This is a genomic window from Aeromonas oralensis, from assembly GCF_049665575.1.
Classification (GTDB): domain Bacteria; phylum Pseudomonadota; class Gammaproteobacteria; order Enterobacterales; family Aeromonadaceae; genus Aeromonas; species Aeromonas hydrophila.
The window spans coordinates 2,866,611-2,924,281 of record NZ_CP187186.1; the positions used below are offsets into that span (position 1 = coordinate 2,866,611).

35 protein-coding genes and 4 pseudogenes (1 of these 39 only partly in view) are annotated in these 57,671 nt (G+C 60.5%); 8 read left to right on the forward strand and 31 right to left on the reverse strand.

Annotated features, from left to right (window positions below; all coding sequences use genetic code 11):
* Positions 1-746, reverse strand: the start of a protein-coding gene (ppsA, locus tag ACPDZI_RS13345; protein WP_438833289.1) for a phosphoenolpyruvate synthase. Its footprint begins 1,633 nt before the window's first position; the window shows 746 of its 2,379 coding nt (coding positions 1-746); it begins with the start codon at positions 744-746; its stop codon lies beyond the left edge, outside the window.
* 308 nt (positions 747-1,054) lie between these two features.
* On the opposite strand from ppsA, the gene ppsR reads away from it, so the two are divergent.
* Positions 1,055-1,867 (forward strand): posphoenolpyruvate synthetase regulatory kinase/phosphorylase PpsR, encoded by an 813-nt coding sequence (gene ppsR, locus ACPDZI_RS13350; RefSeq protein ID WP_005302533.1) that lies wholly within the window; start codon positions 1,055-1,057, stop codon positions 1,865-1,867.
* Positions 1,868-1,957: 90 nt separating this feature from the next.
* On the opposite strand, the gene ACPDZI_RS13355 is transcribed toward ppsR, so the two are convergent.
* Positions 1,958-2,245: a hypothetical protein gene (locus ACPDZI_RS13355; RefSeq protein WP_010633583.1), complete on the reverse strand. Its 288-nt coding sequence runs from the start codon at positions 2,243-2,245 to the stop codon at positions 1,958-1,960.
* A gap of 362 nt (positions 2,246-2,607) precedes the next feature.
* Here ACPDZI_RS13355 and ACPDZI_RS13360 point away from each other — a divergent pair, with 362 nt between their 5' ends.
* Positions 2,608-3,984: an amino acid permease gene (locus ACPDZI_RS13360; protein ID WP_202010608.1), complete on the forward strand. Its 1,377-nt coding sequence runs from the start codon at positions 2,608-2,610 to the stop codon at positions 3,982-3,984.
* Between the two features lie 271 nt (positions 3,985-4,255).
* Here ACPDZI_RS13360 and ACPDZI_RS13365 read toward each other — a convergent pair whose 3' ends face one another.
* From ACPDZI_RS13365 to ACPDZI_RS13410, 10 genes and pseudogenes are all read right to left on the reverse strand, one after another.
* Positions 4,256-4,960: an SIMPL domain-containing protein gene (locus tag ACPDZI_RS13365; protein ID WP_187268425.1), complete on the reverse strand. Its 705-nt coding sequence runs from the start codon at positions 4,958-4,960 to the stop codon at positions 4,256-4,258.
* A 56-nt stretch (positions 4,961-5,016) separates the two neighbouring features.
* Positions 5,017-5,574: a hypothetical protein gene (locus tag ACPDZI_RS13370; protein ID WP_438833290.1), complete on the reverse strand. Its 558-nt coding sequence runs from the start codon at positions 5,572-5,574 to the stop codon at positions 5,017-5,019.
* Between the two features lie 86 nt (positions 5,575-5,660).
* Positions 5,661-17,264, reverse strand: a complete 11,604-nt coding sequence (locus tag ACPDZI_RS13375) for a DUF5801 repeats-in-toxin domain-containing protein (protein WP_438833291.1) — start codon at positions 17,262-17,264, stop codon at positions 5,661-5,663.
* Positions 17,195-18,994 (reverse strand): retention module-containing protein, encoded by a 1,800-nt coding sequence (locus ACPDZI_RS13380; RefSeq protein WP_438833292.1) that lies wholly within the window; start codon positions 18,992-18,994, stop codon positions 17,195-17,197. The genes ACPDZI_RS13375 and ACPDZI_RS13380 overlap by 70 nt, the downstream gene beginning before the upstream one ends.
* 172 nt (positions 18,995-19,166) lie before the next feature.
* Complete coding sequence (locus tag ACPDZI_RS13385) at positions 19,167-21,092, reverse strand: EAL domain-containing protein (RefSeq protein WP_438833293.1); 1,926 nt, start codon at positions 21,090-21,092, stop codon at positions 19,167-19,169.
* Between the two features lie 3 nt (positions 21,093-21,095).
* Positions 21,096-21,884, reverse strand: coding sequence for a transglutaminase-like cysteine peptidase (locus ACPDZI_RS13390; RefSeq protein WP_438833294.1), 789 nt, complete (start codon positions 21,882-21,884; stop codon positions 21,096-21,098).
* A 119-nt stretch (positions 21,885-22,003) separates the two neighbouring features.
* Positions 22,004-23,332, reverse strand: a complete 1,329-nt coding sequence (locus ACPDZI_RS13395; protein WP_146061230.1) for a TolC family outer membrane protein — start codon at positions 23,330-23,332, stop codon at positions 22,004-22,006.
* Between the two features lie 35 nt (positions 23,333-23,367).
* A pseudogene (locus tag ACPDZI_RS13400) lies at positions 23,368-24,785 on the reverse strand (HlyD family type I secretion periplasmic adaptor subunit).
* Positions 24,778-26,922: a type I secretion system permease/ATPase gene (locus tag ACPDZI_RS13405; protein WP_438833295.1), complete on the reverse strand. Its 2,145-nt coding sequence runs from the start codon at positions 26,920-26,922 to the stop codon at positions 24,778-24,780. Before ACPDZI_RS13405 ends, ACPDZI_RS13400 begins: the two are co-directional and overlap by 8 nt.
* A gap of 403 nt (positions 26,923-27,325) precedes the next feature.
* Positions 27,326-28,261 carry a TIGR01212 family radical SAM protein gene (locus tag ACPDZI_RS13410; protein WP_438833296.1) on the reverse strand — a complete coding sequence of 312 codons (936 nt, stop codon included), beginning with the start codon at positions 28,259-28,261 and terminating at the stop codon, positions 27,326-27,328.
* A 613-nt stretch (positions 28,262-28,874) separates the two neighbouring features.
* Between ACPDZI_RS13410 and gltB the strand changes: the two genes are divergently transcribed.
* Both gltB and ACPDZI_RS13420 read left to right on the forward strand, forming a co-directional pair.
* Complete coding sequence (gene gltB / locus ACPDZI_RS13415) at positions 28,875-33,332, forward strand: glutamate synthase large subunit (protein WP_438833297.1); 4,458 nt, start codon at positions 28,875-28,877, stop codon at positions 33,330-33,332.
* 12 nt (positions 33,333-33,344) lie between these two features.
* Entirely contained in the window at positions 33,345-34,760 is a 1,416-nt protein-coding gene (locus ACPDZI_RS13420; RefSeq protein WP_268030497.1) for an FAD-dependent oxidoreductase, read from the forward strand.
* Positions 34,761-34,844: 84 nt separating this feature from the next.
* On the opposite strand, the gene ACPDZI_RS13425 is transcribed toward ACPDZI_RS13420, so the two are convergent.
* From ACPDZI_RS13425 to soxR, 7 genes are all read right to left on the reverse strand, one after another.
* Entirely contained in the window at positions 34,845-35,381 is a 537-nt protein-coding gene (locus ACPDZI_RS13425; RefSeq protein WP_438833298.1) for an amino acid ABC transporter ATP-binding protein, read from the reverse strand.
* Positions 35,318-35,605, reverse strand: coding sequence for an ATP-binding cassette domain-containing protein (locus ACPDZI_RS13430; RefSeq protein ID WP_438833299.1), 288 nt, complete (start codon positions 35,603-35,605; stop codon positions 35,318-35,320). The genes ACPDZI_RS13425 and ACPDZI_RS13430 overlap by 64 nt, the downstream gene beginning before the upstream one ends.
* Positions 35,602-36,258 carry an amino acid ABC transporter permease gene (locus tag ACPDZI_RS13435; RefSeq protein WP_438833300.1) on the reverse strand — a complete coding sequence of 219 codons (657 nt, stop codon included), beginning with the start codon at positions 36,256-36,258 and terminating at the stop codon, positions 35,602-35,604. The genes ACPDZI_RS13430 and ACPDZI_RS13435 overlap by 4 nt, the downstream gene beginning before the upstream one ends.
* Positions 36,259-36,315: 57 nt before the next feature.
* A complete protein-coding gene (locus ACPDZI_RS13440; RefSeq protein ID WP_016351172.1) occupies positions 36,316-37,089 on the reverse strand; it encodes an amino acid ABC transporter substrate-binding protein in 774 nt (257 codons plus the stop codon).
* Positions 37,090-37,356: 267 nt separating this feature from the next.
* Complete coding sequence (locus ACPDZI_RS13445) at positions 37,357-37,767, reverse strand: nuclear transport factor 2 family protein (RefSeq protein WP_029300073.1); 411 nt, start codon at positions 37,765-37,767, stop codon at positions 37,357-37,359.
* A 9-nt stretch (positions 37,768-37,776) separates the two neighbouring features.
* Positions 37,777-38,355: an O-methyltransferase gene (locus tag ACPDZI_RS13450; RefSeq protein ID WP_168967143.1), complete on the reverse strand. Its 579-nt coding sequence runs from the start codon at positions 38,353-38,355 to the stop codon at positions 37,777-37,779.
* Between the two features lie 68 nt (positions 38,356-38,423).
* Positions 38,424-38,891 (reverse strand): redox-sensitive transcriptional activator SoxR, encoded by a 468-nt coding sequence (gene soxR, locus ACPDZI_RS13455; protein ID WP_268030494.1) that lies wholly within the window; start codon positions 38,889-38,891, stop codon positions 38,424-38,426.
* 66 nt (positions 38,892-38,957) lie between these two features.
* Between soxR and ACPDZI_RS13460 the strand changes: the two genes are divergently transcribed.
* Entirely contained in the window at positions 38,958-39,953 is a 996-nt protein-coding gene (locus tag ACPDZI_RS13460) for a questin oxidase family protein (RefSeq protein ID WP_202011429.1), read from the forward strand.
* A 19-nt stretch (positions 39,954-39,972) separates the two neighbouring features.
* Here the strand turns inward: ACPDZI_RS13460 and ACPDZI_RS13465 are convergent.
* The 8 genes and pseudogenes from ACPDZI_RS13465 to ACPDZI_RS13500 form a co-directional block, all read right to left on the reverse strand.
* Positions 39,973-40,408: pseudogene (locus ACPDZI_RS13465) on the reverse strand (protease).
* A gap of 64 nt (positions 40,409-40,472) precedes the next feature.
* Positions 40,473-41,516 carry a M35 family metallo-endopeptidase gene (locus ACPDZI_RS13470; protein WP_039216042.1) on the reverse strand — a complete coding sequence of 348 codons (1,044 nt, stop codon included), beginning with the start codon at positions 41,514-41,516 and terminating at the stop codon, positions 40,473-40,475.
* A gap of 268 nt (positions 41,517-41,784) precedes the next feature.
* The gene (locus ACPDZI_RS13475; RefSeq protein ID WP_438833301.1) at positions 41,785-42,423 is read right to left on the reverse strand and encodes a DUF2913 family protein; all 639 of its coding nucleotides are present in this window, start codon (positions 42,421-42,423) and stop codon (positions 41,785-41,787) included.
* A 99-nt stretch (positions 42,424-42,522) separates the two neighbouring features.
* Positions 42,523-43,818, reverse strand: coding sequence for a DEAD/DEAH box helicase (locus ACPDZI_RS13480; protein ID WP_016351179.1), 1,296 nt, complete (start codon positions 43,816-43,818; stop codon positions 42,523-42,525).
* A 251-nt stretch (positions 43,819-44,069) separates the two neighbouring features.
* Positions 44,070-44,603 carry a spermidine N1-acetyltransferase gene (gene speG, locus ACPDZI_RS13485; protein ID WP_168967137.1) on the reverse strand — a complete coding sequence of 178 codons (534 nt, stop codon included), beginning with the start codon at positions 44,601-44,603 and terminating at the stop codon, positions 44,070-44,072.
* Positions 44,604-44,701: 98 nt separating this feature from the next.
* Positions 44,702-45,352 (reverse strand): DedA family protein, encoded by a 651-nt coding sequence (locus ACPDZI_RS13490; RefSeq protein WP_011706529.1) that lies wholly within the window; start codon positions 45,350-45,352, stop codon positions 44,702-44,704.
* A gap of 230 nt (positions 45,353-45,582) precedes the next feature.
* Positions 45,583-45,744: pseudogene (locus ACPDZI_RS13495) on the reverse strand (CHASE4 domain-containing protein); the annotation flags it as partial.
* Between the two features lie 222 nt (positions 45,745-45,966).
* Positions 45,967-46,125, reverse strand: a complete 159-nt coding sequence (locus tag ACPDZI_RS13500; protein ID WP_408756157.1) for a CHASE4 domain-containing protein — start codon at positions 46,123-46,125, stop codon at positions 45,967-45,969.
* Between the two features lie 211 nt (positions 46,126-46,336).
* Between ACPDZI_RS13500 and ACPDZI_RS13505 the strand changes: the two genes are divergently transcribed.
* The 3 genes and pseudogenes from ACPDZI_RS13505 (at position 46,337) to ACPDZI_RS13515 (ending at position 49,082) form a co-directional block, all read left to right on the forward strand.
* Positions 46,337-47,293 (forward strand): hypothetical protein, encoded by a 957-nt coding sequence (locus tag ACPDZI_RS13505; protein ID WP_411637024.1) that lies wholly within the window; start codon positions 46,337-46,339, stop codon positions 47,291-47,293.
* Positions 47,294-47,515: 222 nt separating this feature from the next.
* Positions 47,516-48,381, forward strand: a pseudogene (locus ACPDZI_RS13510) (NERD domain-containing protein).
* Between the two features lie 137 nt (positions 48,382-48,518).
* On the forward strand, positions 48,519-49,082 hold the full coding sequence (locus tag ACPDZI_RS13515) for a hypothetical protein (RefSeq protein WP_202011419.1): 564 nt from the start codon (positions 48,519-48,521) through the stop codon (positions 49,080-49,082).
* Between the two features lie 56 nt (positions 49,083-49,138).
* Here ACPDZI_RS13515 and ACPDZI_RS13520 read toward each other — a convergent pair whose 3' ends face one another.
* From ACPDZI_RS13520 to carA, 4 genes are all read right to left on the reverse strand, one after another.
* Positions 49,139-50,392: a DUF1615 domain-containing protein gene (locus tag ACPDZI_RS13520; RefSeq protein ID WP_438833302.1), complete on the reverse strand. Its 1,254-nt coding sequence runs from the start codon at positions 50,390-50,392 to the stop codon at positions 49,139-49,141.
* Between the two features lie 92 nt (positions 50,393-50,484).
* A complete protein-coding gene (gene leuA / locus ACPDZI_RS13525; RefSeq protein ID WP_421184199.1) occupies positions 50,485-52,143 on the reverse strand; it encodes a 2-isopropylmalate synthase in 1,659 nt (552 codons plus the stop codon).
* A gap of 485 nt (positions 52,144-52,628) precedes the next feature.
* On the reverse strand, positions 52,629-55,865 hold the full coding sequence (gene carB, locus ACPDZI_RS13530) for a carbamoyl-phosphate synthase large subunit (RefSeq protein ID WP_076361403.1): 3,237 nt from the start codon (positions 55,863-55,865) through the stop codon (positions 52,629-52,631).
* Positions 55,866-55,881: 16 nt separating this feature from the next.
* Positions 55,882-57,018 carry a glutamine-hydrolyzing carbamoyl-phosphate synthase small subunit gene (gene carA, locus ACPDZI_RS13535; protein WP_043165479.1) on the reverse strand — a complete coding sequence of 379 codons (1,137 nt, stop codon included), beginning with the start codon at positions 57,016-57,018 and terminating at the stop codon, positions 55,882-55,884.
* Between the last annotated feature and the right edge of the window lie 653 nt (positions 57,019-57,671).

A 57,671-nucleotide genomic window follows, 5' to 3' on the forward strand; every position in this document is an offset into this window, starting at 1 on the left:
GGGCGTCCTGCCTTGAGGGTCGGTTTGTGCACGTAGAACTCGTCGGGGTTGACCGCACCCTGTACCACCATCTCGCCAAGGCCCTGGGCGCCGGTGATGAACACCACGTCGTTGAAGCCGGACTCGGTATCCAGGGTGAACATGACGCCGGAGGCGGCGAGATCGGAACGCACCATGCGCTGGATCCCGGCCGACAGGGCGACCCCCTTGTGGTCATAGCCCTGATGCACCCGATAGGAGATGGCGCGGTCGTTGAACAGTGAAGCAAACACATGCTTGACGGCAATCATGACGGCGTCGATGCCGCGCACGTTGAGGAAGGTCTCCTGCTGGCCGGCAAAGGAGGCATCCGGCATGTCTTCCGCAGTGGCGGAGGAGCGCACCGCAAAGGACGCGTCAAGCCCACCGCTGAGCTTGTCGTAGGCAACCCGGATCGCCTGTTCCAGTGCGCTCTGGAACGGGGCTTCGATCACCCAGTCACGGATCTGCTGGCCGGCCCGGTTGAGGGCGGCGATGTCGTCCACATCCAGGCTGTCGAGCAGATCGTGGATCTTGCCGTTGAGGCCGCTTGACTCCAGAAACTCGTTAAACGCAAAGGCGGTGGTGGCAAACCCGCCCGGCACCGACACTCCGGCACCAGAGAGGTTGCTGATCATCTCGCCAAGGGATGCATTTTTGCCGCCAACTCGTTCTACGTCCTGCATTCCGAGTTGCTCGTACCAGAGTACGTACTGTTGCACTTGCATGTCTCCAGGTTGGTGGGCACTGTGCCGCCATGGCACCTTGTGCGCCAGTTTATGTGCGTTATTGTCTGTTTCTACTGTTGCCAACGACCATGAAAACGTTTTCTACTTATTGTCAAAAAAATCCCCGAGCAAGATTTGGGGATGGTCGAATGACACAGACATTCTACAATGCCAACACAAAAAGGTAACGACTCAGGTTTGCAAGCCACTTCACAACTTGGGCACGGCAGACCGGTTGACAAAAACGATATGGTTTCGAGAGATACTTCTTGCTTGCCAGCTCGCCGACCCCCTCACAGGAGCCCCCAGTGCACACCGTATTTTATGTTTCAGACGGCACCGCCATCACCGCCGAAGTGTTCGGCCACGCCGTGTTGAGCCAGTTTCCGCTGGCCTTCGAGCAGATCACCATCCCCTTTGTCGAAACGCTGGAGAAGGCGCGCCAGGTACGGATGCGCATCGACGAGCAGTTCCGCCAGACCGGGGTTCGCCCCATTCTGTTCCACACCATCGTCGATCATCAGGTGCGCGAGGAGGTGCTCAAGGCCCAGGCCAGCAGCCACGACTTTCTCAACACCTTCGTCAGCCCGCTGGAACACGAGCTCGGGGTGAAGGCCGAACCCAGACTGCATCGCACTCACGGCATGGAGAACCGCAAGCTCTATGACGATCGCATCGAGGCGGTCAACTTCGCGCTGGCCAACGACGATGGCATCACCACCAAGGAGTATGAGGAGGCCGACATCATCCTGATCGGGGTCTCCCGCTGCGGCAAAACCCCGACCAGCCTCTATCTGGCGCTGCAGTTCGGCATTCGCGCCGCCAACTACCCCTTCATCGAGCAGGACATGGGGGTCTTGGATCTGCCGGCCGCCCTCAAGGCCAATCGCCACAAGCTGTTCGGTCTTACCATCGCTCCCCAGCGGCTGCACGAGATCCGCAACCAGCGCCGCGCCAACAGCCGCTACTCCTCGCTGGAGCAGTGCGAACAGGAGCTGGCCTGCGTCGAGCGGCTGTTTCGCCAGGAGGCGATCCGCTTCCTCGACACCAGCTCCCACTCAGTGGAGGAGATCAGCGCCAAGATCCTCGAGGCCACCGGCCTGCGCCGTCAGCTTTATTGAGCTGCGCCGCCCGCCGGCAAGCTGACGACACGGCAAACGCCAATAAAAAAGCGCCGGATACAACCGTATCCGGCGCTTGTCGACTGGACCTCAGCGGGGCTGGGAGCCCGGGCGGTTCAGCTCTTTGTTGTTCATCAGCATGGCGTAGAAGTTGAGCACACCGTGACGCCGGCGTACCCGCTCGGTCAGCCAGAGGGCCGGCAGCAGGCCGATGGCACCGGCGATCAACAAGACCGTCCGCAAGTGCATCACCAGATAGTCATCACCCTGTACGGCCCATACCAGCAGACACCCCGCCGCCATGGTCAGCAGCAGGGGCGAAAGCCACACGGTGAGCCACAGCGCGACGGCCAGCAAACTGCCAATAATACGTTGCATGAAGTGCATCCTTGTTGCAAAGGAGGCTTCATAAAACAGGAATTGCCGACAGAGTCAACCAAACAGAACCTAACTGCTCATAATACAACCAAACACTTCCCTGCCAGCTTCACCGCTCCCTAAAAACCTGCCTTTCGCCGAAAAAACCAGCGAATGATGAGGAAAACAGGTGCATCGGCGATGGATTATCACTATTCTGCTTCCGTTGGTAGTCGCCATAAAAAACAGAAAGCGGCTCACTGTAACGAAATAAATACGGATTTCGTCACGTTTCAGGCACGCTTTGCCGTGCACGGTCACATGGAGTGACCCGACGGACGAGATGACAGACGAATGACTTCAGAAGACGTAAGGAAGGAAGAATGGATCTTCAACAAAACGGCGAGGAGCTGAAACGCGGTTTGAAAAACCGCCATATCCAGCTCATCGCGCTGGGCGGCGCCATCGGCACCGGCCTGTTTCTCGGCATTGCCCAGACCATCAAGATGGCGGGCCCCTCCGTGCTGCTTGGCTATGCCATCGGTGGTTTTATCGCCTTCCTGATCATGCGCCAGCTGGGCGAGATGGTGGTGGAAGAGCCGGTAGCCGGCTCCTTCAGCCACTTTGCCTACAAATACTGGGGTGACTTTGCCGGCTTTGCCTCCGGCTGGAACTATTGGGTGCTCTACGTGCTGGTGAGCATGGCCGAGCTGACCGCGGTGGGCATTTATGTCCAGTACTGGTGGCCCGAGATCCCGACCTGGATGTCGGCGGCCTTCTTCTTCGTGCTGATCAATGCCATCAACCTCTCCAACGTCAAGGCGTTTGGCGAGATGGAGTTCTGGTTTGCCATCATCAAGGTGGTGGCCATCATCGGCATGATCGGGTTTGGCGGCTACCTGCTGGCCAGCGGCAACGGCGGCCCGGACGCCAGCGTCAGCAACCTGTGGGCCCAGGGCGGCTTCTTCCCCAACGGCATCAGCGGTCTGGTGATGGCGATGGCGGTGATCATGTTCTCGTTTGGCGGGCTCGAGCTGGTCGGCATCACGGCTGCCGAGGCCGACAATCCCGAGAAGAGCATCCCCAAGGCCACCAATCAGGTGATCTACCGGATCCTCATCTTCTACATCGGCGCCCTGGCCGTGCTGATGTCCCTCTACCCCTGGGGCAAAGTGGTGGAAGGCGGCAGTCCCTTCGTCATGATCTTCCACGCACTGGACAGCAATCTGGTGGCCACCGTGCTCAACATGGTGGTACTGACCGCGGCCCTGTCGGTCTACAACAGCTGTGTCTACTGCAACAGCCGCATGCTGTTTGGTCTGGCCAAGCAGGGCAACGGTCCGCGCAGCCTGCTCAAGACCAACAAGAGCGGGGTGCCTGTGGTGGCCATCTCCGTCTCCGCCGCGGCAACCCTGCTGTGCGTACTCATCAACTACCTGATGCCGGGCAAGGCATTCGAGCTGTTGATGGCGCTGGTGGTTTCCGCCCTGGTCATCAACTGGGCCATGATAAGCTTGGCGCACCTGAAGTTTCGCAAGAGCAAACAAACCGAAGGCGTGGTTCCCAAGTTCAAGGCATTCTGGTACCCGTTCGGCAATTACCTCTGCCTCGCCTTCATGGCCGGCATCCTGGTTATCATGTATCTGACCCCGGGCATCCAGATCTCGGTACTGCTCATCCCGGTCTGGATCATCGTGCTGGCCATCGGCTATCAGTTCAAGCAGAAGCGCCAGGCTCGCGTCGCGGCCAACCTGGGCTGACGGCATCAGCCTCATCGCCCCTCAAAAGCCGGTCACTGACCGGCTTTTTTCTACCCGGATATTCCCCCGCAAGTAGGCATTACCCGCCTCGTCTCCCCTCTCCAGTCCAGTCCAGTCCAGTCCAGTCCACCATGACCATTTGAGCACGCGCTCAGCAAGCGGCCATCGCCAGCCCTCTCTCTTTGGCAAGCATCCTTGCGCGTCTAAAAACAACAAGCCCGAGACTGAGCGCTCGGGCTTGTTGCAGAAAGGCAGGTGGAAAACTGCGGGATTATTCCAGCAGGAAGACGGCTTCCACGTTGTCCGTGATGGTGATCTGCTGCTGTTGGTAGCTGTTTTCCATCATGTCGGCAGCAGGTGCCATGGCAGCAGCCTTGAGGGCCCGGCTGTAGATCGGCATGGGGCTATTGTTGCGGTACTCGACGCTGTAAACCTTGCCGAGTTTCATGCCAAACGCCTTGGCCAGAGACTCAGCCTTGTTTTTGGCATCTTCAACCGCTCCGAGGCGCGCCTGCTCCTTGATGGTTTGCGGCGCCTTGAGCCCGTACTCAATCTGGGACACGGATTCCAGCCCGGCCTTGAGGGCGGTGTCCATCAGCTCGCTCAGCTTGTCGAGTTGATAGAGTTTGACCGCAAGCTGGCGCTGGGCACGGTAGCCTACCAGTTCCGGTTTCTTGTTCTGCGGATACTGGTATTCCGGAGAGATCACCAGATTGCCCGCCTCAACATCGCTGCGCTTGATGCCCAGCCCTTCCAGCTGGCCAAAGAAGGCGGCGACCTTGCCATCCACCTGCTGCTTGGCCTTGATACCCTGTTTTTCCAGCGCCGTTACGGAGACATTCAGCGTCAGCATGTCGGGCTCGGCTTTTTGCTCGGCATAACCGCTCACCACCAGATGGGGGGCTTGCGGCACTTCAACGGCAAACAGGGGTGCACTGATAACCAGGGCAGACAGGGTAAGCAGGGGACGCCACATAAAAAAAGACCTCAATCTATTGGAGTGAGGTCATTATGCCCGTCGTCGAATGGGATTCATATATCGTGCAACGGCGGGATCTGATCCAGCACCTGATTGGTCATATCGATATTGATGCTGATCTCGCCACCCGGCAGCCCCTGATGAGCAGCAGCCTGTGGCGTGGCGCTGCGGGAACCCAGCAGCACATCATCATCAAAATAGAAGGAGTCCCACGACAGAACATGTCCGGCCAGCGGAGCTACCGGCTCCGTCATCGTGGTGGTCACCAGAGGAGCACAGTCGATGTTGTCGGAGTGGCCGAGCAGATCCTGCAGGCAGACATCGCTCAAACTCTGCAACGTATATTCCTGCTGCCCCTGTTCATGACCGACCAGCACCATCATGTGGGGTGGCGCGGCATCGACGGCTGGCGTGAATGAGATAGTGGCCGCCGCAAAGTCCACATTCAGTGAACCAGCAACCTCGCCATCATCGCTCTCCAGATCCAGTGCATCAATCCGATCACCCGCCATCGTGGCGTGATAGCCAAACTGGCCGGTACAGGTAATGCTGCCCTGCCCGTCCCAGCTATAGCGAATGCCATCGATATCGACCCAATTAAATGACTGCATGGTGACCCTCTCCTGTACTGCCGCTATCTTAGCCGCCCCCTCAGTCAAAAAACAGGGGCCAGGTATTACCCGGCCCCCTTGGCTGGTTACGGATCAACCTTGAGGTTGCCTTGATCCAGCAAGTCTTGAATGATCTGTTGATCTGTTCTTGTGCCTCCGAGAGTGAGATCCACATTATCGAAGAAGATGGTATGAGTTGTAGACGCACTTCCCGAACCATCCAAATCGATAGTTAATGTTGACTTGTTACTGCCAGGACCAGATGCGAAGTTGAAATACTGATCCAGCGTGGCAGCATTGGTATGCTCACCACTCAACAATTCACTCAGGTCGAGTACATCCCCATTAGCCCCAGTGGTGAAGTCCTTGATGGTATCAATACCACCGGCGTCACCCGCCATCCACTTGAAGGTATCCTTGCCAGTGCCACCGGTCATAGTGTCACTGCCTGCTCCTCCTATCAGCATGTCATCGCCACCACCACCAATCAGGATGTCGTTGCCAGCAAGACCACTGAGGACATTGGCATTGCCATCTCCTGTTAGAGAGTCATTGAACATGGAACCAATCAGGTTCTCCATGTTGCTCAAACTATCCGTACCTGCACCGCCAGTGATCTGGTTATTACCATTTACAGTGACAGTGACTCCTGCCGTACTATCAAGGTAGCTCGCGGTATCATTGCCACTGCCACCATTTAGGGTGTCATTACCCGCACCACCGACAAGAATATCGTTACCCTCACCACCATTCAGACTGTCATTGCCTGCTCCCCCAAGTAGGATATCGTTACCAGCATTTCCGTTAAGCGTGTCATTCCCTGAACCACCAATCAGGATTTCATCAAGGTAACTGCCCGTGAGAGTAGAACCACTCTGTACATCTACGAAAACCTTAGCCGGATCCGTCGTCGTACTGTTGGTGTAGTTGAATGAACCATCATAGGTACTAGGTGTTGCACTACCCGACGTGTCATCAAACACAATAGAACCAGCTCCATCAGTGACCGTGCCCCCGACAGCACCAGATACACCTGTGATTACTTGAGTGGCAGCCAATGGTCCAGTGTCATTGGCAAGCAGTGCCCAATCAGGAATAGTCGAAGGATCTTGATTGGTAATGACAAAGTCATCACGCACCACTGTAGGTCCGATAGCTGGGTTGATGATAAGAGACAGAGTGCTTGCAGCCGTGTCTCCATCATGGTCAATCACGTTGTAGCCAAATACCTGACTTATCCCACCAGACGGAATGACCGATGGCGGAGTAAAGGTATAGGCGCCAGTGTCCATATCAACTTTCAGGATGCCGCCAGCAACCGAGATAGACCATTCATTGGTAGCAGTGTTGAATGTTCCCGCAGAGGTACCACCGGTAACACTTGAGATGTCAGTTTTCTGGTCGTAATGGTAGGTAACACCAGCAACTGTAATAGAGCCAATCCATCCACCATCAGCACCGGTACTGGCTGTTAACCCTCCGTTGAGCAATTGTCCGGACAGTGGAGGTGCAACAACAGTGCTCAACAGCGTGGCTGCCAGTTGACTGAAGTCAGTCACAATCAACGAAGTTGTGTTCACCTCACTGACACCGTTATAGGCAATAGGATCCAATGCCGAGGCAGTTGAACCACTTCCCATACCTAGAGCAAATGAATTGATGTCATTTGCTTTCAGGAAATCAGCCCAGTCTTTTGCCTCCCCAGTGAGAGTGGTCCCATCGCCATCAATACCATCCCCTCCACCCAAGCTGTTGTTGCCATCAGGTACTGTGGCTGGACTACCGCTCAGAGCATTTGCATTAGGCTCACCATCAGACATGAAGTAAGAGACATTCTGGGCATTGGCCAGCTTGCCTGTATCGCCGAATGCTTTGATCGCCTCATTGAGTGCATCGTCATAGTTTGTTGAATCTGTTGATACCAGACCCAGGATAATCGCCTTGGCTGTATCCACATTGACCCAGACACCTGTCGGATTGGTCGCGGAAGTAGCAAATGTGATGATATTGACCATGACATTGCCATAAGCACTGTACTTGTCGAGCAACTCCAATGCTGATTTCTGCATGACTTGCATTCGAGTCATGCCTTGATAACCGGAGTCATAATCCATGCTGCCGGAAATATCGAGGATAAGCATCAGGTTGGTATTTTGAACCTGAGTTGCTTGACCTGCATTGGTTACAGGGTTTGCAGTTGGCACGTCGTCCTCGAAGCGGATATTGCCGCCAAGGTCCGCACTCACCGTCCCGGTCGCGGTGTCGTTGTCGCCATCCACCACCGTCACCGTCGCACTCAGCAGTACCTTGCCATTGGCCAGGCTGATGAGATTGTTGTCGTTGCTGTTGTCCACATCCTCCGGCAGATGGTCCAGCTCCGCCGACTGCGTCAGCGTCACCGTGCCATTGCTCGCCACGCTGATGCGGAACACCTCCCCGGCCGTGGTCGAGCCAACGATGTCGCTGCCCACCTTGGTCAGGGTGATTGCCAGCCCATTGCTGGTCAGCCCGCTGTTGCTGTCGGTCACGCTCAGGCTGTAGCCACTCACCGTGGTGGTGCCCGGACCGTCCGCGCCATAGCTCGGCACCGCCGCCGCCAGGAACGCCGCCGCAAAACTGCCGGTCGCCGTGTCACTGGCCGACCCGATGGTCTGCGCATCCTGGGTGGTCAGGGTGATGCCACTGTCCGCCACCGCGTTGATGGTCACGCTCGGCACGTCGTCCTCGAAGCGGATATTGCCGCCAAGGTCCGCACTCACCGTCCCGGTCGCGGTGTCGTTGTCGCCATCCACCACCGTCACCGTCGCACTCAGCAGTACCTTGCCATTGGCCAGGCTGATGAGATTGTTGTCGTTGCTGTTGTCCACATCCTCCGGCAGATGGTCCAGCTCCGCCGACTGCGTCAGCGTCACCGTGCCATTGCTCGCCACGCTGATGCGGAACACCTCCCCGGCCGTGGTCGAGCCAACGATGTCGCTGCCCACCTTGGTCAGGGTGATTGCCAGCCCATTGCTGGTCAGCCCGCTGTTGCTGTCGGTCACGCTCAGGCTGTAGCCACTCACCGTGGTGGTGCCCGGACCGTCCGCGCCATAGCTCGGCACCGCCGCCGCCAGGAACGCCGCCGCAAAACTGCCGGTCGCCGTGTCACTGGCCGACCCGATGGTCTGCGCATCCTGGGTGGTCAGGGTGATGCCACTGTCCGCCACCGCGTTGATGGTCACGCTCGGCACGTCGTCCTCGAAGCGGATATTGCCGCCAAGGTCCGCACTCACCGTCCCGGTCGCGGTGTCGTTGTCGCCATCCACCACCGTCACCGTCGCACTCAGCAGTACCTTGCCATTGGCCAGGCTGATGAGATTGTTGTCGTTGCTGTTGTCCACATCCTCCGGCAGATGGTCCAGCTCCGCCGACTGCGTCAGCGTCACCGTGCCATTGCTCGCCACGCTGATGCGGAACACCTCCCCGGCCGTGGTCGAGCCAACGATGTCGCTGCCCACCTTGGTCAGGGTGATTGCCAGCCCATTGCTGGTCAGCCCGCTGTTGCTGTCGGTCACGCTCAGGCTGTAGCCACTCACCGTGGTGGTGCCCGGACCGTCCGCGCCATAGCTCGGCACCGCCGCCGCCAGGAACGCCGCCGCAAAACTGCCGGTCGCCGTGTCACTGGCCGACCCGATGGTCTGCGCATCCTGGGTGGTCAGGGTGATGCCACTGTCCGCCACCGCGTTGATGGTCACGCTCGGCACGTCGTCCTCGAAGCGGATATTGCCGCCAAGGTCCGCACTCACCGTCCCGGTCGCGGTGTCGTTGTCGCCATCCACCACCGTCACCGTCGCACTCAGCAGTACCTTGCCATTGGCCAGGCTGATGAGATTGTTGTCGTTGCTGTTGTCCACATCCTCCGGCAGATGGTCCAGCTCCGCCGACTGCGTCAGCGTCACCGTGCCATTGCTCGCCACGCTGATGCGGAACACCTCCCCGGCCGTGGTCGAGCCAACGATGTCGCTGCCCACCTTGGTCAGGGTGATTGCCAGCCCATTGCTGGTCAGCCCGCTGTTGCTGTCGGTCACGCTCAGGCTGTAGCCACTCACCGTGGTGGTGCCCGGACCGTCCGCGCCATAGCTCGGCACCGCCGCCGCCAGGAACGCCGCCGCAAAACTGCCGGTCGCCGTGTCACTGGCCGACCCGATGGTCTGCGCATCCTGGGTGGTCAGGGTGATGCCACTGTCCGCCACCGCGTTGATGGTCACGCTCGGCACGTCGTCCTCGAAGCGGAACACGCCGTTGGCGCCCAGGTCCACAGACGCGCTGGCGCTATCGCCGTCGGCATCGGTCACGGTCTGCACCAGGGTCAGCACACCCTGACCCAGCGTCAGTGCCACGCTGTCATCCGCATTGGTGGTGTCGCCATGCCAGACGTTGTCCAGCAGGGCCAGGGTCACTTCCCCGGTGGTCGGGTTGATGGTCAGGGTGAAGTAGTCCACCCCACCGGCGCTGCCGGTGATGACGTTGCCCACCTGATTGAGCACGATGGCGGCACCCTGCCCGTTGGCCGCAGCCGGATCGACCGCATACAGGCCGCTCGCCACATTGGTACCGGTCAGCGCCAGGCTGTAGCCGATGCTGCCCGCCCCATCGGCCCCGAAGGCCGGGTTGAACTGGGCCTGCACATTGGCCGCGCTCAGGCTGGCACTGGCCACCCCGTCACCGCCAACGCCGCCCAGGCTGACCAGGCTTTCATCCACGGTCGTACCCAGACGCGGGGCTTCTTCTGCCAGCCCGGCCCGCGGGCCGTCATCCTCGAAGCGGAACACGCCGTTGGCGCCCAGGTCCACAGACGCGCTGGCGCTATCGCCGTCGGCATCGGTCACGGTCTGCACCAGGGTCAGCACACCCTGACCCAGCGTCAGTGCCACGCTGTCATCCGCATTGGTGGTGTCGCCATGCCAGACGTTGTCCAGCAGGGCCAGGGTCACTTCCCCGGTGGTCGGGTTGATGGTCAGGGTGAAGTAGTCCACCCCACCGGCGCTGCCGGTGATGACGTTGCCCACCTGATTGAGCACGATGGCGGCACCCTGGCCGTTGGCCGCAGCCGGATCGACCGCATACAGGCCGCTCGCCACATTGGTACCGGTCAGCGCCAGGCTGTAGCCGATGCTGCCCGCCCCATCGGCCCCGAAGGCCGGGTTGAACTGGGCCTGCACATTGGCCGCGCTCAGGCTGGCACTGGCCACCCCGTCACCGCCAACGCCGCCCAGGCTGACCAGGCTTTCATCCACGGTCGTACCCAGACGCGGGGCTTCTTCTGCCACCCCGGCCCGCGGGCCGTCATCCTCGAAGCGGAACACGCCGTTGGCGCCCAGGTCCACAGACGCGCTGGCGCTATCGCCGTCGGCATCGGTCACGGTCTGCACCAGGGTCAGCACACCCTGACCCAGCGTCAGTGCCACGCTGTCATCCGCATTGGTGGTGTCGCCGTGCCAGACGTTGTCCAGCAGGGCCAGGGTCACTTCCCCGGTGGTCGGGTTGATGGTCAGGGTGAAGTAATCCACCCCGCCCGCACTGCCGGTGATGATGTTGCCCACCTGATTGAGCACGATGGCGGCACCCTGCCCGTTGGCGGCCAGCGGGTCAACCGCATACAGGCCGCTCGCCACATTGGTACCGGTCAGCGCCAGGCTGTAGCCTATGCTGCCCGCCCCGTCGGCCCCGAAGGCCGGGTTGAACTGGGCCTGCACATTGGCCGCGCTCAGGCTGGCACTGGCCACCCCGTCACCGCCAACGCCGCCCAGGCTGACCAGGCTTTCATCCACGGTCGTACCCAGACGCGGGGCTTCTTCTGCCACCCCGGCCCGCGGGCCGTCATCCTCGAAGCGGAACACGCCGTTGGCGCCCAGGTCCACAGACGCGCTGGCGCTATCGCCGTCGGCATCGGTCACGGTCTGCACCAGGGTCAGCACACCCTGACCCAGCGTCAGTGCCACGCTGTCATCCGCATTGGTGGTGTCGCCGTGCCAGACGTTATCCAGCAGGGCCAGGGTCACTTCCCCGGTGGTCGGGTTGATGGTCAGGGTGAAGTAATCCACCCCGCCCGCACTGCCGGTGATGATGTTGCCCACCTGATTGAGCACGATGGCGGCACCCTGCCCGTTGGCGGCCAGCGGGTCAACCGCATACAGGCCGCTCGCCACATTGGTACCGGTCAGCGCCAGGCTGTAGCCGATGCTGCCCGCCCCATCGGCCCCGAAGGCCGGGTTGAACTGGGCCTGCACATTGGCCGCGCTCAGGCTGGCACTGGCCACCCCGTCACCGCCAACGCCGCCCAGGCTGACCAGGCTTTCATCCACGGTCGTACCCAGACGCGGGGCTTCTTCTGCCAGCCCGGCCCGCGGGCCGTCATCCTCGAAGCGGAACACGCCGTTGGCGCCCAGGTCCACAGACGCGCTGGCGCTATCGCCGTCGGCATCGGTCACGGTCTGCACCAGGGTCAGCACACCCTGACCCAGCGTCAGTGCCACGCTGTCATCCGCATTGGTGGTGTCGCCGTGCCAGACGTTATCCAGCAGGGCCAGGGTCACTTCCCCGGTGGTCGGGTTGATGGTCAGGGTGAAGTAATCCACCCCGCCCGCACTGCCGGTGATGATGTTGCCCACCTGATTGAGCACGATGGCGGCACCCTGCCCGTTGGCGGCCAGCGGGTCAACCGCATACAGGCCGCTCGCCACATTGGTACCGGTCAGCGCCAGGCTGTAGCCTATGCTGCCCGCCCCGTCGGCCCCGAAGGCCGGGTTGAACTGGGCCTGCACATTGGCCGCGCTCAGGCTGGCACTGGCCACCCCGTCACCGCCAACGCCGCCCAGGCTGACCAGGCTTTCATCCACGGTCGTACCCAGACGCGGGGCTTCTTCTGCCAGCCCGGCCCGCGGGCCGTCATCCTCGAAGCGGAACACGCCGTTGGCGCCCAGGTCCACAGACGCGCTGGCGCTATCGCCGTCGGCATCGGTCACGGTCTGCACCAGGGTCAGCACACCCTGACCCAGCGTCAGTGCCACGCTGTCATCCGCATTGGTGGTGTCGCCATGCCAGACGTTGTCCAGCAGGGCCAGGGTCACTTCCCCGGTGGTCGGGTTGATGGTCAGGGTGAAGTAGTCCACCCCACCGGCGCTGCCGGTGATGACGTTGCCCACCTGATTGAGCACGATGGCGGCACCCTGCCCGTTGGCCGCAGCCGGATCGACCGCATACAGGCCGCTCGCCACATTGGTACCGGTCAGCGCCAGGCTGTAGCCGATGCTGCCCGCCCCATCGGCCCCGAAGGCCGGGTTGAACTGGGCCTGCACATTGGCCGCGCTCAGGCTGGCACTGGCCACCCCGTCACCGCCAACGCCGCCCAGGCTGACCAGGCTTTCATCCACGGTTGCACCAAGTCGTGGCGCTTCTTCTGCCAGCCCGGCCCGCGGGCCGTCATCCTCGAAGCGGAACACGCCGTTGGCGCCCAGGTCCACAGACGCGCTGGCGCTATCGCCGTCGGCATCGGTCACGGTCTGCACCAGGGTCAGCACCCCCTGACCCAGCGTCAGTGCCACGCTGTCATCCGCATTGGTGGTGTCGCCGTGCCAGACGTTGTCCAGCAGGGCCAGGGTCACTTCCCCGGTGGTCGGGTTGATGGTCAGGGTGAAGTAATCCACCCCGCCCGCACTGCCGGTGATGATGTTGCCCACCTGATTGAGCACGATGGCGGCACCCTGCCCGTTGGCGGCCAGCGGGTCAACCGCATACAGGCCGCTCGCCACATTGGTACCGGTCAGCGCCAGGCTGTAGCCTATGCTGCCCGCCCCGTCGGCCCCGAAGGCCGGGTTGAACTGGGCCTGCACGTCGGCCGCACTCAGGCTGGCACTGGCCACCCCGTCACCGCCAACGCCGCCCAGGCTGACCAGGCTTTCATCCACGGTCGTACCCAGACGCGGGGCTTCTTCTGCCAGCCCGGCCCGCGGGCCGTCATCCTCGAAGCGGAACACGCCGTTGGCGCCCAGGTCCACAGACGCGCTGGCGCTATCGCCGTCGGCATCGGTCACGGTCTGCACCAGGGTCAGCACACCCTGACCCAGCGTCAGTGCCACGCTGTCATCCGCATTGGTGGTGTCGCCGTGCCAGACGTTGTCCAGCAGGGCCAGGGTCACTTCCCCGGTGGTCGGGTTGATGGTCAGGGTGAAGTAATCCACCCCGCCCGCACTGCCGGTGATGATGTTGCCCACCTGATTGAGCACGATGGCGGCACCCTGCCCGTTGGCGGCCAGCGGGTCAACCGCATACAGGCCGCTCGCCACATTGGTACCGGTCAGCGCCAGGCTGTAGCCTATGCTGCCCGCCCCGTCGGCCCCGAAGGCCGGGTTGAACTGGGCCTGCACATTGGCCGCGCTCAGGCTGGCACTGGCCACCCCGTCACCGCCAACGCCGCCCAGGCTGACCAGGCTTTCATCCACGGTCGTACCCAGACGCGGGGCTTCTTCTGCCAGCCCGGCCCGCGGGCCGTCATCCTCGAAGCGGAACACGCCGTTGGCGCCCAGGTCCACAGACGCGCTGGCGCTATCGCCGTCGGCATCGGTCACGGTCTGCACCAGGGTCAGCACACCCTGACCCAGCGTCAGTGCCACGCTGTCATCCGCATTGGTGGTGTCGCCGTGCCAGACGTTGTCCAGCAGGGCCAGGGTCACTTCCCCGGTGGTCGGGTTGATGGTCAGGGTGAAGTAGTCCACCCCACCGGCGCTGCCGGTGATGACGTTGCCCACCTGATTGAGCACGATGGCGGCACCCTGCCCGTTGGCCGCAGCCGGATCGACCGCATACAGGCCGCTCGCCACATTGGTACCGGTCAGCGCCAGGCTGTAGCCGATGCTGCCCGCCCCATCGGCCCCGAAGGCCGGGTTGAACTGGGCCTGCACATTGGCCGCGCTCAGGCTGGCACTGGCCACCCCGTCACCGCCAACGCCGCCCAGGCTGACCAGGCTTTCATCCACGGTCGTACCCAGACGCGGGGCTTCTTCTGCCAGCCCGGCCCGCGGGCCGTCATCCTCGAAGCGGAACACGCCGTTGGCGCCCAGGTCCACAGACGCGCTGGCGCTATCGCCGTCGGCATCGGTCACGGTCTGCACCAGGGTCAGCACACCCTGACCCAGCGTCAGTGCCACGCTGTCATCCGCATTGGTGGTGTCGCCGTGCCAGACGTTATCCAGCAGGGCCAGGGTCACTTCCCCGGTGGTCGGGTTGATGGTCAGGGTGAAGTAATCCACCCCGCCCGCACTGCCGGTGATGATGTTGCCCACCTGATTGAGCACGATGGCGGCACCCTGCCCGTTGGCGGCCAGCGGGTCAACCGCATACAGGCCGCTCGCCACATTGGTACCGGTCAGCGCCAGGCTGTAGCCTATGCTGCCCGCCCCGTCGGCCCCGAAGGCCGGGTTGAACTGGGCCTGCACATTGGCCGCGCTCAGGCTGGCACTGGCCACCCCGTCACCGCCAACGCCGCCCAGGCTGACCAGGCTTTCATCCACGGTCGTACCCAGACGCGGGGCTTCTTCTGCCAGCCCGGCCCGCGGGCCGTCATCCTCGAAGCGGAACACGCCGTTGGCGCCCAGGTCCACAGACGCGCTGGCGCTATCGCCGTCGGCATCGGTCACGGTCTGCACCAGGGTCAGCACACCCTGACCCAGCGTCAGTGCCACGCTGTCATCCGCATTGGTGGTGTCGCCATGCCAGACGTTGTCCAGCAGGGCCAGGGTCACTTCCCCGGTGGTCGGGTTGATGGTCAGGGTGAAGTAGTCCACCCCACCGGCGCTGCCGGTGATGACGTTGCCCACCTGATTGAGCACGATGGCGGCACCCTGCCCGTTGGCCGCAGCCGGATCGACCGCATACAGGCCGCTCGCCACATTGGTACCGGTCAGCGCCAGGCTGTAGCCGATGCTGCCCGCCCCATCGGCCCCGAAGGCCGGGTTGAACTGGGCCTGCACATTGGCCGCGCTCAGGCTGGCACTGGCCACCCCGTCACCGCCAACGCCGCCCAGGCTGACCAGGCTTTCATCCACGGTCGTACCCAGACGCGGGGCTTCTTCTGCCAGCCCGGCCCGCGGGCCGTCATCCTCGAAGCGGAACACGCCGTTGGCGCCCAGGTCCACAGACGCGCTGGCGCTATCGCCGTCGGCATCGGTCACGGTCTGCACCAGGGTCAGCACACCCTGACCCAGCGTCAGTGCCACGCTGTCATCCGCATTGGTGGTGTCGCCGTGCCAGACGTTGTCCAGCAGGGCCAGGGTCACTTCCCCGGTGGTCGGGTTGATGGTCAGGGTGAAGTAATCCACCCCGCCCGCACTGCCGGTGATGATGTTGCCCACCTGATTGAGCACGATGGCGGCACCCTGCCCGTTGGCGGCCAGCGGGTCAACCGCATACAGGCCGCTCGCCACATTGGTACCGGTCAGCGCCAGGCTGTAGCCGATGCTGCCCGCCCCATCGGCCCCGAAGGCCGGGTTGAACTGGGCCTGCACGTCGGCCGCACTCAGGCTGGCACTGGCCACCCCGTCACCGCCAACACCGCCCAGGCTGACCAGGCTTTCATCCACGGTTGCACCAAGTCGTGGCGCTTCTTCTGCCAGCCCGGCCCGCGGGCCGTCATCCTCGAAGCGGAACACGCCGTTGGCGCCCAGGTCCACAGACGCGCTGGCGCTATCGCCGTCGGCATCGGTCACGGTCTGCACCAGGGTCAGCACCCCCTGACCCAGCGTCAGTGCCACGCTGTCATCCGCATTGGTGGTGTCGCCGTGCCAGACGTTGTCCAGCAGGGCCAGGGTCACTTCCCCGGTGGTCGGGTTGATGGTCAGGGTGAAGTAATCCACCCCGCCCGCACTGCCGGTGATGATGTTGCCCACCTGATTGAGCACGATGGCGGCACCCTGCCCGTTGGCGGCCAGCGGGTCAACCGCATACAGGCCGCTCGCCACATTGGTACCGGTCAGCGCCAGGCTGTAGCCTATGCTGCCCGCCCCGTCGGCCCCGAAGGCCGGGTTGAACTGGGCCTGCACGTCGGCCGCACTCAGGCTGGCACTGGCCACCCCGTCACCGCCAACACCGCCCAGGCTGACCAGGCTTTCATCCACGGTTGCACCAAGTCGTGGCGCTTCTTCTGCCAGCCCGGCCCGCGGGCCGTCATCCTCGAAACGGAACACGCCGTTGGCGCCCAGGTCCACAGACGCGCTGGCGCTATCGCCGTCGGCATCGGTCACGGTCTGCACCAGGGTCAGCACACCCTGACCCAGCGTCAGTGCCACGCTGTCATCCGCATTGGTGGTGTCGCCGTGCCAGACGTTGTCCAGCAGGGCCAGGGTCACTTCCCCGGTGGTCGGGTTGATGGTCAGGGTGAAGTAATCCACCCCGCCCGCACTGCCGGTGATGATGTTGCCCACCTGATTGAGCACGATGGCGGCACCCTGCCCGTTGGCGGCCAGCGGGTCAACCGCATACAGGCCGCTCGCCACATTGGTACCGGTCAGCGCCAGGCTGTAGCCTATGCTGCCCGCCCCGTCGGCCCCGAAGGCCGGGTTGAACTGGGCCTGCACAGTGGCCGCACTCAGGGTGGCACTGGCCACTCCGTCGCTGCCAACGCCACCCAGGCTGACCAGGCTTTCATCCACGGACACAGAGCCCAATCCTTCAGAATTGGTAGTAAGGGTAACGCTGGGAACATCATCCAGAATGACCACATCCAGGCTGCCGCTGGTATTGTCACCATCGGTATCAACCAGTACGACGCTGAAACTCTCGCTAAGCGAATTGTCATTGGCAGGCTGGGTGTGGGTTTCACTCCCCCCAAGGTGTAGCTGTAGTTCACGCTACCCGTGCCGGTAACGGGATTGTAATTAATGCCGGTAACGATCAATTGGTTACCAAGTGGACTGATAATGGTTTGCGGGAAGGCTGTAACAGCTTGCCCATTGGTGACCAAGGCGACGCCTCCCAGCGTCAGACTCTGCACACCATCGGCTGCACTGAAGGTAAAAATACCGCTCTGAGTCACAGCAGCTGCATTTGGATTACTTCCTCCTGCCAATGAGGCTTCATTTAATGTCAGTTCTCCGCCCTCCAGCTGCAGACCGGCAAGCTCAACCGGCTCATCAACAGGAGTGATCGTGATAGTCAGTATGGACTGTACTGAATCTGTACCATCTGTGACGGTATAACTGACCGCTGGGACAGGGCCGTCATAATTGGTAGCTGGCGTAAACTGATAGCTGCCATCTGCATTGACCAGCAGGGTACCAACCCCGGCCAGAGTGACGGGGGTGCCCAAAGTCGTGTTGGCAAGCCCACCCCAGCTAAACCCGGTGACAGTAGCAGCCTGAGGCCCATCATTATCGACTGTGTTGTCAAGCAAATTGCCCGATACCGCCGCATCCTCCGTCACCACGACATTCTCGCCCTGATCAGCAAGATCATTGACTGGCGTGATAGTGAGTTCCAAGGTGGATTGGACCGTATCGGTGCCATCGGTAACCGTGTATACGACTGGGGGAACAGCACCGTCGTAGTTGGGAGCCGGGGTGAATGTGAAGCTGCCATCGCCATTCACGACAAGCGTACCGATCCCGTCGATTGTCACACTGGTTCCGACAGCCACATTGGCGTTGCCTCCCCAGCTGAAGAGCAGAACCGACGCAGCTGACGGCCCATCGGTATTGACCGTGTTATCCAGCAAATTGCCATTCAATACACCGTCTTCCGCAACAACCAGCTGCTCGCCCTGATCCGTCAGTTCATTGACCAGCAAGGGCTCTACTACTTGTTGTGTATCTACAACCGGCTCTGTCTGATATGTGGTGTCAAAGCCTGCGGCAGCAATGGTTGCATCACCAATACGGTCAATGGTGACAAAGCCACCATTGCCACTGGCACCGGCTACACCACCGATCCCACCACCACCGGCAGCAGGTGCCCCACCGGCAGCAGAAGCTTCAAAGTTTTGTGTCGGGTCTACCCCTTGCAGAATTGATTTTTGCAATGCAGCGATATCAGGAGAAGCTGCGGTACCCGCATCAGGGGCTCGAGGTTGACCAGGGGCTGATGCGTCATGAGCGGGAGCATCTGGAGTAGCGGCGGCTGGAGATTCGTCATAGGGAGCCAAAATCAGTTTGGCGTCATCTGCAATATTAAGCTTGGCCCCCGGCTGGAGGGTCTCGCCTTTTTGCAATGGGCGACTGCTTCCATCAGCCAGCACAATTTGAACACTGCCTTCAATGGAAGAAACCACAACCGTTTTGTCGATGATTTGAGTGCGCATATCCTTTGCTCCAACGTGACAGATCTCGATGTCTACACCATAGATGTCTGTACGCTTCGCATCCGTTGCAAAAATGTATTGAATTTGTTCCATCCTGGGGGGGTACAATGTATTAAATCGAAGGGTCTTTTTTATAATGTCAAATCAATCACTTGGTGACGTCTCAAACGAACCTAAAACAGAGCGGTGCCCTAAAAATACCTATTCATATTCATCTTTAGAATAAAAAAAGGGCCCTTATGGGCCCCTTTTGATTTGATAACGTTCAAGCCAGTGGGAATGCGGGATGAACAAAACCCTGATAACCATCGATATGCAATTTGGCAAGCAGCTCAACCTGATGTTGATCTTCAACCCGGGTCGCAATGGTTGTGACTCCGGCATTGTGAGCGGCGCGGCACACAGCTGCCAGGAAGGAGGTATCCGCCCCCGGCTCCATCACCTGACTGGTATAGCCATGATCAACCTTGACATAGGCTGGAGCCAGCTCTTCCAGATATCCCAGTGACTGGAAGTGACGTCCATAATGATCCACCCCCCACTGGAATCCATGTTCTTGCAAGGCCTTCACCAAGGCGGTGACATGATCTTTATGTTTCATGATGGCAGCTTCCGGGATTTCAAACAGCAGCCGCTCTTGCAGCTCGACATGATCCGTCAAATAGCCCGTCAACCACGCTCTGAACTCATCGGAACACAGCGAGCCAGCTGTAATATTGACCGCCAAGACCAGACCCGCCTGTTGTTGGAGCAATGGAATAGAAGCTTCAAGTATCGCCTGATCGAATTCGCCGCCCAATTTGAACTGTTCGATGGCCGGCAAGAATTGACCGGCAAAATAATCTGTGCCATCACGAGAAATAGAGGCAAACAATTCGGCATGCAAACGCTCACCGTTATCAAATCTGCAGGCAGGTTGCGCCTTGAAGCGCCACAAGTGCCGAGCGATGGCATCTTGTACCAGATCGCGCCAAGCCAGACGTCCCATCAGTCCTTGATCAACACCACCCTCCATGACTACTGCGCCACGACGTTCATTACGCGCTTTGCCCAAGGCGTTGTCGGCCTTGGTCAGCAACGCTGACAAATCGTCATTACCATCGCGCCCTGCAATACCGATAACGGAGAGTGCACCACCCTCACCCATGGGGTTCACAACCAGGTCGGCAATGCGACTATTGATCACTTCCGCCAAGTCTTTCAGCTGGGCCAGATCATCGGTAGGACACAGTAAGGCATATTCCGTGGCCGAAATCCGCGCCAGTGCCGACCCATCCCAGCCTTTCAGCTGCTCCTTCAGAGCCTGTGCTATCGACTTGACCATGTTGTCGCGAGCGGCAAACCCCTCCTCACGGTACAGGTCATCCAGCATATCGACAGCGACCAGCATGACGCCGCCTTGTCCTGCCTCGGCAATCCATGCGTTTACCTGACCCACGAAATAAGCCCGGTTGCCCAAGCCTGATACGGCGTCCACATAAACCCGCTCCCGCAATTTTTCAGCCTCATCAGCCTGTTCCTTGAACTGCAGGGCCAGCTTGCTGGAAAGCGTATTGATGGCTTGTACCACCTGTTTCAATTCATGGGTCTTGGGTTCAGGAATGGCGTGGCCAAAGTGGTGGAGCTCGATCTCCACCGCCTGTTCGCAGATCTGCTTGAGCGGCTTGAGCAAATAGTTGAGCGCACGCATCAACAAAATGGTGGTGATGAGAAAGCCTATCAGAAACCAGCTCGCCAGTTCGCTCATACCACGCCACAGCTCGTAGTAGGCTTGCCCGGGGTGGCCAACAACCTTCAATTTGCCCAGTTGCAGCCAACCAGAGGTCAGTATCGATTCGTTGGAGACTTCCGGAAACAGGCCCAAATTAATGAACCACTGCGGCACTCCCTGAATATTGTTGGTATTTTCATGCTCAATGACATCTTTGGAAGCCAACAAGTCCAGACGGACCAAGCGATAATATCCCCCATCAAATATCGCCTGAATGACGGATTCAGCCCCCACCTTATCGCCATTTTCCAAATAAGGCGTCAACGCCAATCCAAGGGATGTGGCGGTGTTGATAACAGTGGTTTCCTGTTGCTGCGCCAGATAGGTACGAGTCGAGTTGAATTGCACCCAATAGGTGGCTGCAAACAACAAGCCGAACAGGATCAACATGGTTGCCAGTAATTGTCTGTAGAGCGTCATAGGTTAATCATCCAAATTCAACACAGGCTGAGCCAATCGCCCCGAAGTCATGCGATTGCGTAAATCATTCCATAATCCCAGGCGTGAGGACTGTCCAGCCAGTTCCCCTTGACCACGCGCCTTCATCAACCACAAGTGACTACCGTTAAAGCTGTATATCGGCATCAGATCCCGGCGCTGGCTGGCTGGCCGGATTGACCCAATCAAGTTATCCAAAATCACGGGAACTGAGGATGGTGTTTCATAGTAAGCAACTACCATATGAAACTGGTTGTAATCCAATGCCTTGACATAGACCATCCGCATTTTTTCATCCGGCACCCCCAATTCCAGCAGGGTAAAGTACTTTGAAATGCTGAAGTCTTCACAATCACCACCAGCCGCGCCCAAAAATTCCAACGGGGTCGCCCAATAGTCTTTTTTACGCCACAACTTGATATCGTCGATAAAACGCATCTGGTTGAAAAACTGGTTTACCTTCTCCAGTTTCTGGCGGTCAGTCAGACCGGCGGCACGATTTTGCATAACCAGCGTACGCCAAGTCGTGACCCGTTTACCGGCCCTGACACCGTACGTATCTTGTGCACGCTGTACCAGCTTGAGATCTTCGGGGGTAAGAGGCTGGCTGGCAGAAAGCAACAAAGGCAGAGAAACCAGCAGCAGCCAGAGTGACCAGCGCAACCAGCGCAACCAGCGCAACCAGCGCAACCAGCGTGCGCGCAAAAACGGAGCCAAGACGAAACTTGACGCCATGCCGACACTGCCTGCTCGATACTGCTCAGTCACATGCATCTTCAAAAGATCCACTGGCTGTTACAACGCTGGCCAGAAGTGGCCGTCAGAGACAAGGGATGGCAGCAGCCCGGCTGCAGCCATCCCTTTTACTCGCATCAAACCTGATGCGCACTTCATTACTGTTTAGCTTGCCAATCGGCTGGCTGCTTCACATTAAATGCATTGAGCAAACTGCCAGTGGCATTGAGGATCCGATAATCCGCCAGCAAGGAGTCATACTCGGCCGTGATGTAGCTGCGACGGGCCTCAAACAGTTCGTTCTCGGTGTTCAGTACGTCAAGCAAGGTTCGCTGGCCCAACCCGAACTGCTTCTTGTACGCCTGTACGGTGTCATAGCTGGCATCCACGTGCTCTTTCAGGAAGGTCTTCTGCTTGGTCAAAGACTCTTTGGCGTTCCAAGCCAGGCGAGTTCCCTCTTCAACCTGACGGAAAGCATTCATATGAATATCTTTCGCCTGGGAATAGAGAGCGGACGTCGCCTTGCTCTGCGCCAGATCGGAACCACCACGGAACAGGTTGTAACGCATGCGCACCATGGCGGTCAGATCGTCATTGCGTCCCTTGACTGCATCAATGTCCTCGTTCCAGTTCTGATCCACTTCAAACGTGACATTGGGATAAAAACCGGACTTGGAGCCTTCATGCTGATATTTGGCGGCTTCGATATCCTGCAAGGATGACAGCAAGGTCGGATGCACCTCGGTCGCCGTCTTCAATGCGGCATCCAGGCTGCTCGGAATGAGCTGAGCATCCGGCACCGGCTGTACCAAATCTTTTGGCATCTCGTTGACTACCCGGATGAACTCGCTCTCGGCATCCCGGTAGTTATTTTCGGCAGCCGCCTGATTGGCGTAGGCTCTGGCAACACGACCATCAATTTGAGTCTGGTCTGCCGTGGATCCCAAACCAGAATCGGTCCGCTTGCTGATGTCGCTGCGGATCTGCTCGTGCGTTTCCAGGTTCTGTTTGGACAGCTCCAGGATTTCCTGCTGACGCAGCATGTTGAGGTAAACCTCAGCCACGCGCAGGGCGGTATTTTCCGCCTCAGAGATCATGGCCAGACGCTGAGCATTGGCTTCGGCATCGGTACGAGCCACGTTGCTGCTGACGTTGAAACCATCAAATAGCATCTGGCGCAGGCTGATACCGGCCTCTTTACGGGTCATGGAGTCATCGATGGTGGTCGAATTAGCGCCGGCCGCACGAGTTGACGGGCTGTCAGTCTTCTCATAGCCGACACCACCACGCAGATCGATGGTGGGATAGTAACCACCTTTGGCTCCATCATGCTGATACAGTCGCGCCTGATAGAGATCAAAAGCTTCCTTGATTTTGGGATGGGTAGCCAGTGACTGTGCCACTGACTGTTCCAGTGTTTGGGCCTGGGTAAAGCCCGGGAACAGCACGGCGCCACTTACTAACATGGCAACAATCGTCTTCTTCATGGTATCTCCAGTCATGTTGTTTTTAGATTGTTGGCTTATCGTTCTCTCAGTGCCGACTGCTTTGCCCGTAAAATCGGCTTAAGCAAATAGTCTAGGACACTTTTTTTACCAGTAATAATATCTGCACTGGCTAACATACCGGGGATGATGGGAAGTGCGTTAAGCTCATCGCCCAAGTAACTTTTCTCGGTGCGTACTCGTACCAGGTAAAAGGAGTTGCCATCTTCATCCTGGATCGAGTCAGCACTTATCTGTTCAACCTTGCCATGTAATCCTCCATAAATTGTGAAGTCATAGGCAGTAATCTTGACCACGGCTTCCAGCCCTGGCCGCAAGAACGCGATATCTTTGGGAGACACTTTGGCCTCGACCAGCAGAGTGTCTTCCAGTGGCACGATTTCCATCAGATCCATGCCGGGTTGTACCACACCACCCAGCGTATTGATCTTGAGCTTCTTGATGGTGCCCTTGAGCGGCGCGATCACGCTGGTGCGATCCACCCGATCCCGCAGCCCAACCTGACCTTCGGACAGCTGGCTCAATTTTCCTTGCCGTTCATTGAGCTCGGTCTGCGAATCGGCCCGGAATTTCAAGGCAATGTCGTTGCGCTTGGAGATGGTCTCCCGCAACACGGAGTTCAGTTTAGGAATAAGCAGCCGGTTGCTCTCCAATTCGCCCTGCATTTCGTTGACCTGTCGCTCCAGCTTGATCAACTCGACCTGTGGCACGATCCCCTCCTTGGCCAAGGGGCGACTGATATTGAGTTCCTGCCGCGCCAGATCCACGCTGCGCGCCACCGTCCTGATCTTGGCGTTGAGCTCTATGGTCTCCTGCTCTTTCTGTTCAATCTGTTGCCCCAGAATATAGAGCTGGTTGTTCAAATTGTTGAGACGCTCATCCTGAACTGATTTTTCTCGAGCCGCATACTCGGCAAAGACGTTTTCGAAACCGTCCGGAAAATCGATGGGTTGCTTGTCGACCACGACCTGCTCGCGCCACCCCAGATTGGGGCCGGTCTTGACCACCACGCTCTGGATTTCGGAGCGCAGCCTGGCAATATCCCCCTTGAGGGTCACCAGCTCCTGCTCCCGTTCACGAAAATCGGAACGGAAACGGGTGTCATCGATGCGCAGGAGCGGCTGCCCTTTTTCAACGATGTCACCCTCTCTGACGAAGATCTCCTTGACGATCCCCCCTCCAGATTCTGGATCACCTGCAATTGACGGGAAGGGATGACCTTGCCCTGTCCAACGGTGACCTCATCGAGCTCGGCCCAGGCGGCCCAGACGATGGCGCTCATGAAAAACAGGAAGCAGGCCCACAGCAATGCCCTGGCTCGAGTCGGGGTACTCAACAGTACCGCAGCCGCACCGTCATCGACGAATTCAAGGTGCTCCGGTGCCGGCAGTACGGCATCGGATGGCGCCTTCTTGAACAGGCCAAATTTAGCCATTGGACGCCTCCTGCACACGCACCTTGCCCTCTTTCAACTGTTGCAGCACAACCTCTTTGGGCCCATCGGCCACCACCTGTCCCTGTTCAACCACTATGACCCGTGAAGCGACATCGAGCATGGAGGTCTTGTGCGTGATCAGGATCAGGGTCGTTTCCGGCCCCAACCGTGCCAACTCATGCTTGACCTGCATCTCGGACTGGTTATCCATGTTGGAGGTGGGCTCGTCCATCACCAGAATGGGGGGGTCGTTGAGCAAGGCTCGCGCCAGCAGGATGGCCTGACGCTGACCACCCGAGAGCTGGCGGCCCCCTTCACCGATCTGCCGATCCAGCCCGTTGGGATCCCGATTGGTAAAATTGGTAACGCCAGCCCGTTTGGCAGCCCGCATGACCCGCACATCGTCCACCAGCGGATTGCCCAGCATGATATTGTCGCGTACCGAGCCAAAAAACAGGGTCACATCCTGCGGGACACAACCTATGTTGCGCCGGATAACCGAGGCCGGCAGCTGATCCAGCTCGAACCCATCGAGTCGCACCGAGCCATCGGTGGGCCGATACAAGCCCATCAAGATCTTCTCGAGCGTGGTTTTGCCCGCCCCGATCCGGCCTATGATGGCCACCTTCTCGCCCGGCTCGATACGCAGATTGATGTTGTGCAGGGTACTGGTTTCCATCCCCGGGTACTTGAACGATACATTGTCAAACTCGATCCGACCGGAGATCACGGGATGGTGGATATACTGTTTACCCTCTTCCTGCTCACCCGGTGTCACCATGATTTTTCCCAGGATTTCCAGTGCGGACTTGGCCTGGTTGTAGCGGGTGGAGAGCACCGACAACTGCACCATGGGCGCAATGGCACGGCTTGACAGCATGACGGCGGCAATCATGCCCCCCATGGTGACCAGCCCTTCCGAAATCTGATAAACACCGACAATCACCAGCGCCACCGTCACCACCTGCTGGATGTAACTGGCCAGCGAAGACATGGAGTTGGTGATGCGGCGAGTCTGTACACCCCATGTCGAGATATGGGAGACAGCCTGCTCCCAGCGATGCTGAAACATGCTCTCAGCCCCGAAAATCTTGACGGTCTCAAGACCTGAAATACTCTCGATCAGGTTGGCGTTCTTCTGGGAAGCAAGCCGCGATCCCTCTTCGATGGACTGCTTGAGCGGCGCCTGAATATAGAAGCTGTAAATGATGAGGATCAGCATGGCGACGATCGGCACCACCACCATGACACCGGCAAAAATCCAGATGATGAACAGGAAGAAGACCGCGAACGGCAGGTCGATGAGGGTAGAGACAGTGGCGGAGGTAAAAAACTCCCGTACCGATTCAAACTCCTGCAGATGTTTGGCAAACGCACCGGTCGAGGCCGGCCGCGACTCCATCCGCATGCCCATCACCTTGGCAAAGATCTTGGCCGACAACAGCACATCCGATTTTTTACCGGCGATGTCGATGAAGTAGCTGCGCAACTGGCGCATCACGAAATCGAAGGTGAACACCACCATGGCCCCGACGGCAAGCACCCAAAGGGAATCAAATGCCAGATTGGGCACTATCTTGTCGTAAACGTTCATGGTGAACAGCGGGCTGGCGATGGCAAACAGGTTGATGAGGATGGACGCGATCAGTACGTCCCGATAGATGCCACGGGATTCAAACAGAGTGCTCCAGAACCAATGCCCGTCACGGGTCTCCAGCACCTTGGGGGAGCGCTCATCGAACTTGAACTGTTTTTTGACAAAAAACAGTCGACCCAGATACTCATCCCCAAGCTGGGCCGCACTGAGCCACTGTGCCGCATCTCCCGCCTGAGGAAAGATGACCTTGCCTTGACTCCTGTCTTCATTCCACTCCAGCAGAATGCAGGCACCACCATTGCGCATCTGCAGCACGCAAGGCAGCAACAAGGGGGATATTTCGGCAAGCGGCTGGATCACTTCCCGGGCCGACAATCCGCCCCGCTCGGCGGCACGGCCAAACAGGTTGGGCGTCAGCAGGCCGGACACCAGTGGCAAACCGGTCGTCAGGGCATCCTTGCTGTTGGGCACCCCATAAAAGCGGGTCAGAAAGACCAGGCACTCCAACAACTCGTCAATACGGTTAGTTTCTGCTTGCATAGCATCCTGTCACTGCATGATTGGGCCGGCTCTATCGCCACACCGATATTCAAGCTTCACGGGCGCCGTTTGGCGCAGACGATCCCGTGACATAAAGAACAGAGCTCCCCGGGAAGGGATCAACAGCCTGATACACATTAAGCACAGGTACATGACATTGGATGTCATTGGCAGACCTGATAGGCATTACACCCAAAGACGAGACGGGCAGTTTGGCTGCGGATCGCGACACAAGATGGCGCCATATCCGATATATCCCGTCCAAATTGGAAATAATACAAGCTTATTGATAATGATATCTTTTTCAAGCCAAGTACTATATCAAGACAATTTTACCGAAACTATACCGCAAAGACTGAATTTCATCTAATAACTCACTGTTTTTTTGATGAAATTTGATTACCTAGTCGATATTGCCAGAAAGCAAAAAAGGGCGCCCCAGCGCATGGCCCTGGGCGCCGGAGCGGGCCAGTTCGCTAGCAATGTCAGCCATGGCTGTCCAGCGATTCTCGCACCAAGCCGGCGCCAACAGCGTCGCACGGCGTGCCGATGCCGAGATGCGGTGGTACACCACCTCGGGCGGTGTGTGCTGGATCATGGCGACTGCCGCTTCCACATATTGATCCAGGCTCGGCACCTCCAGCCGACCCGCCTGCCACGCCTTGCCAAGGGTGCTGCCCTCAACCACATGAAGCGGATGCAGCTTGATCCCTTCAACACCCGTCTCCACAATGCGCTGCAGCGTATTCAGGCTGTCCATGGCAACTTCACCGGGCAGACCGACGATCAGGTGGGCGCACACCTTGATGCCGCGCTGATGGGCCCTGGCCACAGCGTCAACATAGGCGGCATAGCCATGGCCCCGGTTGATGCGCTGCAGCGTCTTGTCGTTGGCGCTCTGCAGCCCCAGCTCCAGCCACACCTCATAACCCCGGGCCTGATAACCGGCCAGCAGATCCAGTACCGCATCCGGCACGCAATCTGGGCGCGTCCCCACGCACAAGCCCACCATGTCGCTCACCGACAGCGCCTCTTCATACATGCGCTGCAAGTACTCCACCTCGGCATAGGTGCTGGTATAGGCCTGAAAGTAGGCGAGATAACGTTTGGCCCGGGTCACTTCGTCCCGGCGAGCCAGCAGTTGCTGCACCACCGAAAGCTGCTGGGCCGACTCATCGGCAAAGGAGGAGACATTGCAGAAGGTGCAGCCGCCACGGCCCAGCGTGCCGTCCCGGTTCGGGCAGGTGAAGGCACCGTGAATGGAGAGCTTGTGGATCTTCTGGCCATGACGCTGCTTGAGATCCTGGCCGAATGTATTGACGAGTTCGTGTAACTGCATGACACCTCCAGTAAAGGGGCGTCATTGTACGAGCTTGGCCGCGCGCAGCGCTGCGCTGGATCAAGGGAGGAGAGAGTCGGGAAAACATATAAATATTCACCAATAACTGGATAAATATCAGCAAATGGGTAGTTATCGACGCTTTCGAGACTCATTCCCAATTTGACGAAGGCTCAACACCACCACAAAGCCATCTTCTAACAGTTTGTTGAATAATGAAAATTCTCTCATAGACGGTGGTTTTGCAAATGCAAGTCACCTGCTTCGTTATTGTGATCTCGGCCATTCACTTGTCGAGTGGATTGGTAAAATTACTACAAATCCTTGCCCCCATTGAGTCAACCAGCAAAGCCCAATATGACAATACAAAATCCTACAAAAACAAAAATAACCAGAGCAATGGCCAGTTAATACCCCATGCAGACCCGCAACCCGACATTTTGTTATGAGTTTGTGATAATGAAAACAGCCGGGATGTCCAATTGACCTTGCCGAAAAATCCCATTAGTTTGGAGATTCGCCACCTCAGGCGGACGGAACCACAAGAGCCAATCGCAATTTATGCAGTCTGTTGATGACAGTGCGATGCAAGGCCGAGCAAGGGAGAAATGCAATGTCACTATATGATCCAAAGCTGGAGAGGGATAACTGTGGCTTCGGCCTGTTGGCCCACATGGAAGGTGAAGCCAGCCACAAGCTTGTCCGTCTCGCGATGTCAGCATTGGCTCGCATGCAGCACCGTGGCGGCATCTCCGCCGACGGCAAGACCGGCGACGGCTGCGGTCTGTTGCTGCAAAAACCCGACAGCTTCTTCAGAGCTGTCGCCGAAGAGAAGGGATGGCATCTGGGCCGCAACTACGCGGTCGGCATGCTGTTTCTCAACCCCGATCCCGTCTTGGCGCAAGCCACTCGCGACATCATCGACGAAGAGCTGGAAAAGGAGACCCTGAGTCTGGTCGGTTGGCGCAAGGTGCCTATCGATACCAATGTACTCGGCTCCATCGCCAAGGCCTCCCTGCCCAGCATCGAACAGGTCTTTGTCAACGCCCCGCCCGGCTGGGTCGACAAAGATCTCGAGCGGCGCCTCTATATCGTGCGCCGCCGCATCGAGAAACGCATCAGCGACGACTACTTCTATGTGGTCAGCCTCTCCAACCTGGTCACCGTCTACAAAGGACTGTGCATGCCGGTGGACTTGCCGCGCTTCTATCTGGATTTGGCCGACATTCGCATGCAGGCGGCCATCTGCGTGTTCCACCAGCGTTTCTCCACCAACACCAGCCCGCGCTGGCCGCTGGCGCAACCGTTCCGCTATCTGGCCCACAACGGCGAGATCAACACCATCGCCGGCAACCGCCAGTGGGCCAAGGCGCGCAGCTACAAGTTCGCCACCCCGCTGATCCCCGATCTGCAAGAGGCCGCCCCCTTCGTCAACACCACGGGATCGGATTCCTCCAGCCTCGACAACATGCTGGATCTGTTCCTGGCCGGCGGCATGGACCTGTTCCGCGCCATGCGCCTGTTGATCCCGCCTGCGTGGCAGAAGCACCCGAACATGGATGACGACCTGCGCGCCTTCTACGACTTCAACTCCATGCACATGGAGCCCTGGGATGGCCCGGCCGGCATCGTCATGACCGACGGTCGCTACGCCACCTGCGCGCTCGACAGAAACGGCCTGCGTCCGGCCCGCTACGTCATCACCAAGGACAAGTTCATCACGCTGGCCTCTGAAGTGGGCACCTGGGACTACACCCCGGACGAAGTGCTGGAGAAGGGCCGGGTCGGCCCGGGGGAGCTGTTCGTGGTGGATACCAGCAACGGCAAGATCTGGACCAGCTTCGAGATCGATGACGATCTCAAGAGCCGTCACACCTACAAGCAGTGGATGGACAAGCACTGCAAGCGGCTGGTGCCGTTCGAGCAGATGGATGACGCCAGCACCGGCGCCCGCGAATTCTCCGACGATCAGCTGAAAACCTATCAGAAGCTGTTCGGCTACTCCTATGAGGAGCTGGATCAGATCATCCGGGTACTGGGTGAAAACGGCCAGGAAGCGGTGGGTTCCATGGGGGATGACACCCCGATGGCGGTGCTCTCCTCCAGCCAGCGCACCCTGTACGACTACTTCCGCCAGATGTTCGCCCAGGTCACCAACCCGCCCATCGATCCGCTGCGGGAAAACCACGTCATGTCGCTGGCCACCTGTATCGGCCGCGAGCAGAACGTGTTCAACGAGACCTTCGGCCACGCCCACCGGGTGCTGTTCCAGTCGCCGATCCTGCTCTACTCCGACTTCCACCAGTTGCTGGCACTGGAAGGGGAGCACTATCGCCATCAGGTGATCAGCCTCAACTTCAAGCCCGAAGAGGGCCTGGAAGCGGCCATCCTGCGCATCTGTGAAGAGGCCAAAGCTGCCGCCAAGGCCGGCACCGTGCTACTGATCCTCTCGGATCGCGACGTCAGTGCCGACACCCTGCCCATCCCGGCCGCCATGGCGGTGGGGGCGGTGCAGCGTACCCTGGTGGACAACAACCTGCGCTGCGACGCCAACATCCTGGTGGAGACCGCCAGCGTGCGCGACCCGCACCACTTCTCGGTGCTGCTGGGCTTTGGCGCCACCGCCATCTACCCCTACCTCGCCTACGAGACGCTCGCCAAGCAGGTAGAAGAGGGCGTGCTCAAGATGAGCCTGCGCCAGGCCATGCTCAACTACCGCAACGGCATCAACAAGGGGCTCTACAAGGTGATGTCCAAGATGGGCATCAGCACGGTGGCCAGCTACCGCTGCTCCCAGCTGTTCGAAGCGGTGGGCCTCTCCAAAGCCGTGGTCGAGATGTGTTTTCGCGGTGTATCGAGCCGCATCCAGGGCGCCGATTTTGCCGACATCCAGCAAGATCAGTTCAATCTGGCCCGTCAGGCCTGGCTGGCCCGCAAGGCCCTCACTCAGGGCGGCCTGCTCAAATTCGTCCACGGCGGCGAGTACCACACTTACAACCCGGACGTGGTGCAGACCCTGCAGACCGCGGTGCGCTCCGGCAACTATGCCGATTACAAGGAGTACGCCCGCCTGGTAAACGAGCGGCCGGTCGCCACCCTGCGCGATCTGCTTACCCTCAAAAAGGTCGACAACCCGGTGGCACTGGAGCAGGTGGAGCCGGCGGCCAAGCTGTTCCCCCGCTTCGACTCCGCCGCCATGTCCATCGGCGCGCTGGGCCCGGAAGCCCACGAGGCGCTAGCGGTGGCCATGAACCGGCTCGGCGGCCAGAGCAACTCCGGCGAAGGCGGCGAGGATCCCAAGCGCTTTGGTACCGAGAAGAATTCGCGCATCAAGCAGGTGGCCTCGGGGCGCTTTGGCGTCACCCCCCACTACCTGATGAACGCCGACGTGGTGCAGATCAAGGTGGCCCAGGGTGCCAAGCCCGGCGAAGGGGGCCAGCTGCCCGGTGACAAGGTGACGGCCCAGATCGCCAAGCTGCGTTACTCCGTGCCCGGCGTGACCCTGATCTCGCCGCCGCCCCACCACGACATCTACTCCATCGAGGATCTGGCCCAGCTCATCTTCGACATCAAGCAGATCAACCCGAACTGTCTGGTGTCGGTGAAACTGGTGTCCGAGCCCGGCGTCGGCACCATCGCCTGTGGCGTGGCCAAGGCCTATGCGGACTTCATCACCGTTTCCGGCTACGACGGCGGCACCGGCGCGAGCCCGCTCACCTCGGTCAAATACGCTGGCTCCCCCTGGGAGCTGGGCCTGGCCGAAACCCAGCAGGCGCTGGTCGCCAACGGCCTGCGCCACAAGGTGCGTCTGCAGGTGGATGGCGGCCTCAAGACGGGTCTGGACATCATCAAGGCGGCCATTCTCGGCGCAGAGAGCTTCGGTTTTGGCACCGGCCCCATGGTGGCGCTCGGCTGCAAATACCTGCGGATCTGCCACCTGAACAACTGCGCCACCGGCGTCGCCACCCAGGATGAGAAGCTGCGCCGCGAACACTTCACCGGCCTGCCGGAGATGGTGATGAACTACTTCAAGTTCATCGCCGAGGAGACCCGCGAGCTGATGGCCGAGCTTGGCGTCACCCAGCTCACCGACCTCATCGGTCGTACCGATTTGCTTCAGGCCCTGCCCGGCCTCACCGCCCGTCAGGCCAAGCTGGACTTGTCCGGCATCTTGGCGGCCCCAGTTGCACCGGCAGGCTCCAGCCTGTTCAGCCAGCAGCACAACCCCACCTTCGACAAGGGGCCCTTGAACCTCAAGATGGTGGAAGACCTGCTGGACGCGGTGGAAAACATGAGTGGCGGCGAGTTCCGCTACGACATCCGCAACACCGACCGCTCGGTGGGTGCGCGCCTGTCCGGCGAAATCGTCAAGCGCCACGGTAACCAGGGCATGGCGGCCGATCCGGTCAAGGTGCACTTCAACGGCACCGCCGGCCAGAGCTTCGGCGTCTGGAACGCCGGTGGCCTTGAGATGATCCTCACGGGGGACGCCAACGACTACGTGGGCAAGGGGATGACCGGCGGCAAGCTGGTGATCAAACCTCACGTCGGCGTGGCGTTCAAATCCCACGAGGCGGCCATCATCGGCAACACCTGCCTCTACGGCGCCACCGGCGGCAAACTTTACGCTGCGGGTACCGCTGGCGAGCGCTTCGCGGTGCGCAACTCAGGGGCCCTCGCGGTAGTCGAAGGGATCGGTGACAACGGCTGTGAATACATGACCGGCGGCATCGTCACCGTGCTCGGCACCACAGGCGTCAACTTCGCGGCGGGCATGACTGGTGGCTTCGCCTACGTGCTCGACGAGTGCGGCAACTTTGCCAAGCGCACCAACCCCGAGCTGGTAGAACTGCTGGACGTGGCGGATCTGGCCATCCACCAGGAGCACCTGCGCGGCATCATCACGGCGCACCTCAACGAAACCGGCAGCTCGCGCGCCGAGGAGATCCTGGCCAACTTCGACTCCTATGTGCCCAAGTTCAGGCTGATCAAACCCAAGTCCAGCGACGTCAAGTCCCTCTTGGGCCACACCAGCCGTTCCAGTGCAGAACTCAGAATCCAGGCGCAATAAGGAGGGAACCCTATGAGCCAGAACGTATTTCAGTTTATCGACGTGCAGCGGGTCGACCCGCCCAAGAAGCCGCTCAAGATCCGTAAGATCCAGTTCGTGGAGATCTACGAGTCCTTCAACCAGGCCCAGGTCGGCATGCAGGCGGATCGCTGCCTCGACTGCGGCAACCCTTACTGCGAGTGGAAGTGCCCGGTGCACAACTACATCCCCAACTGGCTGAAGCTGGCCAACGAGGGACGCATTCTGGAGGCGGTGGAGCTCTCCCACCAGACCAACAGCCTGCCGGAGGTGTGTGGCCGAGTCTGTCCGCAAGACAGACTGTGTGAGGGTGCCTGCACCCTCAACGACAGATTCGGCGCCGTCACCATCGGCAACATCGAAAAATACATCACCGACAAGGCGTTCGAGATGGGCTGGAAGCCCGATCTCTCCAAGGTGGTCAAGACCGGCAAGCGGGTCGCCGTCATCGGCGCCGGCCCAGCCGGCCTTGCCTGTGCCGACGTGCTGGCACGGGGCGGCGTCACCCCGGTAGTGTTCGACAAGTATCCCGAGATCGGCGGCCTGCTCACCTTTGGCATCCCCTCCTTCAAGCTGGAAAAAGAGGTGATGCAGCGTCGCCGCGAGATCTTTGAGGGCATGGGTGTGGAGTTTCGCCTCGAGACCGAGGTGGGCCGCGATGTCACCTTTGCCGACCTGCTCGGCGAGTTCGATGCGGTCTTCCTCGGGGTTGGCACCTACAAGTACATGAAGGGCGGCTTTGCCAACGAGGAGGCGCCAGGAGTCTATGACGCCCTGCCCTACCTCATCGCCAACGCCAACCGGCTGCTGGGTTTCGAGAAGACGCAAGCCGACTACATCGACTTTGCCGGCAAGCAGGTGGTGGTGCTCGGCGGCGGTGATACCGCCATGGACTGCGTGCGTACCGCCATCCGTCAGGGGGCCGACAAGGTGATTTGCGCCTATCGCCGCGACGAGGAGAACATGCCGGGCTCCAAGCGGGAGGTCAAAAATGCCCGCGAAGAGGGGGTTGAATTCATGTTCAACCTGCAGCCGGTCGGCGTGGAGCTGAACGCCCAGGGCCGCACCTGCGGCATCAAGGTGGTGAGCACCGAGCTCGGCGCCCCCGATGCCAATGGCCGCCGCAATCCGGTGGTGATCGCCGGCTCCGAGCAGGTGCTGGCTGCCGATGCAGTGGTGATGGCGTTCGGCTTCCAGCCCAACCCCCAGCCCTGGATGGCGGAACACGGCATCGAGCTTGACGGCCGGGATCGCATCAGGGCCTCGGAGCAGGCCGAACATGCCTTCCAGACCAGCAACCCCAAGGTGTTCGCCGGTGGCGACGCGGTGCGCGGCTCCGATCTGGTGGTGACCGCCATCTATGAAGGGCGCAAGGCGGCCGAAGGGATCATGGACTACCTGGCCGTGTGATCTGCCGTCGCAACCAAGCAGCCATACAAACAGCCCCGCTCGTGCGGGGCTTTTTTTATCTCGCTCTCGATCAGGCAGTACCGGCTAGATGCTCCAGCTCTCCGGCAGCCGCTCGGTGAGGGTGGAGATGTATTCGAAGGTACGCGCCCGCTTGGGGGTAGTGAACATCTGGCGCGCACTGCCCGCCTCCACCACCTCACCCGCCTCCAGGAAGATCACCTGCTGGGAGATCTGGGCCGCCAGGCGCAAGTCATGGGTGGCGATCAGCATGGTGGTGCCCTCACTGGCCAGCTGGCGCAGCACGGCCACCACCTCCTGAGCAAGCTCGGGATCCAGCGCCGAGGTGGGCTCGTCACAGAGCAGCACCTTGGGGGCCGGCGCCAGTGCCCGGGCAATGGCCACCCGCTGCTGCTGACCGCCGGAGAGAGTGGCAGGCACTGCCTCGGCCTTGTGCCTGAGCCCAACCTTGTCGAGCAATTGCAGAGCGCGCTCCGCCGCCCTCTCCCTGGGCCACTTCAACACGGTCACCAACCCTTCCATCACGTTCTCCAGCACCGTCATGTGCGGGAACAGCTGGAAGTTCTGGAACACCATGCCGGTCTGCTGGCGCAGGGCCAGCACGCTGTGCCGTGACAGATGCCGGGTAAAGTCGAGCTCGCTGCCCCCAGCACCAGCTGGCCTGCATCGGGTCGCTCCAGCAGGTTCACGCAGCGCAGCAAGGTACTCTTGCCGCTGCCGGAGGGACCGATCAGGGCGGTGACACTACCCGCGGCCATCGCCAACCCTACCCCTTTCAACACTCGCTGCCCCGCAAACTGTTTCTCGATGCCACTCAAGCGGATCATAGGGCGACCTCCCGGGTCTCTTTGTAAGCCAATCGCAGCTCCAGCTTGTCTTGCAGGGTGGAGAGCACCGAGCTGAACATCAGGTAAATGAGGGCCGTCTCGACATAAAGGATGAGCGGCTCATAGGTGACGGAGGCGAGCCGCTGAGCCGCCTGAAACAGCTCGGGCACGGTCACCGCCGCCGCCAGCGAAGTATCCTTGACCAGGGAGATGAAGGTGTTGGAGAGCGGCGGCACAGCGATGCGCGCCGCCTGCGGCAGGATCACCCGCCACATCATCTGGGGCCAGTTCATCCCAATGGAATAGGCCGCCTCCCACTGCCCTTTCGGGATCGCCGCCAGGGTGGCACGGATGATCTCCGAGCTGTAGGCACCGATGTTGAGGGTAAAACCGATGACGGCGGCGGTGAAGGCATCCAGCACGATGCCGGCGCTCGGCAGACCGTAAAAAATCAGAAACAGCTGCACCAGCAGCGGGGTGCCCCGAATAAGCCAGACATAAAACCGGACCAGCATCACCAGCGGGGCCGGACCATATAATCTGGCCAGCGCCACCGACAAGCCGAGCACGATTCCCAACACGAAGGTAATCAGGGTAAGTGGCACGGTAAAAATAAGCCCCGCACTGAGCAGGGGCCAAAAAGAGTCGATCATTAACTGCAACCAGGCCGGCACGTTAATATCCTCAGTTGTTATTATGTTGCCGCGATATTATTGCGAGACGTCGGTGCCGAAATATTTCTGCGATATTTTCTGATATTCGCCATCCTGCTTGGCATTGCGCAGCGCCTGATTGATGGCAGCCAGCAACTCGGGTTGTCCCTTGGCGAGCAGGGCAGCAGATTGATCCCCCTTGGCCTCGGTGGCCGCCACCTTCAACTTGGCGTCAGGCTTCTGTTTCTTGAAGTCGAGGAACGAGAGACTGTCGTTGATGGTGGCATCCACCCGCCCGGTCAGCACCAGTTCAAGGGACTGGTTGAATCCCTCGGTGGCCACCACCTCGGCGCCCGATGACTTCGCCAGCTGGGCAAAGTTGCTGGTCAGCGACTGGGAGGATTTCTTGCCCTTCAGATCGGCAAAACTCTTGATGCTGTGGTTGTCGCTGTGCACCACGATCACCGCCTTGGAGGTGATGTAGGGGTCTGAAAAATCATATTTTTTCAGCCGCTCAGGGGTGATGGCCACTTCGTTGAGCACCAGGTCGTAGCGCTTGGCGTCCACCCCGGCGATGAGCCCGTCCCATTTGCCCTCGACGAACTGCGGCTTCACGCCGAGACCGCTTGCAATCAGCTCGCCTATCTCCACGTCAAAGCCCACCAGCTTGCCGCTCTTGTCATGATAGGTGAAGGGAGGATAGGCCCCTTCGGTACCGATCTTGATCACCCCGGCCCGCTGGATCTCGGCCAGGCTGGACTGTGCCTGTACCGATGTCATCAGTGCCAGCGGAAGTGCCGCCATTAAAAACAGGGAGTGCCGTTTTTTCATTATTCACCTCGTTATATTTATGAACATCCAGAATGCTTGCCAACCACCACAAAATAAAACCAGCCGGTTATCATGTTTAATTTAATTATCGGCAGGGATAACCTTCATAGTGCTTGCTGGCGGTATGGATGAAACATAACGTGGCTCATGGCATGACCCAACCATGAAATACGAGGATATTTAGCGAAATAATGGATAACGAAAATATAATGGCCAGGCTGGCCGAGAAATAGCCCCGCTGGCGGTACTCCGCCAGCGGAAACCATGTCAGGCGGGTTGCGGCTCCCGCGGGATGCTGGTGACCCAGTGACGACGCCAGTGCGGCGCCTCGTAGAGATCGGGCCAGAATTCGGTCTGATGGCAGATGGTATTGCCACGCACCGTGTGGAAGGTGATGGCGCGCGCCTCGACTTCACCGTCGGTGATCACCACTTCGGTCACCACCTCCCGCCCCTGCTCCAGCAGGCGGACGATGTCAAAATTCCAGGGCCCGGCCGCCGGGTAGCGCCGATTGATCTCGACGAAGTTGGCCCGCCCCTCGATCCGCTCCCCCGACTGGGGCCAGTCACAGAGGAAGTCCTCGCTCAGCCACCTGGAGGCCTTGACGAAATCGTTGCTTTGCATGGCCTGCCAGTAGGCCTCCACCACTGCTTTTGGTTCCATGGTCTTGTTTTCCATGCCTTTCCCCTACAACCGCACCACCAGCCACTCCCCCTTGCCCACCGGCACCAGCGAGGTCGCGAAGGCCGGATCCTGCTCCACCAGTGCCATCCACTCGGCCAGCTCCTCGCGATGGGAGATGGCATTGTCCACCACCAGCAGACCGCGGGGGGCCAGCAGGCGCTGGATCTCTGGCCACCAGGCCTGGTAGTGCTGGCGATCGGAGTCGAGGAAGATGAGCGGGTAAGCGGCCGTCGGCAGGGTGGGCAGCAGCGTGCCTGCTTCGCCCGCCAACTGCTCAATCCAGGGAGCGAGCCCGGCCCGCTCAAAGTTGGCGGCCGCCATGGTCCGTTTGCCCTCGTCCAGCTCGATGGTGGTGACCCGGCCCCCCAGCCGTTTTACTGCCTCGGCCAGCCAGAGGGTGGAGTAACCATTGGAGGTGCCGATCTCCAGCACAGCATCGGCCCCCCTCGTCTGCACCAGCACCGCCAGCAGCTCGCCGGTATCGCGGGTAATGTTGAGCATCTTGCTGCCACGGGACTGTTGCACGTCGTCATTCTGCTCGCCAAACAGCTCCAACTCCCGTTTCAGTTGTTCCAGTGCCATGTCTCCTCCTTGACGGTGTAAACGAGTCGGCCCGGTGCATGGCATGGCTGGACCGCCCCTCATGTTCATCATTTTTCTGTCGGCCCGCTCGGTGGCGTATCCCCCAGCAGGTAGCGGGGACCCTCGCCCTGCCCGGCGGCCTGATCATCCGGATTGTAAAGTGCGCAGTGCTCCAGCGAGAGGCAACCGCAACCAATGCAGGCGCCAAGCTTCTCCTTGAGCTGCTGCAGAGCAGTGATGCGCCGATCGAGCAGGCTCTGCCACTGGCCGGCAATGCCGTCCCAGTCGCGGCGATCCGGGGTGCGCCCCTGGGGCAGGCCGGCCAGGACCTCCCCTATCTCGCCCAGGCTCAGCCCCATGCCCTGCGCCACCCGGATGAAGGCGATGCGGCGCAGCACATCCTGCGGATAGAGCCGCTGGCCCCCCTCGCTTCGCACGCTGCCAATCAGCCCCTTCTGCTCGTAGAAGCGCAGGGCGCTGGCCTTGACGCCCGAGCGTTTGGCTATCTGGCCGATGGCCAGCCATTTGCGTTCCATCGCCACGCTTGACCTCAAGTTAGCTTTAACTTGCACAATCCTGTCTCCCCTTATGAAAGGAGTCAAATGATTATGCACCACCTTCATCATCTGCTCGATGCCAATCGAGCCTTTGCCCTCAACGGACGCGGCACCACCAACCACTGCCCGATGGCATTGCACGCCCTGCACGAGATGGGCGCCAATCCCCGCCAGCTGCAGCAGTTCTTCGCACACTGGCAGACCAACCATGCCCTGCCGGGGGGTGAACAACAGCAGGGGGATGAGGAGGAGTTGCAGTTTGTCCGGCTGCGTCAGCAGTTGGCAACACGGCTGGCCGACGAGGGGTGGCTGCCCACCTTTGCCAGCCTGCTGGAGCAGGGTCTCTCGCCAGCCGGCGGCGCCTTCCATCCACTGATCCGCTTCGCCTGCGCGCTGGAAAATGGCCATCAGGAAGAGCAGGCCGCCGCACTGGCCGCCTGGCAGTGCAGCCCCCTGCGGGTGCCGGCCGGGCAGCGGGCGCCGGTGCCGGATATCGACGCTCTGCTGAGCGCGCTGGCCCGGCAATGGAAAGGCGCACGCTGGCAAGGCGAGTGGATCACCGAGCGATTGCGGCAGGTGACGGATGCGCCGACCTGGGCGAGCGGGTTGCCGAGCGGGGTATCATCGTCGGATCTGCTGGTGCAGCTGGCCGACGCGGCCCTCGCCCTCTACTGGCAGACCGGCAATTTTACCGTGCTGCACATGGTGACCGGCAGTCGCGCCGCCGCCATCGTCGCCAGCCACCTGCCCGCGCCATGGCAAGCGCGCTGGCAGACTTTGATGTGGCAGGCGGTGGCGGCCGCCTATGTCACGGTCGGCGCGCCATCACTGCAGACGCCGGTCTGGCCCGATACCGGCAAGCTGTCGTGGCAAAACGTGCTGGCCCGGGCAGTGGTGAGCCTCGACGATCATGTGATCAAGCTGGTGCATTGCTGCTGGCGAGAGGGGCTCGCCAGGCCTTTGCTGGCAGACCGTTATCTGGCGGTGGCCGCCCGCGCGGCAGGGCTGCTGGCGCCGCTCACCGGGCCGGATGCCATCTAGGTAGTACGGAGGGGCCGCCCTAGGAGGCGGGCAGCCGGGTGAAGTGAATGACGGGGCAGCGGGGGGCCACGCCCCGGGTCAGGGTCAGCGGCTGGGCGCGGTAGCTCAGTTGGTAGCGGCCGGGGTGGGAGAGATCGTAGACCAGGGTCAGATCCGCGTCGGCCTGACTCTGCTGACCGGCCCCCAGCAAAAAGAAATCCTCGGCCCCCGGGTTGCCCCGCTTGGCCAACGGGCCCTTGTAGGGTATCGGCCCGATCATCGAGGGTGAGATCGATGGCATCGGCAAACCAGCCTTCAAACGGCGTGAACCAGCTCAGCACCTCGAGCGGCCCCTCCCCCCGGTTGGTCAGGGTCATCACCAGCGGCAGCGGCTCGTTGACCCGGCTTTGTGCCTTGACCGACAGATCGCACTGCAGGGGGGCCAGCGCCAGGGTGGTGAGCAAGAGTGTCATCATGGTCGCTCCTTCCTGTGACAAACGACATGGACAAGAAGGGGCCTTGCGGCCCCCGGTCGGCAAATCAGTTTTCGCTCGGCGTATTCTCAGCGAAGTACTCGTGGTTGTCGGCGTTGTTGAGCGCCTTGACCGGATCCGTCTTCGCCAGGTTGCGGGCATTGGCCTGACCGTAACCCAGATCGTCGGTGCCCGCCACCACGTTGAAGTGGCTCAGCTCGTGGACGATGGTGCCTGCACGGGAATCGGTCCCGCTGACCGGTGCGGTCCAGAAGCTCTTGCACAGGTAGACCTTGTAGGGTTGATCCGGATAGACATAGGCAAAGTAGCTCTGCTTGCAACCGCAGTCGAAGGTGAGCGGCTTGTTGTCGATGGCATCCTTGATCTTGCTGAAGTGGGTCTCGGCCTGATCCCAGCGCGATGCATCATAGGCCCCAAACCAGCTGCGATAACGCTGGCCTTCCGGCTTGTCCACCGCCAGGTAGCTGCTGGAGTTGTTGGTGATGCCGCTGGCCGCATCGAGCGCCGCCAGGATGTCGCTCTTCTGGGTGTTGGTGCAGCGGCCGCTGAAGCTGACCGAAGCGGTCACCGCCTGCGGCTCGGCCAGGGGAGCAGCCTTGGCAAGCACCCGCTCGTCACTCACTCCGTCCACCCACAGGGTCACCGCATTGGATTCGCTCGCCTGGGCCTGCTTGGCCTTGGCGGCTTTCGCCTCTTGCGGCAACGTCGGCAGCAGGTAGCGGATGCTGTACTGGCCTTGGGCACTCATGTCGTAGAGACCGGAGACCTCGGCCTGCACCGTCAGGCTCTGGCCGGCCTTGAGCAGCTGGAAGTCCTTGTCGGTCGGGGCAGCCCGCTTGATCAGAGCCCCCTCGTAGCTGACCGGCTGGCCGTCCCGCTCCACCAGGAACAGGGGGGCATCCTCGCTACCCGGCAGTTGCCATTTGAGCAGGCGGACCGGCTTGTCCCCGCTGTTGGTCAGGGTCAGGTTGACGCGCACGTCGTCACTGTTGCCATCCACCAGGGTGAGCTGGGCATCGAGCCCTGCGGCGCAGAGCGGGGAGGCCAGCACGCCGGCCAGCAACAGGGCAATGGGAGTCGCTTTCATCATGTTTCCTCATTCATTGAGTGTCGCCTTGTCAGGCGGTTTGCTTCCTTCAAGGCCCTCTTTGGGGCCCACTCACCCTAGAGCAGTTTTTTTCCGCGACCATCCCACCATATGGGGGACGCCCCCCAGGATAGGGGGAATGCCAGATGCCCCCTCTTGCTGCGACAAGAGTCGCGGCCCCTCCCCCTTTCCCCTGCCTGCAACCCCGCCCCGCGATCATAAAAAACCCCGGCACCGGGCCGGGGTCTCAGACAGATGGAACAACCCCTGTTCAGGGGCCAACCAGCAGCGCCAGCGCTGGCTGCGCGTTGCCCGGCACCAGCCGGTAGGCCTTGTGGTGCTTGACCAGGGTGGTTTTCTTGTTGCCCTGGCTCAGCAGCAGGCGGTGGGCAAAGGCCGCCCGTGCCAGCCGGGCCTCGTCGCCGCGCACATAGAGGGTGAGCGGCTTGATAAGCTCGCCCGCCTCGATGTGGCCCTGATACTCGCTGGCGCTGATGATGAGGCTCGGCTGACCGCCCGATTGCAGGCGCAGCTTGGCGCTCACCTCGCTGTCGGTAATCACTAACCAACCTGCGGCCGCGAGCTCGGCCAGCAAGGCGGCCAGCCGGCTGCCGAGCCCGGTCGGCTCGGCCATGGCCCGCTCATACTGGCCCATGATCCGCTCAAGCAGCCCCTTGAGATCGGCGCCGGCCCCCAGGGTTCGGCCAAGCTGCACCCAATCCTTCAAATCCTCCATCACCAGCCGGGAGAAGCGCTTCTCCTTGAGGGAGTCGGCCATCCAGGTGCAGAGAAAATGGCTCTCTTGCGCCGGGGTACGCTTGCCAGCCTTCTGCTCGGCGGTGCGGGCCAGTTCGGCCAGACTCTGGCTGGCCATTTCGAACAGGGCCTGATTGTAGGTAGGAGCGGTCATAAGCAATCCTTGAGTTGACCACCAGGGGTCAACACCGATGACAGAGATGGCAAAGGCGCCAGTGGCGCCTTTGCGGTTCAATAGAGCGGCCTGCGCGCCTTATTTCGGCTGGCGCGGCTTCTTGGCGGCAGCCAGGCGCTTGAGGCGCTGGCCCTGCAGCTTGGCCTCGGCCATGGCCTGGGCGGCGGCGTTGTCTTCCCGCTGCGGGCGCTTGCCGAAGCGGCGACGCTCCTGCAGCTGCTTGATCAGCTCGTCGCGGCTGCTCACCTCGTAGCCCGGCACCATGATGCGGCGGATCTTCTGGCCGATCAGCGCCTCGATCTCCAGCAGGGTGCGCTCTTCTTCACGGCTGACGAAGGAGATGGCCATGCCGCTCTTGCCGGCGCGGCCGGTACGGCCGATGCGGTGCACGTAGTCTTCCGCCAGGAACGGCAGATCATAGTTGACCACGTACTCGAGATCCGGGATATCCAGGCCACGGGCGGCCACTTCGGTGGCCACCAGCACCCGCAGCTTGCCCTCGGTGAACTCGCGCAGGGCGCGGCGACGGCTGCCCTGAGCCTTGTCGCCGTGCACCACGGCCGACTTGATGCCGTCGAGGTTCAGCTCGGCCACCAGCTCGTCGCAGCTCTCGCGGGTACTGGCAAACACCAGCACCTGCGGCCAGTTCTGCTTGCCGATAAGCTCGGAGAGCAGCTCGCGCTTGCGCTTCTGCTCCACCGGATAGACGGTGTGGCTGACGGTATCGGCGGTGGAGTTCTGCTTGTTGACGCTCACTATCTGAGGCTTGTCCAGCATCAGGTTGGCCAGCTTCTTCACCGCCTCGGAGAAGGTGGCGGAGAACAGCAGGTTCTGACGGGTCTTGTTGACCGCCTGCAGGATCTGCTGCACATCAGCACTGAAGCCCATGTCGAGGATGCGGTCCGCTTCGTCCAGCACCAGGCACTCGACACCGGAGAGACTCAGGTTGCAGGCGGTGAGGTGCTCCAGCAGCCGGCCCGGGGTCGCCACTATGATGTGAGCGCCCGCTTTCAGTTTTCTGGCCTGCACATCCTGCTTGCCACCGCCGTAGATGGTGAGGGTGGTGATGTCCAGATGCTTGGCGAAGTCATTGATGTTGCTCGCCACCTGGGCCGCCAGCTCGCGGGTCGGGGTCAGGATCAGCACCCGGGCGTTGGAAGGCTGCACCGGTGCAGGGTTGTCCACCAGCCGCTGCAGGATGGGCAGGGCAAAGGCGGCGGTCTTGCCGGTACCGGTCTGGGCGCTGGCCAGCACGTCGCGACCACGGCGAATGGCCGGGATCGCCTGCTGCTGCACAGGGGTCATCTCCTGATAACCGCACTCTGAGATGGCGCGCAAAATCTCGGGGGCAAAATCGAACGATTCAAATCTCATAATGGGTTCCTGTGTTCCAGCTGGACTGTGGCTGGCTTGGTTAGCTCGGCATGAGCGAAAAGTCGGTGCAGACCACCGACGGCTGTGCCTGACATCAAGTCAGAAAGTGGCCGGAAAATGGCGGGCGCGAAGTGTAACAGATAGATGGCGCAAATTCTGCCTCAAATACGCGCCCATTTCATGGAGCCAGGGCTGCCTGGCTGGCAAGGCGAACACGCCCCGCCAGCAGCCCTTCACGTCCGTACGGGAGTTCAGCCACCTCGACCATTCTGGGCCAGGAAGTCTCTTTGGAACAGGCACATGCGAATGGCGGTGCGATATTGACCATCGATGAAGAACTCCTCTTTGAGCTCCCCCTCCGGCTCAAATCCCAGCTCCTGATAGATGTGGATTGCCCGGGCGTTGTCCCGATCGACGATGAGATAGAGCTTGTGCAGGTTGAGTACGTTGAAGCCGTACTTCATCGCCTTCAAGGTGGCGGTCTTGGCATAGCCCTTCCCCTGATGGGCGGGAGCGATGATGATCTGGAATTCGGCGCGGCGATGGATGCTGCGGATGTCCACCAGCTCCACCAGCCCCACGTTCTCGCCCGCCACCTCGAGGATGAAGCGGCGCTCGTGCTGATCGTGGATGTGCTTGTCATAGAGCTGGGCCAGTTCCATGTACGCCTCGTAAGGCTCCTCGAACCAGTAGCGCATGATGCTGGCGTTGTTGTTGAGTTGATGGACGAACTTGAGATCCTCGCGCTCGAGGGGGCGAAGGGTCAAGGTGTCATGGGATGACATAAGGTACCTGCTTGCAGAGTGAAGGGGCGCCGGCCAGCCAAGGGCGGCGGCGCCATGAAGAATGAGAGCAACAGACGGCGGGGCCCTGCCCCAGCCGATCAGCGAATGCGGTTGGTCGGGCGTTTGAGCAGCCGGATGGCGATGGCGGCCATGGCGATGACGAACAGACCGAGGGAAGTCACCAGCAGGCACTTGGTCAGCAGCTCGTGATACTGGGCGAACACCGGGGCTGCCATCACCGCCTTGCCTACCAGGCTCAGCACCAGGGCCCAGAGGAAGGCGCTGGCAAAACTGGCGATCATCACCCGCGGCAGGTGCAGCCGCGAGACCCCCATCAGCATGGGCGTCAGCACCCGCACGAAGGGCACGAAACGGGAGGAGAACATGGCCCAGAAGCCGTAGTTGTGCAGCAGACGGGAGGCCCGCGGCAGGCTGCCGTCCGGGATCATCCGCTCCACGTGGCCCATGAAGGCGGTGCCGTGCAGCGCCTGCCCCTGCACATAGGCGATCAGGCTGCCAAGCCCCGCCGCCAGCGGCATGTAGAGCAGCGTCACCTCGGGGCCGAGCACCCCCATTCCCACCAGCCCGCCGGCCAGCAGCACCAGGCTGTCGCCGGGCAGAGGCAGAAACACGAAACTCGATTCAAGAAAAAGGATCACCACCAGGCAGGTGACGAGCAGGCCCACCGCCTGCATCTGGATCAATTGGTCAAAGTCCTGTTGCCATATGGCAAGCAGCATGTCCTGCATCTGGTGACTCCCATCAACTTCGTGAGCATCCATCCTGGGTGGCCTGACGGCCTCCGGTGCGGCAGACCCTCCCTGTCGCCAACCCCTTTTCTCCCTGAGGGTGGCCCGTTATACACCCGGCCAAGTGAACAAAAAATTAATACAGGTCATGGATAGGGGAGATAATCGGCCAGGGCCATCAAAAAAATCGGGCCCGCTCCGGCTGGAGGGGCCCAGACAGCAAAACGGCGTCAACTGCGCTTGAGGCGTTGCAGTTTGGTGAGGGTGAGCAGGGTCTGGGCCGAGAGATCGCACACCGACAGCACGAAGGCGAGTTCGTCGGGATGCCATACCCCGCTCAGCCTGGCCCGCTCGGCGATGATCAAGCCGAGCAGTTCATCCGCCTGCTTGAGGGGGCCATCAAGATGGTGCCGGAGAGCCCCTCCCCCTCGCTGGTCAGGATCTGGGTGGCGGCCAGCAGGTAGTAACGCTCGCCGTCAAACCAGATGCCGGCATTGGGCTTGAGGCTGCCCTAGCGCACCAGATAATCGGTCAGGGGCGCCAGCTGGGCCGTCGTCTGCGTCACCAGCTGGCCGCCATGATAGGCAAACGCCGCCTGTGGCTGCTTGTCGGCATCATAGAGGGCTACCAGATCCCCCCAGGGTCTCGAAGGTGCGCACGTTGAGATTGGCCGCCAGATAGACGGGATCGCGGCTCACCATGTAGGCGTAGGTCTCGTCCCATTCGGACCAGTCCTGCCCCAGCATGGTGAGCTGGCCAAACTCGGCCTGCACCACGGCCCGAGGTGACCCATTGAGTTTAATGGATTTTGCCTCTGCGTCTGTCCCTTGCGCGAACAAGCTCGCCAGAGCGTTCAGCCTGCTGCGCCGGGGAGTGAATGGGCACAAATGGCGTCATCCGGCTCATGGTTGAGGCTGCCAAGCGAACAAAAAATCGCTACAGTGTAACCGTGCCTCATCGGAAGAGGCTTCACGGGATCCCGGCATGTTCACACCTCTCACCCCTCCGCTTCGCCCCGCCCTGCTGCTCGGTCTGCTGTGCAGCTGTCAGGCCATGGCTGACGACGATTCGTTGGTGCAACAGCGCGCCAACGCCGTGGTGTCGCTGATGACCTTTACCGTGGTGCCCGACATCACCGCCAGCAACATCAACATCGGTAGCGGCACCAACCAGTCGGCGGCGCTCAATATGACCCAGGTCGGCGGCGGCGCCACCATGAGCGAGAGCGTCCCGATTTATCTGGAAGGAACCCTGGGATTCAGCCGCTACGATCCCCAGTTCGTAGTCAGCAACGGCAGCGAGAGCCGCACCGTTCCCACCAAGTGGAACAGCCTGACGGCCACCGGCGGTTTTGGCTGGGACATAGGGCTGCACCGGGACAAACACGGCGGCAACTGGGTGCTGCGCCCCATCGGCAACGTCACCCTCGGCACGGTGGCGAGCGATCTGCGCATCGGCAACTGGCTACTGGGCCAGTACACCGGCAAGAACCTCGATTTTCTCGATGGCGGCAGGCTCGACGTCTACGGCCTCGGCGGCGCCATGATGCTGGACTACGAGCTGTTTTCCCCCGCCCAGGACATCGATGCCGAGCTGCGTTACTCCTATCAGCACCTGCAGAGCTTTGGCGGCACCGCCGCCAGCGTGGCCGGCCAGGCCAACGCCGAAAACCTCGGCCTCTATCTGCGCCGGCGCGCCCCCATCGGCGATTTGACGCTGCTGGGCAAACCCGTGCGCTACGTGATGGAGGGGGCCCGCACCGAATACCTGGGCGAGCAGCGCGGCCTGCTCGGCTTCAACTCCCTCAACTCCCTTGGCCTTGGGGTGGAGCTCGACAGCAGCAAGTACGATATCTTCGTCACCCGAACCCGGCTGGTGGCCCGCTATATGTTCAGCCACAACACCAGCGGCTACGGCGTCGGGCTGGCGATGAGCTTCTAGGCCACGCCCTGCGGCGCCTTCCCTCTCTATCACTGGCACAAAAAGAGAGATGAGCCGCTCAGTTGGTGCAAGCGGTCACACATTCCTTCTGGTCAACTCGCTACAGTAGTTCACTTCGGCACCCCATTTTCCGGATGGCACCAACCCTGTGGTGCAAACCAGGCTCACGCCATAAGAGTGCCCCGTCGCCAGGGAAAGGCATCGGGAGCGAGGAGAGATGACATGGACGTTACCGCCCTGATGGCCGTTCTGCTGAACCAGCTCTGGTTGCTGCTGCCACTGTTGTTGCTGGCCACCATCGCCAAGAGTCCCTGGTTCAAGGGCATGATCGGGGAGTGGCTGCTCAATCTCAGCATCCGGCTCTTTCTCAACCGGCAGGAATATCATCTGCTGAGCAATGTCACTCTGCCGCTCGAGCAGGGCAGCACCCAGATCGATCAGGTGCTCGTCTCCCGCTTCGGGGTATTCGTGATAGAAACCAAGAACATGAAAGGGTGGATCTTCGGCGATCCCAGACACAAGCGCTGGACCCAGCAGCTGTTTCGACGCCGGCACGGCTTTCAAAACCCGTTGCATCAAAACTATCTGCACTTGATGACCCTCAAATCCCTGCTGGGGCTGGCGGATCACCAGTTGCATTCCATCGTCTATTTTATTGGCGACTGCGCCTTCAAGACCCCCATGCCGGAGAACGTCATGCGTCGCGGCCTGGTCAGCTATATCAAGAGCAAGACCACCCCCGTCTTGAGCACCGCCGACGTTGAGCGGATTGTCGACACCATTCAGCAAGGCCGCTTGGCCGCCAGTTGGCAAACCCACCGGCAGCATGTCACCCAGCTCAAGGCACGTCATGCCGGCCCATCCGCTAACCATATGTCCACCCGCGCACCTGTCAGGCAATCAGTTGCCAACCCCCCTCACAGAGTGTATCGCCACCGGACAATCCACCCCCGCTCTGCCCCAGATGTGGCGGCACCATGGTATTGCGCACCGCAACTCGGGGGGAGAACAAGGGTAATCAATTTTGGGGATGCAGCGGTTTTCCAAAATGCAGGGGCGTTACATTGTCACACAGTCAGTCCCCTTAATCGGAAGACACTATACCGAATCATTAAACGGGCCAGAGCCACTGAAACTGTGCAGGGGATTAATTTTATGTTTACACCCTATCGCAGCTTTAAAACCCCTTGGCCTAGATACACCAGCACATTTATGGAGCAACAACATGCAAGTATGTCTAGATAAACTAATGGCTCGTTTGCACAGCCGATATACAACTATTTTTTCCCACTACTACCCTGCACATGGCTCTACCGGCTTCACCGAGCGAAATCTCACCAACAATTTTGTTTCTGCGCTTGAAAGCCTCTATCCCGGCTCATGTTTCTCATGGTTTGAGGCTCCAATAAGCCTCACAGAAAAGAAACATATGGACGCCGTAGTTTTCACTGAAACGGAGCTATTTCTTATTGAGGCTAAGCGCTTTACGGCACCTCAATCAAAAACTGATAGTGTCAGGAATGATATTGAACGAATGCAGTCCAATGAAGCACTCCTGTTGCTTGAAAAGGGGCTGATTAACCCAATACAGCGCCAGCGTTATGCCGTAGTGCTGGCTGATGTCTGGACAGAAACGAAAGGCAAGCAAGATATCTTTGATACTTGGCCAACCTGCCTAAATAGCGATCCATTTCTATATAGTAAAACACTGGAGTTTTCTGATCTTCCTGTCGAAGGAGAGTGGAAAAACAATTACAAGATACTGGTTGCGGTTAAAGAGTTAACTTGACGCCATGATATCTACGTAAAACAAAGGCGGCCTATTGGCCGCCTTTGTTATTGCAGTTACAGCGACCCCAGCCGCTTGAGGCAGGTTTGCTGGCGCCACTGCACTCGCTTGGCAAACCAGGCGGTGGTGAGATTGCGGGTGATCTTGGGGCTCTTGAGAGAGATGCCCGGCAGCACGGCGCGGGGCAGCCGGCTGCCCGCCTTGCGATCGGCCAGCACGAAGACCCTGTGGTAGAGATCGCTTTGGGCAAACTCGCTGGTGTCGCCGAGCTTCAGGCTCTGGTGGATGGCCTGCTGGCTCATGTTGAGCTGGCCGGCGATGGTATGAACCGCGAGCTCGGTCTTGCCCGGCAGCTCGGAGTCGTAGCGAATGAGATCCCCATCCAGCGCCAGCGGCTTGCCACTCAACCGGCTCACCGCCGCCTGGAAGGCGGCGTTGCGGCTGGCGTACCAGCCGGCATTGAAGTCGGCATAGCGGTAGAGGTGATCCGGATACTGGGCCGGGTAGTTGAGCAGGTGGCGGGTGCCGAACCAGATGCCACCACGACGACTGAACACCTCGTGGCGAATCGACTCCTTGATCGGATAGGGATAGCCGTCGGTGTTGGCCTCGGCAAAGGCGATGCTCACCTGCATGGGGCCGCCGGTACGGACCGGGTTCATGTTGCCGAACAGGGTCTTGCCCATGGGCACCTCCCCTATCATGTCCTCGAAGATCTCGCTCATCTCCCGCTCGGTGCGCAACTTGTCGATACGCTCGGCGTAAGTTTTGCCGGTGGGCGAGTTGATGGAGAGCGCGGTGCGCACCACGAACTCGGGGATCAGCAGCTTGCCGGCGCGGGCGTTGATCTCCTTCCAGGCGATCTTGCCAAGGCCCGGCACCACGGGGTCGGCCTGAAAGGTGGACTCCTGCTCCGCCACCGCCAGCACGGAGCAGACATTCTCGTCGGTCACCGCCAGATCCTGTTTGGCGAGGGCGGTGACGATATTCTGGGCCCAGCCGTTGCGATCCACGGTGCGGGCCGGCAGCAGCCGCACGATGCGTGACTGCATGCTGGCGGGCGCCCGGGGGACCTGGGCCTTGGGCAGCGGGGCGGGTCTGGCGATGGCCGGCCCGGTGACGGCGGCGCTGCCAGGCTTGCTGGCATCACCCTGACTGACGGGTTCACTGGCACAGGCGGCCAGCAGCAAGGTGGCCAGCAGCGGGGCCAGATAATGACGACAGACGATGAGATGAGACATGAATGCTTCCCGGTGGATGAGGCGTCCCGGCACCCGCAAAGGGTATCCGGACGCAGACAGGCAGGGCATTGTAGAGGATTGGGACGGGGAGCAGAAGCCATCAATGACAAGGGCCCCCGCCGGCATGGCGAGGACCCCCAAGGGTCGAGACGACGCCGGGATCAGGCGCTCTGGCGCAGCTCCTCTATCTGGGCGGCGCCATTGATCACCGCCTGCAGGGAGGCGCTGACCACGTCGCGGCCGATGGCCACCCCGCAGGTACGGGTCCCGTCGACGCTCAGCAGCACGTAGGCGGCGGCGCGGGACTCGGTGCCGGCGCTCAAGGCATGCTCGGAGTAATCCAGCACGTCGATGTGCATCCCGGTCTGGCGCTGCCAGCCGTTGACCAGCGCCGTGATGGCCCCCTCCCCTTCACCGCTCAGCTGCAACGAGCCGGTCGGGGTCTGCAGCTCGAGGCGCAGGCTCTCCTGGCTGTCGCGACCAAGCTGGAAGCGACCGATGCGATAGCCGTGGGCGGGCTCGAGATAGTGGCGCTCGAACAGGGTGCGGATCTGCTCCGGACTTATCTCGCTGCTGCTTGCCTCAGCCTCGGCCTGGACCCGGCGGCTGAAGTCAATTTGCAGCCAGCGCGGCAGTTGCAGGCCAAGGTCGCGCTCCAGCAGGTAGGTGACCCCACCCTTGCCGGACTGGCTGTTGATGCGGATCACCGCCTCGTAGCTGCGACCGAGATCGGCAGGGTCGATGGGCAGGTAAGCCACGTCCCAGTAGTGATCAGGTTTTTCTGCCGCGAGAGATTTGCGGATGGCGTCCTGGTGGCTGCCGGAAAACGCCGTGTACACCAGCTCGCCGGCATAGGGGTGACGCGGGTGCAGGGCAATCTGGGTACAGGCCCCCACGGTCGCAACGATGGCATCCATGTCCGCCAGGTTGAGCTCGGGATCGATCCCCTGGCTGTAGAGGTTCATGGCCATGGTGACGATGTCCATGTTGCCGGTGCGCTCGCCGTTGCCGAGCAGGGTGCCCTCGATGCGATCCGCCCCCGCCAGCACCGCCAGCTCGGCGGCGGCCACCCCGCAGCCCCGATCGTTGTGGGTATGGATGGAGATGCTCACCTCGGGGCGCGCCTTGAGGTTGCGGCAGAACCACTCCACCTGATCCGCAAACACGTTGGGGGTGCTCACCTCCACGGTGGCGGGCAGGTTCAGGATCATCGGGCGGGCCGCCGGCCGCCACTCATCGATCACCGCGTCACATACCTCGACGGCGAACTCCACCTCGGTGCTGCTGAAGCTCTCCGGGGAATACTGGAAACTCCACTCGGTGCCCGGATTGCGGGCCGCATACTCCCGTACCCAGCGCGCCCCCTGCACGGCGATGGCCTTGACCCCTTCACGCCCTGAGTTGAACACATAGTTGCGCTGGGTCGGGTTGACCGAGTTGTAGACGTGGACGATGGCCCGCTTCGCCCCCTTGAGGGCCTCGAAGGTGCGGGCTATCAGATCTTCGCGCGCCTGCACCAGCACCTGGATGGTGACGTCGTCCGGAATGAGATTGCGGTCGATAAGCTCGCGCACGAAGTCGAAATCGGGCTGAGAGGCGGCCGGAAAGCCTACCTCGATGTGCTTGAAGCCGATGTGCACCATCAGCGCCCACATCTGCAGCTTCTGGGCCACCGTCATCGGCTCGACCAGCGCCTGGTTGCCGTCGCGCAGATCCACCGCGCACCAGAGCGGGGCCCGCTCCAGCACCCGGTTGGGCCACTGGCGATCCGCCAGATTGATGACGGGGGCACGGCGGTATTTGCGATGATCGAAGCTCATATTCTGATTCCCTTGGCAGATGTCCTGGCGGTACGGCTGGGCTGATTGACGGGGACAAGGAGGGGAAGCGGGTTGGCGCGGTAACGCTGGCCCTGGCCGGTCGTGCGGCAGTAGCCCCACGCCCGGTTTCCTGTGGCCCCTTCCGGTAAGAGTAGGCCGGCCGCACAACCCGATAAGGCTGCGGGCCCGATCTGCTCGCCCCTGCGTTGGCAGGCGCAGACGACCTGGGTCGATAAATCCTGTGACGAGAAACCAGTATAGAGAGGCGACGCGGGCGAGAGATTGCAAAGAACGCTGTCAAATACATCTATTGCGCAATCATTGTCACTTTTTCCTGCTCATAGAGAGTGAATATCACCCATAGCATGTTGCTCGGTGACGCCGGTTGCCATGGCACCCAATCTCTTTGCCAATAAAAAACCCCGCCATCGCTGGCGGGGTTTTATCGGGTCACGAAGGAGGCGTCCCTCCTTCATCACGCAGTCTTAGCGGCTTTTCAGCTGGTTCTCGACCTTCTGGTGCAGCTCCTGCACCGAGTTGACGTTGGCGGTGGCATCCACGCTGATGGCCATGCAGGTGGCAAACGCCTCATTCATGGTGGTGGTATACGCCACCTTGTTCTGCAAGGCGGCGCGACGCAGCTGCTTGGAGTCCTGGATCGCCACCCGCCCTTCGGCGGTGTTGACGATGTAGGTGTACTCGCCATTCTTGATGCGATCCAGAATATGCGGGCGACCTTCGTGCACCTTGTTGACCAGGCGCGGGTTGATGCTCGCTTCACCCAGTGCGACTGCGGTACCGTGGGTGGCATCCAGCTCGTAGCCCAGCTCCAGCAGCTTGGCAGCCAAATCGACCACCTGCGCCTTGTCGCTGTGACGCACCGACAAGAGGGCGCGCCCCTCTTTCGGTACAGCGTGGTTGGCCCCCAGCTGCGCCTTGGCATAGGCCTCGGCGAAGCTGCTGCCTACCCCCATCACCTCACCGGTAGAGCGCATCTCCGGCCCCAGCAGCGGGTCAACCCCCGGGAACTTGGCGAACGGCAGCACCACCTCTTTCACCGAGTAGTAGGGCGGGATGATCTCTTTGGTAAAGCCCTGTTCTTGCAGCGACTGGCCGGCCATTACACGAGCGGCAATCTTGGCCAGCGGGGCACCGGTCGCCTTGGAGACGAACGGCACGGTACGGGCGGCACGCGGGTTCACCTCGATGAGGTAGATGTCATCGCCCTTGACCGCGAACTGCACGTTCATCAGGCCGATAACGCCGAGCTCCAGCGCCAGCTTGCGCACCTGCTCGCGGATCTCGTCCTGAATCTTCTTGGACAAGGTGTAAGGAGGCAGGGAGCAACCGGAGTCACCGGAGTGGATACCGGCCTGCTCGATGTGCTCCATGATGCCGCCGATGACTACATCGGTGCCGTCGCAGATGGCATCCACGTCCAGCTCAGTCGCATCGTCCAGGAAGCGGTCCAGCAGTACCGGCGATTCGTTGGAGACGCTCACCGCCTCGGCGAAGTAGCGACGCAGATCCTGCTCGTCATAGACGATCTCCATGGCGCGGCCACCCAGCACGTAGGAGGGGCGCACCACCAGCGGATAGGTGATCCGCTCGGCCAGCAACACGGCCTGCTCCAGCGCGGTGACGGTGCCGTTTTCCGGCTGCTTGAGGCCGAGGCGCTCGACGGCAGACTGGAAGCGCTCGCGGTCTTCGGCGCGGTCGATGGCATCCGGGCTGGTACCGATAATCGGCACACCGTTGGCTTCCAACGCCCGTGCAAGCTTCAGCGGGGTCTGGCCGCCGTACTGGACGATAACGCCCTTGGGTTTTTCGATGCGCACGATTTCCAGCACATCTTCCAGGGTGACCGGTTCGAAGTAGAGACGGTCGGAAGTGTCGTAATCGGTGGAGACGGTCTCCGGGTTGCAGTTGACCATGATGGTCTCATAACCGTCTTCGCGCAGGGCCAGCGCCGCGTGCACGCAGCAGTAGTCGAACTCGATTCCCTGACCAATACGGTTCGGGCCGCCGCCGATGATCATGATCTTGTCGCGGTTGCTCGGGGCCGCTTCGCACTCCTCGTCATAGCTGGAGTACATGTAGGCGGTGTTGGTGGCGAACTCGGCGGCGCAGGTATCGACCCGCTTGTAGACCGGGAAGATGTTGTGGCGGGCACGCAGTTTGCGCACTTCCCCTTCGGCCACACCGAGGATCTTGGCCAGACGGGCATCGGCAAAGCCTTTGCGCTTCAAGGCTCGCAGGAAGTCAGCATCGAGACCGGCCATGCCGCGCTCTTTCACCTCTTCTTCCAGCTTCACCAGATCTTCAATCTGCACCAGGAACCAGGGGTCAATCTTGGTCAGCTTGAAGATGCCATCCATGGAGAGACCGGCGCGGAACGCATCGGCGATGTAGAAAATACGGTCGCTACCGGCATCCTGCAGCTCGTGACGGATGCGGGTCAGGGAGTCCGGGGCATTGAGGTCAACCATGGGGTCGAAGCCGGTCTTGCCGGTCTCGAGGCTTCGCAACGCCTTGTGCAGGGACTCCTGGAAGTTACGGCCGATAGCCATCACTTCGCCGACCGATTTCATCTGGGTCGTCAGACGGTCGTTGGCACCGGCGAACTTCTCGAAGTTGAAACGCGGCACCTTGGTGACCACGTAGTCGATGGCCGGCTCGAAGGAGGCCGGGGTGCGACCACCGGTGATGTCGTTCATCAGCTCGTCCAGGGTGTAGCCGATGGCGAGCTTGGCGGCGATCTTGGCGATGGGGAAGCCGGTCGCCTTGGAGGCCAGCGCAGAGGAGCGCGACACCCGCGGGTTCATCTCGATGATGACCATGCGGCCATCTTTCGGGTTGATGCCGAACTGGACGTTGGAGCCACCGGTCTCGACGCCGATCTCGCGCAGCACCGCCATGGAGGCGTTGCGCATCAGCTGGTACTCCTTGTCGGTCAGCGTCTGGGCTGGCGCGACCGTGATGGAGTCACCGGTGTGAATGCCCATGGGGTCGAAGTTCTCGATGGCGCAGACGATGATGCAGTTGTCGTTGCGATCCCGTACCACCTCCATCTCGTACTCTTTCCAGCCGATCAGCGACTCGTCGATGAGCAGCTCTTTGGTCGGCGACAAGTCCAGACCGCGCTCGCAGATCTCGACGAACTCTTCGGTGTTGTAGGCGATGCCGCCGCCGGAGCCACCCATGGTGAAGGAGGGACGGATGATGCAGGGGAAGCCCACCATCTGCTGCACGCCCCAGGCCTCTTCCATGTTGTGGGCGATGCCGGCGCGCGGGCACTCCAGGCCGATGCTGCGCATCGCCTTGTCAAAGCGGGAGCGATCCTCGGCCTTGTCGATGGCGTCGGCGGTGGCGCCGATCATCTCGACACCGAACTCGGCCAGCACGCCGTGCTTCTCCAGCGCCAATGCGCAGTTGAGCGCGGTCTGGCCGCCCATGGTGGGCAGGATGGCGTCCGGGCGCTCTTTCTTGATGATCTCGCGCACCACTTCCCAGGTGATGGGCTCGATGTAGGTGGCGTCGGCCATCTCCGGGTCGGTCATGATGGTGGCCGGGTTGGAGTTCACCAGAATGACGCGGTAGCCCTCCTCGCGCAGGGCCTTGCAGGCCTGGGCGCCGGAGTAGTCGAATTCGCAGGCCTGGCCGATGACGATGGGGCCGGCGCCGAGGATCAGGATGCTCTGTAGGTCGTTACGTTTTGGCATGGCTTCTCTTTTCCTCTTAAGCGCGATACTGCTTGATCAATTCAATAAAGTGGTCGAACAGACCGGCACAGTCGTGCGGGCCCGGGCTCGCTTCGGGGTGACCCTGGAAGCTGAAAGCCGGCCGGTCGGTGCGATGGATGCCCTGCAGTGACCCGTCGAACAGGGAGACGTGGGTCGCGCGCAGGCAAGCCGGCAGGGTCTGCTCGTCCACCGCAAAACCGTGGTTCTGGGCGGTGATCATGACGGTGTTGTCGTCCAGGCTCTTCACCGGGTGGTTGGCACCGTGGTGGCCGAACTTCATCTTGATGGTCTTGGCGCCGGAGGCCAGACCCAGCAGCTGGTGGCCCAGGCAGATGCCGAACACCGGGATATTGGTCTTGAGGAAGGCCTCGATGGCCTCGATGGCGTAGTCGCACGGCTCGGGGTCACCGGGGCCGTTGGAGAGGAAGATGCCATCGGGGTTCAGCGCCAGTACTTCGGCGGCCGGGGTCTTGGCTGGCACCACGGTCAGGCGGCAGCCACGGTCCACCAACATGCGCAGGATGTTGCGCTTGACGCCAAAATCGTAGGCCACCACGTGGTATTTGAGCTGGTCGGCAGCCGGGGTGACGTGCCCCTTGCCAAGCTGCCAGCTGCCTTCGGTCCAGTTGTACGCCTCGCCAACCGTCACCTCTTTGGCCAGATCCATCCCCTTCAGGCCGGGGAAGGCGCGGGCCTGTTCGAGGGCATAGGCTTCATCAACCTGTTTCCCGGCCAGAATGCAGCCAGCCTGGGCGCCTTTCTCGCGCAGGATGCGGGTCAGTTTGCGGGTGTCGATGTCGGCGATGCCAACGATGTTGTGAGACTTGAGGTATTCGGAGAGGGATTGCTGATTGCGGAAATTGGAGGCAAGTATCGGAAGGTCCCGGATGATCAATCCCTGTGCGTGGATTTGACTGGACTCTTCATCTTCGCTGTTGGTGCCGGTGTTGCCTATATGGGGGTAAGTGAGGGTGACTATCTGACGGGAATAAGAGGGATCGGTGAGGATTTCCTGATAGCCCGTCATCGACGTATTGAAAACCACTTCACCAACGGAACATCCCTCGGCGCCTATCGACACGCCTTTGAACACAGTTCCATCTTCCAGCACTAGCAATGCAGTGTGATTCAAGACAACCTCCAGTTATTTAGCTTTAAATTCAGCAATTTACCTGGGTGTTGCGGGCTCGGTTCCGGCCTTGGACAGGACTCGAACCCGGCAGATTTCTGGCAAATTGGGCGCATTCTACTTAAAAACGATCGCATTTCAACGTCTTTTCTCATCTGAAATGCATCTAAATTCAATAAAAAAGCAACATTACCCATTATCTATGCACTCAATCGCTTTGCAACCCCCACCCTGAAAAGAAAAGGCAAAAGTTGCTGCCAATCCAGACCAAGAGGCCAGCATTGCTACAAAAACCAACTTTTAATCCTTAAAAAACAATAAAATGAAGTTTCATATAAAAAATCTCAACGCCTGCAAACAGCTTTTTTAAGGAGGATGAGTGGCCTTCAAAAATGGAAAACGTTTTTCTGCGTTTGAATTTTTAGTCTGTTTTGATGGATGTAAAAAAAGGCCCTAACAGGGGCTGTTGAGGCCCAATTTCGTTACCAGCCGATGACATTTGTGCAATGGCAGATCCGGCGCAGCAGCAGAGATGAAGGATTTAGGCCACTTCAAATGAAAATAGCTGCGTAAGCGCCATTTATACAAAATCACCAATAAAAAAACCCCGCTCATGCGGGGTTTTAGCAGACGAACGGGCCGGGCAGCCCCTTCGT

Excerpts from the sequence above, each read along its gene's own strand:
- ACPDZI_RS13355 (WP_010633583.1), bottom strand. The coding sequence starts at position 2,245 with ATGCAACGTATTATTGGCAGTTTGCTGGCCGTCGCGCTGTGGCTCACC.
- ACPDZI_RS13360 (WP_202010608.1), top strand. The coding sequence starts at position 2,608 with ATGGATCTTCAACAAAACGGCGAGGAGCTGAAACGCGGTTTGAAAAAC.
- ACPDZI_RS13365 (WP_187268425.1), bottom strand. The coding sequence starts at position 4,960 with ATGTGGCGTCCCCTGCTTACCCTGTCTGCCCTGGTTATCAGTGCACCC.
- ACPDZI_RS13370 (WP_438833290.1), bottom strand. The coding sequence starts at position 5,574 with ATGCAGTCATTTAATTGGGTCGATATCGATGGCATTCGCTATAGCTGG.
- ACPDZI_RS13380 (WP_438833292.1), bottom strand. The coding sequence starts at position 18,994 with ATGGAACAAATTCAATACATTTTTGCAACGGATGCGAAGCGTACAGAC.
- ACPDZI_RS13385 (WP_438833293.1), bottom strand. The coding sequence starts at position 21,092 with ATGACGCTCTACAGACAATTACTGGCAACCATGTTGATCCTGTTCGGC.
- ACPDZI_RS13390 (WP_438833294.1), bottom strand. The coding sequence starts at position 21,884 with ATGCATGTGACTGAGCAGTATCGAGCAGGCAGTGTCGGCATGGCGTCA.
- ACPDZI_RS13395 (WP_146061230.1), bottom strand. The coding sequence starts at position 23,332 with ATGAAGAAGACGATTGTTGCCATGTTAGTAAGTGGCGCCGTGCTGTTC.
- ACPDZI_RS13405 (WP_438833295.1), bottom strand. The coding sequence starts at position 26,922 with ATGCAAGCAGAAACTAACCGTATTGACGAGTTGTTGGAGTGCCTGGTC.
- ACPDZI_RS13410 (WP_438833296.1), bottom strand. The coding sequence starts at position 28,261 with ATGCAGTTACACGAACTCGTCAATACATTCGGCCAGGATCTCAAGCAG.
- gltB (WP_438833297.1), top strand. The coding sequence starts at position 28,875 with ATGTCACTATATGATCCAAAGCTGGAGAGGGATAACTGTGGCTTCGGC.
- ACPDZI_RS13420 (WP_268030497.1), top strand. The coding sequence starts at position 33,345 with ATGAGCCAGAACGTATTTCAGTTTATCGACGTGCAGCGGGTCGACCCG.
- ACPDZI_RS13430 (WP_438833299.1), bottom strand. The coding sequence starts at position 35,605 with ATGATCCGCTTGAGTGGCATCGAGAAACAGTTTGCGGGGCAGCGAGTG.
- ACPDZI_RS13435 (WP_438833300.1), bottom strand. The coding sequence starts at position 36,258 with ATGATCGACTCTTTTTGGCCCCTGCTCAGTGCGGGGCTTATTTTTACC.
- ACPDZI_RS13440 (WP_016351172.1), bottom strand. The coding sequence starts at position 37,089 with ATGAAAAAACGGCACTCCCTGTTTTTAATGGCGGCACTTCCGCTGGCA.
- ACPDZI_RS13445 (WP_029300073.1), bottom strand. The coding sequence starts at position 37,767 with ATGGAAAACAAGACCATGGAACCAAAAGCAGTGGTGGAGGCCTACTGG.
- ACPDZI_RS13450 (WP_168967143.1), bottom strand. The coding sequence starts at position 38,355 with ATGGCACTGGAACAACTGAAACGGGAGTTGGAGCTGTTTGGCGAGCAG.
- soxR (WP_268030494.1), bottom strand. The coding sequence starts at position 38,891 with ATGGAACGCAAATGGCTGGCCATCGGCCAGATAGCCAAACGCTCGGGC.
- ACPDZI_RS13460 (WP_202011429.1), top strand. The coding sequence starts at position 38,958 with ATGATTATGCACCACCTTCATCATCTGCTCGATGCCAATCGAGCCTTT.
- ACPDZI_RS13470 (WP_039216042.1), bottom strand. The coding sequence starts at position 41,516 with ATGATGAAAGCGACTCCCATTGCCCTGTTGCTGGCCGGCGTGCTGGCC.
- ACPDZI_RS13475 (WP_438833301.1), bottom strand. The coding sequence starts at position 42,423 with ATGACCGCTCCTACCTACAATCAGGCCCTGTTCGAAATGGCCAGCCAG.
- ACPDZI_RS13480 (WP_016351179.1), bottom strand. The coding sequence starts at position 43,818 with ATGAGATTTGAATCGTTCGATTTTGCCCCCGAGATTTTGCGCGCCATC.
- speG (WP_168967137.1), bottom strand. The coding sequence starts at position 44,603 with ATGTCATCCCATGACACCTTGACCCTTCGCCCCCTCGAGCGCGAGGAT.
- ACPDZI_RS13490 (WP_011706529.1), bottom strand. The coding sequence starts at position 45,352 with ATGCAGGACATGCTGCTTGCCATATGGCAACAGGACTTTGACCAATTG.
- ACPDZI_RS13505 (WP_411637024.1), top strand. The coding sequence starts at position 46,337 with ATGTTCACACCTCTCACCCCTCCGCTTCGCCCCGCCCTGCTGCTCGGT.
- ACPDZI_RS13515 (WP_202011419.1), top strand. The coding sequence starts at position 48,519 with ATGCAAGTATGTCTAGATAAACTAATGGCTCGTTTGCACAGCCGATAT.
- ACPDZI_RS13520 (WP_438833302.1), bottom strand. The coding sequence starts at position 50,392 with ATGCCCTGCCTGTCTGCGTCCGGATACCCTTTGCGGGTGCCGGGACGC.
- leuA (WP_421184199.1), bottom strand. The coding sequence starts at position 52,143 with ATGAGCTTCGATCATCGCAAATACCGCCGTGCCCCCGTCATCAATCTG.
- carB (WP_076361403.1), bottom strand. The coding sequence starts at position 55,865 with ATGCCAAAACGTAACGACCTACAGAGCATCCTGATCCTCGGCGCCGGC.